Origin of the sequence: Pseudomonas sp. Pse35 (genome assembly GCF_024519715.1) — a bacterium.
Lineage (GTDB): Bacteria > Pseudomonadota > Gammaproteobacteria > Pseudomonadales > Pseudomonadaceae > Aquipseudomonas > Aquipseudomonas paracarnis.
The window spans coordinates 1-55,963 of the sequence record NZ_JALJRP010000005.1; the positions used below are offsets into that span (position 1 = coordinate 1).

55 protein-coding genes and 1 other RNA gene (1 of these 56 cut by a window edge) are annotated in these 55,963 nt (G+C 60.1%); 35 read left to right on the top strand and 21 right to left on the bottom strand.

Annotated elements, in window-relative coordinates; all coding sequences use genetic code 11:
• Positions 1 to 416 (top strand): hypothetical protein (locus OC445_RS05690; RefSeq protein WP_262020015.1); only part of this gene is annotated, 416 nt, incomplete at its 5' end.
• Here OC445_RS05690 and OC445_RS05695 read toward each other — a convergent pair.
• Complete coding sequence (locus tag OC445_RS05695; RefSeq protein ID WP_034129036.1) at positions 413 to 877, bottom strand: TIGR02444 family protein; 465 nt, start codon at positions 875 to 877, stop codon at positions 413 to 415. The genes OC445_RS05690 and OC445_RS05695 overlap by 4 nt on opposite strands.
• 50 nt (positions 878 to 927) lie before the next feature.
• Here OC445_RS05695 and abc-f point away from each other — a divergent pair, with 50 nt between their 5' ends.
• The 5 genes from abc-f to OC445_RS05720 all read left to right on the top strand — a co-directional run bounded on the left by abc-f (position 928) and on the right by OC445_RS05720 (position 6,761).
• Positions 928 to 2,838 carry a ribosomal protection-like ABC-F family protein gene (gene abc-f / locus OC445_RS05700; RefSeq protein WP_014720438.1) on the top strand — a complete coding sequence of 637 codons (1,911 nt, stop codon included), beginning with the start codon at positions 928 to 930 and terminating at the stop codon, positions 2,836 to 2,838.
• The gene (locus OC445_RS05705) at positions 2,838 to 3,404 is read left to right on the top strand and encodes a mechanosensitive ion channel family protein (RefSeq protein WP_003195372.1); all 567 of its coding nucleotides are present in this window, start codon (positions 2,838 to 2,840) and stop codon (positions 3,402 to 3,404) included. Before abc-f ends, OC445_RS05705 begins: the two co-directional genes overlap by 1 nt.
• A gap of 169 nt (positions 3,405 to 3,573) precedes the next feature.
• On the top strand, positions 3,574 to 4,206 hold the full coding sequence (locus OC445_RS05710) for a LysE family transporter (protein WP_005792425.1): 633 nt from the start codon (positions 3,574 to 3,576) through the stop codon (positions 4,204 to 4,206).
• Positions 4,207 to 4,408: 202 nt separating this feature from the next.
• Entirely contained in the window at positions 4,409 to 6,304 is a 1,896-nt protein-coding gene (locus OC445_RS05715) for an FTR1 family protein (RefSeq protein ID WP_198790956.1), read from the top strand.
• A 1-nt stretch (position 6,305) separates the two neighbouring features.
• Positions 6,306 to 6,761 (top strand): YaiI/YqxD family protein, encoded by a 456-nt coding sequence (locus OC445_RS05720; protein ID WP_034129032.1) that lies wholly within the window; start codon positions 6,306 to 6,308, stop codon positions 6,759 to 6,761.
• A gap of 146 nt (positions 6,762 to 6,907) precedes the next feature.
• On the opposite strand, the gene elbB is transcribed toward OC445_RS05720, so the two are convergent.
• Complete coding sequence (gene elbB / locus OC445_RS05725; protein WP_089041512.1) at positions 6,908 to 7,573, bottom strand: isoprenoid biosynthesis glyoxalase ElbB; 666 nt, start codon at positions 7,571 to 7,573, stop codon at positions 6,908 to 6,910.
• A gap of 115 nt (positions 7,574 to 7,688) precedes the next feature.
• Between elbB and OC445_RS05730 the strand changes: the two genes are divergently transcribed.
• Positions 7,689 to 8,924, top strand: a complete 1,236-nt coding sequence (locus tag OC445_RS05730) for a sterol desaturase family protein (RefSeq protein ID WP_070415500.1) — start codon at positions 7,689 to 7,691, stop codon at positions 8,922 to 8,924.
• Here OC445_RS05730 and OC445_RS05735 read toward each other — a convergent pair.
• Positions 8,905 to 9,540, bottom strand: a complete 636-nt coding sequence (locus OC445_RS05735) for a DedA family protein (RefSeq protein WP_034129029.1) — start codon at positions 9,538 to 9,540, stop codon at positions 8,905 to 8,907. The genes OC445_RS05730 and OC445_RS05735 overlap by 20 nt on opposite strands.
• A 208-nt stretch (positions 9,541 to 9,748) precedes the next feature.
• Between OC445_RS05735 and hemB the strand changes: the two genes are divergently transcribed.
• Complete coding sequence (gene hemB, locus OC445_RS05740) at positions 9,749 to 10,762, top strand: porphobilinogen synthase (protein WP_034129028.1); 1,014 nt, start codon at positions 9,749 to 9,751, stop codon at positions 10,760 to 10,762.
• An 18-nt stretch (positions 10,763 to 10,780) separates the two neighbouring features.
• A complete protein-coding gene (gene ppk1 / locus OC445_RS05745) occupies positions 10,781 to 13,003 on the top strand; it encodes a polyphosphate kinase 1 (RefSeq protein ID WP_054896006.1) in 2,223 nt (740 codons plus the stop codon).
• 139 nt (positions 13,004 to 13,142) lie between these two features.
• Here the strand turns inward: ppk1 and ppx are convergent, their stop codons facing one another.
• Complete coding sequence (gene ppx, locus OC445_RS05750) at positions 13,143 to 14,645, bottom strand: exopolyphosphatase (protein ID WP_003195352.1); 1,503 nt, start codon at positions 14,643 to 14,645, stop codon at positions 13,143 to 13,145.
• Between the two features lie 755 nt (positions 14,646 to 15,400).
• Here ppx and OC445_RS05755 point away from each other — a divergent pair.
• The 5 genes from OC445_RS05755 to OC445_RS05775 all read left to right on the top strand — a co-directional run bounded on the left by OC445_RS05755 (position 15,401) and on the right by OC445_RS05775 (position 20,706).
• On the top strand, positions 15,401 to 16,060 hold the full coding sequence (locus tag OC445_RS05755) for a DUF1120 domain-containing protein (RefSeq protein WP_181124098.1): 660 nt from the start codon (positions 15,401 to 15,403) through the stop codon (positions 16,058 to 16,060).
• Positions 16,061 to 16,175: 115 nt separating this feature from the next.
• Positions 16,176 to 16,835 (top strand): DUF1120 domain-containing protein, encoded by a 660-nt coding sequence (locus OC445_RS05760; RefSeq protein WP_157717968.1) that lies wholly within the window; start codon positions 16,176 to 16,178, stop codon positions 16,833 to 16,835.
• Between the two features lie 105 nt (positions 16,836 to 16,940).
• The gene (locus OC445_RS05765; RefSeq protein ID WP_081095710.1) at positions 16,941 to 17,642 is read left to right on the top strand and encodes a fimbria/pilus chaperone family protein; all 702 of its coding nucleotides are present in this window, start codon (positions 16,941 to 16,943) and stop codon (positions 17,640 to 17,642) included.
• A gap of 6 nt (positions 17,643 to 17,648) precedes the next feature.
• Positions 17,649 to 20,153 carry a fimbria/pilus outer membrane usher protein gene (locus OC445_RS05770; protein WP_280089505.1) on the top strand — a complete coding sequence of 835 codons (2,505 nt, stop codon included), beginning with the start codon at positions 17,649 to 17,651 and terminating at the stop codon, positions 20,151 to 20,153.
• Positions 20,154 to 20,163: 10 nt separating this feature from the next.
• Entirely contained in the window at positions 20,164 to 20,706 is a 543-nt protein-coding gene (locus tag OC445_RS05775; protein WP_181124099.1) for a hypothetical protein, read from the top strand.
• Between the two features lie 4 nt (positions 20,707 to 20,710).
• Here OC445_RS05775 and OC445_RS05780 read toward each other — a convergent pair whose 3' ends face one another.
• From OC445_RS05780 to OC445_RS05795, 4 genes are read right to left on the bottom strand one after another with little or no spacing between them, the layout of a single operon-like run.
• Complete coding sequence (locus tag OC445_RS05780) at positions 20,711 to 21,448, bottom strand: amino acid ABC transporter ATP-binding protein (protein ID WP_181124100.1); 738 nt, start codon at positions 21,446 to 21,448, stop codon at positions 20,711 to 20,713.
• Positions 21,435 to 22,085: an amino acid ABC transporter permease gene (locus OC445_RS05785; protein ID WP_034129023.1), complete on the bottom strand. Its 651-nt coding sequence runs from the start codon at positions 22,083 to 22,085 to the stop codon at positions 21,435 to 21,437. The genes OC445_RS05780 and OC445_RS05785 overlap by 14 nt, the downstream gene beginning before the upstream one ends.
• Complete coding sequence (locus OC445_RS05790; protein WP_054896001.1) at positions 22,082 to 22,750, bottom strand: amino acid ABC transporter permease; 669 nt, start codon at positions 22,748 to 22,750, stop codon at positions 22,082 to 22,084. The genes OC445_RS05785 and OC445_RS05790 overlap by 4 nt, the downstream gene beginning before the upstream one ends.
• A 14-nt stretch (positions 22,751 to 22,764) precedes the next feature.
• Positions 22,765 to 23,550, bottom strand: a complete 786-nt coding sequence (locus OC445_RS05795; protein WP_054896000.1) for a transporter substrate-binding domain-containing protein — start codon at positions 23,548 to 23,550, stop codon at positions 22,765 to 22,767.
• Between the two features lie 254 nt (positions 23,551 to 23,804).
• Between OC445_RS05795 and OC445_RS05800 the strand changes: the two genes are divergently transcribed.
• The 6 genes from OC445_RS05800 (at position 23,805) to OC445_RS05825 (ending at position 31,078) form a co-directional block, all read left to right on the top strand.
• Entirely contained in the window at positions 23,805 to 24,500 is a 696-nt protein-coding gene (locus tag OC445_RS05800; RefSeq protein ID WP_060763912.1) for a FadR/GntR family transcriptional regulator, read from the top strand.
• A 121-nt stretch (positions 24,501 to 24,621) separates the two neighbouring features.
• Positions 24,622 to 24,951: a thioredoxin TrxA gene (trxA, locus tag OC445_RS05805; RefSeq protein WP_034129019.1), complete on the top strand. Its 330-nt coding sequence runs from the start codon at positions 24,622 to 24,624 to the stop codon at positions 24,949 to 24,951.
• Between the two features lie 234 nt (positions 24,952 to 25,185).
• A complete protein-coding gene (rho, locus tag OC445_RS05810; protein ID WP_003176825.1) occupies positions 25,186 to 26,445 on the top strand; it encodes a transcription termination factor Rho in 1,260 nt (419 codons plus the stop codon).
• A 156-nt stretch (positions 26,446 to 26,601) separates the two neighbouring features.
• Positions 26,602 to 28,584, top strand: coding sequence for an acyltransferase family protein (locus OC445_RS05815; RefSeq protein ID WP_198790957.1), 1,983 nt, complete (start codon positions 26,602 to 26,604; stop codon positions 28,582 to 28,584).
• 59 nt (positions 28,585 to 28,643) lie between these two features.
• On the top strand, positions 28,644 to 30,110 hold the full coding sequence (gene ubiD, locus OC445_RS05820) for a 4-hydroxy-3-polyprenylbenzoate decarboxylase (RefSeq protein ID WP_003195329.1): 1,467 nt from the start codon (positions 28,644 to 28,646) through the stop codon (positions 30,108 to 30,110).
• On the top strand, positions 30,110 to 31,078 hold the full coding sequence (locus OC445_RS05825; protein WP_057975318.1) for a CDP-6-deoxy-delta-3,4-glucoseen reductase: 969 nt from the start codon (positions 30,110 to 30,112) through the stop codon (positions 31,076 to 31,078). The genes ubiD and OC445_RS05825 overlap by 1 nt, the downstream gene beginning before the upstream one ends.
• A 60-nt stretch (positions 31,079 to 31,138) precedes the next feature.
• Here the strand turns inward: OC445_RS05825 and OC445_RS05830 are convergent, their stop codons facing one another.
• Positions 31,139 to 31,621, bottom strand: coding sequence for a hypothetical protein (locus OC445_RS05830; protein WP_057975319.1), 483 nt, complete (start codon positions 31,619 to 31,621; stop codon positions 31,139 to 31,141).
• Between the two features lie 250 nt (positions 31,622 to 31,871).
• On the opposite strand from OC445_RS05830, the gene OC445_RS05835 reads away from it, so the two are divergent.
• Positions 31,872 to 32,525, top strand: a complete 654-nt coding sequence (locus tag OC445_RS05835) for a gamma-glutamylcyclotransferase (RefSeq protein ID WP_014720416.1) — start codon at positions 31,872 to 31,874, stop codon at positions 32,523 to 32,525.
• On the opposite strand, the gene glpT is transcribed toward OC445_RS05835, so the two are convergent.
• Positions 32,522 to 33,859, bottom strand: coding sequence for a glycerol-3-phosphate transporter (glpT, locus tag OC445_RS05840; protein WP_198790958.1), 1,338 nt, complete (start codon positions 33,857 to 33,859; stop codon positions 32,522 to 32,524). The two genes, OC445_RS05835 and glpT, sit on opposite strands and share 4 nt — an antisense overlap.
• Positions 33,860 to 34,150: 291 nt before the next feature.
• Positions 34,151 to 35,128 carry an NADPH:quinone oxidoreductase family protein gene (locus tag OC445_RS05845; RefSeq protein ID WP_198790959.1) on the bottom strand — a complete coding sequence of 326 codons (978 nt, stop codon included), beginning with the start codon at positions 35,126 to 35,128 and terminating at the stop codon, positions 34,151 to 34,153.
• Positions 35,129 to 35,278: 150 nt separating this feature from the next.
• Between OC445_RS05845 and OC445_RS05850 the strand changes: the two genes are divergently transcribed.
• On the top strand, positions 35,279 to 35,686 hold the full coding sequence (locus OC445_RS05850) for a flagellar basal body-associated protein FliL (RefSeq protein ID WP_198790960.1): 408 nt from the start codon (positions 35,279 to 35,281) through the stop codon (positions 35,684 to 35,686).
• Positions 35,687 to 35,800: 114 nt separating this feature from the next.
• Here OC445_RS05850 and OC445_RS05855 read toward each other — a convergent pair whose 3' ends face one another.
• A complete protein-coding gene (locus OC445_RS05855; RefSeq protein WP_089041507.1) occupies positions 35,801 to 36,250 on the bottom strand; it encodes an EVE domain-containing protein in 450 nt (149 codons plus the stop codon).
• 195 nt (positions 36,251 to 36,445) lie between these two features.
• Between OC445_RS05855 and OC445_RS05860 the strand changes: the two genes are divergently transcribed.
• Positions 36,446 to 36,595 carry a hypothetical protein gene (locus tag OC445_RS05860; protein ID WP_010207387.1) on the top strand — a complete coding sequence of 50 codons (150 nt, stop codon included), beginning with the start codon at positions 36,446 to 36,448 and terminating at the stop codon, positions 36,593 to 36,595.
• Between the two features lie 9 nt (positions 36,596 to 36,604).
• On the opposite strand, the gene OC445_RS05865 is transcribed toward OC445_RS05860, so the two are convergent.
• The 4 genes from OC445_RS05865 to OC445_RS05880 all read right to left on the bottom strand — a co-directional run bounded on the left by OC445_RS05865 (position 36,605) and on the right by OC445_RS05880 (position 38,027).
• Positions 36,605 to 37,237: a 5-formyltetrahydrofolate cyclo-ligase gene (locus OC445_RS05865; RefSeq protein ID WP_054917082.1), complete on the bottom strand. Its 633-nt coding sequence runs from the start codon at positions 37,235 to 37,237 to the stop codon at positions 36,605 to 36,607.
• Positions 37,238 to 37,294: 57 nt separating this feature from the next.
• Positions 37,295 to 37,473, bottom strand: a non-coding RNA gene (gene ssrS, locus OC445_RS05870) — 6S RNA.
• 30 nt (positions 37,474 to 37,503) lie between these two features.
• Positions 37,504 to 37,821 carry a cell division protein ZapA gene (locus OC445_RS05875; protein ID WP_054895993.1) on the bottom strand — a complete coding sequence of 106 codons (318 nt, stop codon included), beginning with the start codon at positions 37,819 to 37,821 and terminating at the stop codon, positions 37,504 to 37,506.
• Complete coding sequence (locus OC445_RS05880; RefSeq protein WP_003177365.1) at positions 37,818 to 38,027, bottom strand: TIGR02449 family protein; 210 nt, start codon at positions 38,025 to 38,027, stop codon at positions 37,818 to 37,820. The genes OC445_RS05875 and OC445_RS05880 overlap by 4 nt, the downstream gene beginning before the upstream one ends.
• Positions 38,028 to 38,165: 138 nt before the next feature.
• On the opposite strand from OC445_RS05880, the gene OC445_RS05885 reads away from it, so the two are divergent.
• The 9 genes from OC445_RS05885 to gcvH all read left to right on the top strand — a co-directional run bounded on the left by OC445_RS05885 (position 38,166) and on the right by gcvH (position 47,564).
• Positions 38,166 to 38,723 (top strand): YecA family protein, encoded by a 558-nt coding sequence (locus OC445_RS05885; protein WP_054917081.1) that lies wholly within the window; start codon positions 38,166 to 38,168, stop codon positions 38,721 to 38,723.
• A gap of 21 nt (positions 38,724 to 38,744) precedes the next feature.
• Positions 38,745 to 40,067, top strand: coding sequence for a Xaa-Pro aminopeptidase (pepP, locus tag OC445_RS05890; protein ID WP_034129009.1), 1,323 nt, complete (start codon positions 38,745 to 38,747; stop codon positions 40,065 to 40,067).
• Positions 40,064 to 41,251: a 2-octaprenyl-6-methoxyphenyl hydroxylase gene (gene ubiH, locus OC445_RS05895; RefSeq protein WP_198790961.1), complete on the top strand. Its 1,188-nt coding sequence runs from the start codon at positions 40,064 to 40,066 to the stop codon at positions 41,249 to 41,251. Before pepP ends, ubiH begins: the two co-directional genes overlap by 4 nt.
• The gene (locus OC445_RS05900) at positions 41,244 to 41,729 is read left to right on the top strand and encodes a DUF4442 domain-containing protein (RefSeq protein WP_198790962.1); all 486 of its coding nucleotides are present in this window, start codon (positions 41,244 to 41,246) and stop codon (positions 41,727 to 41,729) included. Before ubiH ends, OC445_RS05900 begins: the two co-directional genes overlap by 8 nt.
• A gap of 8 nt (positions 41,730 to 41,737) precedes the next feature.
• Positions 41,738 to 42,955, top strand: a complete 1,218-nt coding sequence (locus tag OC445_RS05905; protein WP_198790997.1) for a 2-octaprenyl-3-methyl-6-methoxy-1,4-benzoquinol hydroxylase — start codon at positions 41,738 to 41,740, stop codon at positions 42,953 to 42,955.
• A gap of 162 nt (positions 42,956 to 43,117) precedes the next feature.
• Positions 43,118 to 44,122, top strand: a complete 1,005-nt coding sequence (locus OC445_RS05910) for an extracellular solute-binding protein (RefSeq protein ID WP_014720404.1) — start codon at positions 43,118 to 43,120, stop codon at positions 44,120 to 44,122.
• A gap of 150 nt (positions 44,123 to 44,272) precedes the next feature.
• Positions 44,273 to 45,889, top strand: coding sequence for an ABC transporter permease (locus OC445_RS05915; protein WP_020301817.1), 1,617 nt, complete (start codon positions 44,273 to 44,275; stop codon positions 45,887 to 45,889).
• A 156-nt stretch (positions 45,890 to 46,045) separates the two neighbouring features.
• The gene (gcvT, locus tag OC445_RS05920; protein ID WP_034129004.1) at positions 46,046 to 47,128 is read left to right on the top strand and encodes a glycine cleavage system aminomethyltransferase GcvT; all 1,083 of its coding nucleotides are present in this window, start codon (positions 46,046 to 46,048) and stop codon (positions 47,126 to 47,128) included.
• A gap of 52 nt (positions 47,129 to 47,180) precedes the next feature.
• Positions 47,181 to 47,564, top strand: a complete 384-nt coding sequence (gcvH, locus tag OC445_RS05925; protein ID WP_054895989.1) for a glycine cleavage system protein GcvH — start codon at positions 47,181 to 47,183, stop codon at positions 47,562 to 47,564.
• Between the two features lie 144 nt (positions 47,565 to 47,708).
• Here gcvH and OC445_RS05930 read toward each other — a convergent pair whose 3' ends face one another.
• The 4 genes from OC445_RS05930 to OC445_RS05945 form a co-directional block, all read right to left on the bottom strand.
• Positions 47,709 to 48,851 (bottom strand): DegT/DnrJ/EryC1/StrS family aminotransferase, encoded by a 1,143-nt coding sequence (locus tag OC445_RS05930; protein WP_034129003.1) that lies wholly within the window; start codon positions 48,849 to 48,851, stop codon positions 47,709 to 47,711.
• Positions 48,852 to 49,015: 164 nt separating this feature from the next.
• Positions 49,016 to 49,330, bottom strand: coding sequence for a DUF2388 domain-containing protein (locus tag OC445_RS05935; RefSeq protein WP_003176799.1), 315 nt, complete (start codon positions 49,328 to 49,330; stop codon positions 49,016 to 49,018).
• A 78-nt stretch (positions 49,331 to 49,408) separates the two neighbouring features.
• Complete coding sequence (locus OC445_RS05940; protein ID WP_262020016.1) at positions 49,409 to 51,106, bottom strand: GspE/PulE family protein; 1,698 nt, start codon at positions 51,104 to 51,106, stop codon at positions 49,409 to 49,411.
• Positions 51,107 to 51,185: 79 nt separating this feature from the next.
• A complete protein-coding gene (locus OC445_RS05945) occupies positions 51,186 to 51,524 on the bottom strand; it encodes a hypothetical protein (protein WP_038451930.1) in 339 nt (112 codons plus the stop codon).
• Between the two features lie 127 nt (positions 51,525 to 51,651).
• Here OC445_RS05945 and OC445_RS05950 point away from each other — a divergent pair, with 127 nt between their 5' ends.
• Entirely contained in the window at positions 51,652 to 52,122 is a 471-nt protein-coding gene (locus OC445_RS05950) for an Lrp/AsnC family transcriptional regulator (RefSeq protein ID WP_054896032.1), read from the top strand.
• Positions 52,123 to 52,194: 72 nt separating this feature from the next.
• On the opposite strand, the gene OC445_RS05955 is transcribed toward OC445_RS05950, so the two are convergent.
• On the bottom strand, positions 52,195 to 53,562 hold the full coding sequence (locus OC445_RS05955; RefSeq protein ID WP_020301821.1) for an inorganic triphosphatase: 1,368 nt from the start codon (positions 53,560 to 53,562) through the stop codon (positions 52,195 to 52,197).
• Positions 53,563 to 53,720: 158 nt separating this feature from the next.
• Here OC445_RS05955 and argE point away from each other — a divergent pair, with 158 nt between their 5' ends.
• Positions 53,721 to 54,869, top strand: a complete 1,149-nt coding sequence (argE, locus tag OC445_RS05960) for an acetylornithine deacetylase (RefSeq protein ID WP_220382924.1) — start codon at positions 53,721 to 53,723, stop codon at positions 54,867 to 54,869.
• Between the two features lie 133 nt (positions 54,870 to 55,002).
• A protein-coding gene (argA, locus tag OC445_RS05965; protein ID WP_003195273.1) for an amino-acid N-acetyltransferase crosses the window boundary here: on the top strand, positions 55,003 to 55,963 show its 5' portion. The gene runs 338 nt beyond the window's last position; 961 of the gene's 1,299 nt are visible here — the first part of the coding sequence; the start codon lies at positions 55,003 to 55,005; its stop codon lies beyond the right edge, outside the window.

Consider the following 55,963-nt stretch of genomic DNA (forward strand, 5'->3'; position numbering starts at 1 on the left):
CAGCCGCTAAGCCAGCTGCTAAAACTGCTGCTGCCAAACCAGCCGCTAAGCCAGCTGCTAAAACTACTGCTGCCAAACCAGCCGCTAAGCCAGCTGCTAAAACTACTGCTGCCAAACCAGCCGCTAAGCCAGCTGCTAAACCTGCTGCTGCCAAACCAGCTGCCAAGCCAGTCGCTAAAACGGCAGTTGCCAAACCGGCCGCTAAACCCGCTGCTGCCAAACCAGCCGCTAAGCCAACTGCTAAACCTGCTGCCGCCAAACCGGCCGCGAAGCCCGCTGCCAAGCCAGCGCCCGCAAAGCCAGCTACTCCAGCAGCACCCACTGCTACTCCGGCAGCAGCCACCGCTCCAACTGCATCGGCCAGCAGCACCCCTGCACCGGTAGCGCCAAGCACCACCCCAACCAGCGCTTCCTAAGTATTGGTGGCCATGGCGCGCAATTGCAGCAGCGCGTCGTGGTCAAGGTTGGCGGCTTCGGTCGCCAGGCCTTCAAGCCATTCTTGCTGACCCGGCACCTCATTGATCGGCCACGCCTGCGCCAGCGCTTCCAAGCGCGCCAGCAGCGTTCTTTCGGCCTCCAGTTCCAGCGTCTTGACCTGCTCTCGTAGCAATGCCAATTGCGCATCCTGCTGGGCCAAGGCTCGCCATTGCCCGCGCATTTGTCGCAAGGGTTCGACAACCTGCACCCGCCACGGCTGGGCAATCTGCTGCAGTGCCTGAACGCGTTCGGGCTTATATGCCACACCTCGCCATTCCAGCCACGCACCACACAACAACAGGCACACGTCTGCCCCTTGCTCCTGCAAGCGCAGGCAAGCGGCCTCCACGCCCGGGCGGGCGTAGGTCGAAAGGGCGAAGCTCCACAGGTCAGCGCACATATTCACACCCAAGCCAGCGGCCAACGAAGCTGGTAGACTCCGCCGCCATTATGATCCGACTTCAAAGCCTAACATTACAGCGTGGCCCGCAACGTCTTCTCGAAGACGCCGAGCTGACCCTGCACGCCGGTCACAAAGCCGGCCTGATCGGAGCCAATGGCGCCGGCAAATCCACGTTGTTCGCCTTGTTGCTGGGTGAGCTGACCCCGGATTCGGGGGACTGCCTGCTGCCGGCCGACTGGCGCATTGCTCATATGCGCCAGGAGATCGACACCCTGGACCGTATCGCCATCGACTACGTGCTCGATGGCGACCTGCGCCTGCGCCAGGTGCAGCACGACCTGGCTGAGGCCGAAAAAGCCCAGGACGGTGCCGCACAGGCGCGCCTGCACTCGGAGCTGGACAGCGCCGACGGCTATACCGCCGACGCCCGTGCTCGCAAGATGCTCGCCGGCCTTGGGTTTACCAACGAACAGATGGACCGTCCGGTCGCGGACTTCTCCGGTGGCTGGCGCATGCGCCTGAACCTGGCCCAAGCGCTGATGTGCCCCTCGGACCTGCTACTGCTCGACGAACCGACCAACCACTTGGATCTCGATGCGATCCTGTGGCTGGAAGACTTCCTCAAGAGTTACCAGGGCACCTTGCTGCTGATTTCCCACGACCGGGATTTCCTCGACGCCGTGGTCGATAACATCGCCCATGTCGAACAGAAGAAAATCACCCTTTACCGTGGCGGCTATACCGCGTTCGAACGCGCGCGTGCCGAACGCCTGGCCCAGCAGCAACAGGCCTTTGAAAAGCAACAGGCGCAACGTGCGCACATGGAAAGCTACATCGCAAGGTTCAAGGCCCAGGCTACCAAGGCCCGCCAGGCCCAGAGCCGGATCAAGGCCCTGGAACGCATGGAAGAGCTGTCGGCGGCCCACGTCGATTCGCCGTTCGACTTTGTCTTCCGTGAGTCGGTGAAGATCTCCAGCCCGCTGTTGGACCTCTCGGACGCTCGCCTTGGCTATGGCGACAAAACCATCCTTGAGAAGGTCAAGCTGCAGCTCACGCCGGGCGCACGCATCGGTTTGCTCGGCCCGAACGGTGCAGGCAAGTCGACACTGATCAAGAACCTCTCGGGTGAGCTTGAGCCGCTGGCCGGCCGCCTGACCCGTGGCGAGAACACGGTGGTGGGTTACTTCGCCCAGCACCAACTGGACTCGCTGGACGCCAAGGCAAGCCCGTTGTTGCACCTGCAACGTCTGGCGCCGACCGAGCGCGAGCAGACCCTGCGCGACTTCCTTGGCGGTTTCGACTTCCGTGGCGCGCGCATTGACGAACCTGTGCTGAATTTCTCCGGTGGCGAAAAAGCCCGACTGGCCCTGGCCCTGATCGCGTGGGATCGCCCGAACCTGTTGCTGCTCGACGAACCGACCAACCACCTGGACCTGGAAATGCGCCTGGCGCTGACCATGGCCCTGCAGGAGTTCAGCGGTGCAGTATTGGTGGTGTCTCACGACCGTCACCTGCTCAAGAGCACTACCGACAATTTCCTGCTGGTCGCCGACGGCAAGGTCGAAGAGTTCGACGGCGACCTGGACGACTACGCGCGCTGGCTGACGGAATACCGCCTGCGCAATGCGCCGGCCAGCAACACGCCGGTCAACCCGGACAAGACTGACAAGAAAGCCCAGCGCCAGGCCGCCGCCGCGCTGCGCCAGCAGTTGGCGCCGCACAAGCGTGAGGCCGACAAGCTGGAAGCCGAACTGGGCAAGGTGCATGAGCGCCTGGCCAAGATCGAAGCCAGCCTGGGCGACAGCGCCGTGTATGAGGCGGCGCGCAAGGACGAGCTGCGTGACCTGCTGGCCGAACAGGCCAAGCTCAAGGTGCGCGAGGGGCAACTGGAGGAAACCTGGATGGAGGCCCTCGAATTGCTCGAAACCCTGCAAGCGGAGCTGGAGGCGCTGTCCTGATGGAAGCGTTGCAATTGCCAGTCCCGGTGCAATGGATCGAGCCCATCTGGATTGGCGTGCAAATCCTGCTGATCCTGCTGGCCGGCTACCTGGCCCAGCGCTTTGTCGCCAAAGGCCTGACACGCCTGGGTGAGCGCTACCCGTTTCCGCCGCAATTGTTGATGCCCCTGCGCGGTGGCTTGCGCTGGCTGATCATGGGCAGTGCACTGATCTTTGTATTGGGCCGCCTGGGTGTGTCGGCCACGGTGTTGTGGACGGCCTTGTCGGGCTTTGTCGCGGTGGCGGCCGTGGCGTTCTTCGCCATGTGGTCGGTGCTGTCCAACCTGCTGTGCGCGATACTGATCTTTACCGTCGGGCCGTTTCGCCTGGGTGATATCGTCGAGCTGGTGGACACCGTCGACAAGCCGGGCGTGAAGGGCCGGGTCGTGGCGATCAACTTGCTCTACACCACGCTGATCGAAGTCGAGGAAGCCGGGACCAACAGCGCGATGGTGCAGGTGCCCAATAGTCTGTTCTTCCAGCGCTCGGTACGCCGTTGGCCCGGCTCTGGCACCAACATCCTGTAGGAGCAAGCTTGCTCGCGAAGACCGTCAACGATAACGCAGCGCTTGCAGTCAGCCCGCATCGCCTGTGCATTTTTCGCGAGCAAGCTCGCTCCTGCAGAAATCTGTAGCCAGCCTTTGGTCGCTGGAGTTAGCTTAAGGCACAACCGCTAACTCCCTTGCGAGGTGTGCAATGGCTCTCGATACATGGCTGGCCTTTTTCCTGGCCAGTTGGATCATCTCCCTTTCTCCTGGCGCCGGTGCCATCGCCTCGATGTCTAGCGGCCTACAGTACGGTTTTGTGCGTGGCTACTGGAACGCCATCGGCCTGCAACTTGGCCTGGCGATGCAGATTGCTGTGGTCGCCGGTGGTTTGGGGGCCATTCTGGCGGCCTCGTCTACTGCGTTCTATGCGATCAAATGGTTCGGCGTGGCCTACCTTGTGTACCTTGCCATCAAGCAATGGCGCGCTTTACCCATGGACATGACCGATGACGCCGCCGTGCGCCCGATCGGCAAACCGATGGCGATGATGTTCCGCGGCTTTCTGGTCAACGCCAGCAACCCCAAGGCGCTGGTATTCATGCTGGCGGTGCTGCCGCAGTTCGTGAACCCGCAGGCGCCGTTGTTGATCCAGTACCTGATCCTTGGTGCGACCATGATCAGCGTCGATATGATCGTGATGGCGGGCTACACAGGGTTGGCCTCGAAAGTCTTGCGCCTGTTGCGTACGCCTAAACAACAGAAACGTGTAAACCGCACCTTTGCTGGCTTGTTTGTCGGCGCTGCCGGTTTCCTTGCGAGCCTGCATCGCGCCACGGCCTGACCAAGCGACTGGCTCAAAAATGTGGGAGCGGGCTTGCTCGCGAATACGGTATATCAGTCAAAGAAAATAGTGACTGAAGCACCGCATTCGCGAGCAAGCCCGCTCCCACATTGGTTTTAGGGTGATAAGAAATAACACCTTGAGTCGAATCCATTAAAGCTCAACAATAGTGTTACTTCGTATTTCCACTTGAGATTCATTCATGACCGCCCCTTTCCGCTTTCTCGCCTGGCTGCTGTTGCCGGCATTGCTGTCGTGCAGCCTCAATCTGTCGGCCGCGACCGCCGAGGGCGCGCCGCAAGCCCTGCATTTGCTTGACTACATTGGCGCCGACTACCCACCGACGGTAGAGGCGGGCAAGGTGGTGGATGACTCTGAATACCGCGAACAAGTCGAGTTTCTCGGGGTATTGCAGGGGCTGGTGGCGGAGTTGCCAGACAAGCCTGAGCGCGCCGAGCTGGTAAAGGGCGTTGATGAGCTGCTGGCCGCGGTCACTGCCCACCAGGACGGCGCGAGCGTTGCCCGCCAGGCTCGTCAATTGGGCGCCAAGCTGGCCGTGGCGTATGAAGTCAGCCAGGCCCCGGCCATCACGCCGGACCCGACGCGCGGCGCGCCGCTCTACGCCCAGCATTGTTCGGTGTGCCACGGCACAACGGGCGCCGGCGATGGCCCGGCAGGCGTGGGCATGACCCCACCGCCGGCTAACCTGCGCGATGCAACGCGCCTGGACCGCCTGAGCCTCTACGCGATCTATAACACCCTCGGCCTGGGCGTCGAAGGCACCGACATGCCGTCATTCGCTGACCAACTGGACGACCGCCAGCGTTGGGACCTGGCAACCTATATCGCCGGCTTCACGGCCGACCCGGCCGCTGCCAAAGGCGAGCAGACGTTCAACCTTGCCGACCTGGCCCGCCAGACCCCCACTGAAGTACTCGCCGCTGACGGCCCTGGCGCTGCGGCGACATTCCGCGCCCAGCGTGCGCAGCCGCCGCAGGTTCAGCGTGGCCCCGCGCAGTTGCTCGACTACACTGCCGCCACCCTGGACAAGAGCCTCGCGGCTTTCCGCAACGGCGACCACGAGCAGGCTTACGATCTATCCGTCGCAGCCTACCTGGAAGGCTTCGAGCTGGTGGAAAGCTCCCTGGATAACGTCGATGCCAATGTGCGCAAAGACACCGAGAAGGCCCTGATGGCCTATCGGCAATCGTTGCAGGACGGCTTGCCTATCGGGCAGGTGCAGCAGCGCTTGGATGCAGCCAAAGGCAAACTCACTGAATCGGCTGGTTTGCTGGGCGGCGATGGCCTGAGCTGGTCGTTGAGCTATATCTCCGGCTTGCTGATCCTGCTGCGTGAAGGCCTGGAAGCGATTCTGGTGCTGGCCGCGATCCTCGCCTTCCTGCGTAACACCGGCCAGCAATCGGCGGTGCGCAGCGTCAACGTCGGCTGGGGCCTGGCGCTGTTGGCAGGTTTGGGTACCTGGGCCTTGGCGGCCTATGTCATTGACGTCAGCGGCGCCCAGCGTGAGTTGCTTGAGGGCTGCACGGCGTTGTTTGCCAGTGTGATGGTGCTATGGCTCGGCGTGTGGATGCACGACCGGCGTCACGCGGCGGCCTGGCAGGACTACATCAAGAGCAGCCTGGTGGGCGGCGGTGGGCGTTTCGGGTTTGCCGTGCTGGCGTTCTTCTCGGTATATCGCGAACTGTTCGAAGTGATCCTGTTCTACGAAACCCTGTGGCTGCAGGCCGGCCCTGCCGGGCACAACGCGGTGCTGGCCGGTGGTGCCACGGCGCTGGTGCTGCTGGTGGGCCTGGCCTGGGTGATCCTGCGCGGTTCGGCGAAGTTGCCCCTGGCGCTGTTCTTTGGCATCAACGCCGCGTTGCTGTGTGCGCTGTCGGTGGTGTTCGCCGGGCACGGTGTGAAAGCCTTGCAGGAAGCGGGCATTTTCGGCACGCGGCCAGTGGCGTTCTTTGACTTCGACTGGCTGGGCATCCACGCCGATGCGTACTCGTTGGGGGCACAGGCCGTGGCGATCCTGGCGATTGTGGTGTTGTATGGCCGTAGCCGCCTGACCGAAAAGCACCGGGCGGCGGCGTAGCATGCGCGTGTGGATCGACGCCGACGCCTGCCCTCGGGCGGCCAAGGACCAAGTGGTGAAGTTTGCCCTCAAGCGCCAGTTTGAGGTGGTGCTGGTCGCAGGGCAAAGCCAGATCAAGCCTAGCTTTGCCTGTGTGAAGCTGATCGTGGTGCCCAGCGGGCCGGATGCCGCCGATGATTACCTGGTGGAGCACGCCGTGCCCGGCGAACTGGTGATTTGCAGCGACGTGCCCTTGGCCGATCGACTGGTGAAGAAGGGCATCACGGCCCTCGACCCGCGTGGCAAGGAGTTCAGCCCTGCGAACATGAGCGAGCGGTTGGCGGTGCGCAACCTGTTCACCGACCTGCGCGAGCAAGGCCAGATGGGCGGCGGCCCGCCGCCCCACAGCGAAAAGGACAAGCAGGCGTTTGCCAATGCGCTGGACCGAATTCTTACCCGCTTGATGAAACCAGCCTGATCTGTGGCGAGGGAGCTTGCTCCCGCTGGGCTGTGCAGCAGCCCCAAAGCCGTCGTCAGTGTTTTATCTGAATCACCGCGTCAGCTTAGATGGGGCGGCTTCGCCACCCAGCGGGAGCAAGCTCCCTCGCCACAGGTGCATCCCCATCAGTCGTTTTCGTGGGTTAATTCCAATACCCGATCCACCAGCTTGTTGATGCCGGACGCCACCTCGCTGATGTTCTTGCCCAGCATATAGGCCGGTGTACTCACCAGCTTGCGCGCCTGGTCCTCGACGATATCCTCCACAGTGCATTCGACGTGGGTGGCGCCCATCTTGTCCAGGGCTGCGGCGGTGCTGGCATCGTTGCCGATGGTGCAGGTCACGCCAGGGCCGTAGATCTTGGCGGCCAGGGCCGGCGAAATGCAGATCAAACCCACCGGCTTGCCCGCTTCGGCAAAGGCTTCAGCCAGTGCCAGCACCTGGGGGTTGATGCTGCAGCCGGCGCCTTCCACGGCAAAGTTCGACAGGTTCTTGGCCGCGCCAAAACCGCCCGGCACGATCAGCGCGTCAAAGTCTGCGGCGTTGGCTTGGCCAATATCCTTCACGGTGCCTCGAGCGATGCGCGCGGATTCCACCAGCACATTGCGAGACTCGGGCATTTCTTCGCCCGTGAGGTGGTTGATCACGTGCAACTGCGCAACGTCGGGTGCAAAGCATTCCACTTGAGCGCCGCGCTGGTCCAGGCGCAGCAGGGTGATCACGCTTTCATGGATCTCTGCGCCGTCGTACACGCCACAGCCGGAAAGGATCACTGCAATCTTTTTGCTCATGGGCATTTCTCCTGATTCATGGCGTTAAATGTCTACTAATTTGTAACCTCTTGCCAATGGGAACTCACGTCGCTGCACCTAATCTTGATGTAACAAAAATAGACCGGACTAGCCCATGGACTTTGTGCCTTACGCAGTACCGTTTTTTATTGCCCTGATCGTGGTCGAGTTGCTGGCCGACCGTTGGCGTGGCGTGCGCAACTACCGAGTGGCGGATGCCATCAACAGCCTCAGCACCGGAGTGCTGTCCACCACCACAGGCTTGCTCACCAAGGGCGTGGGCCTGCTGACCTACGCGTTCGCCATCGAGCACCTGGCGCTGTTCGAATTGCCTGCCCAGAGTGCCTGGACCTGGGTGTTTGCCTTTGTGTTCTATGACTTCTGCTACTACTGGCTGCACCGCATGGGTCATGAGCGCAACATACTGTGGGCCGCGCATTCGGTGCATCACCAGAGCGAGGACTACAACCTCAGCACCGCTTTGCGCCAGACCAGCACCGGTTTCCTGCTGAGCTGGATCTTCTACTTGCCCCTGGCGGTGGTTGGTGTGCCACTGGTGGTGTTTATCAGCGTGGCGTCGCTCAACCTGCTGTATCAATTCTGGGTCCATACACGCCATGTTCCCAAGCTTGGCTGGTTCGAATGGTTTTTCGTCACACCGTCCAATCATCGGGCCCACCATGCGCAGAACGCTCTCTACATGGATCGCAACTACGGCGGGGTGTTCATTATTTGGGACCGACTGTTCGGTACCTTCCAGGAGGAAGACGATAACGAACCGTTGATTTTCGGTGTGACCACACCCTTGGCCAGCTGGAACCCGCTGTGGGCCAACCTGCAGTTTTATGCGCAACTCTGGAGTGACGCCCGGCGTACTGAGCGTTGGTGGGACAAGCTGCGTATCTGGTTCATGCGCACCGGCTGGCGCCCGGCGGACGTCAAGGCCAAGTACCCGATGGCCAAGCCGGACCTGAGTCAGTTCCGCAAATTCGAGGTGCCGCTGGATGTGCGCCAACAGGTCTACATCGCCTTGCAGTTTGCGGCCTATGTAGGGTTTGGCAGTTATCTGATGAATTTCGGTGAGGGCTTGCCCTCCACGGCGCTGGTCCTTGGCTGGGGCACGATGGCGCTGGGGTTGTTTACCCTGGGCGTGGCGCTGGAGAATCGCCCATGGGCGCTGAAGGCCGAGCTGGCGCGCCTGGCGCTGAATGTTCCCTTGGTATGGCTGGCGCCGCTGGTGGGGTTGTGGCCCGCCAGCAATCTGGGCTGGCTGGGCCTGGCGAGCTACAGCCTGCTCAGCATCATCGGCCTCTACTGTTGCAGAAGCCGGCTTACTCGGTTGGTGTCTTAGGCGTTTCGACCGAGGCTGGCTCGTTAGCCAGCCGAGCCTTGGCCTCGGCACAGGCTTGGCGGGCGATGCGGGCATTCTTGAAGCGACGGCGCAGCCACAGGCCAAAGCCCAGCACCAGCAAGGCGGCCAATACCCACAACTCGTATTTCTTGACGCTGCCGAGCATTCCTTCCAGCACTGCGCCGAAGTGATAGGCTGCCGCCCCCAGTGCCGCGGCCCAGATCGCCGCGCCAATACCGTTCAGAACCAGGTAGCGCAACGGTGGGTAGCCGGACAGGCCAATCGCCACGGGCATCACCGTGCGCAACCCGTATACGAAGCGGAAACTCAATACCCAGATATCCGGATGCTTGCGGATATGTTCCAGTGCCTTGTCGCCCATCAGTTGCCAGCGCGGCTTGCGCGCCAGCAACTTGCGGCCGTGCTTGCGCCCCATGTAGTACCAGAGCTGGTCGCCGGCGTAGCTGCCAAAAAAGGCAACGACCACCACCAGGTTGATATCCATGTAGCCACGGAACGCCAGGAAGCCTGCGAGTACAAGGATGGTCTCGCCTTCGAAGAACGTGCCGAGAAAGAGGGCAAAGTAGCCGAAGTCATGCAGAAATTGTTGAAGCATGGTCTAGGGTGCTGGCGAAATGAACGCGCAGCCTACGCCTTCACGAAGATTCATGAAAGTATCGAGATGTGTCACGAAGTGAACAATTCCTACGCAAATGACGAATGGGACTACAGGTCGTGTCGATAAGCACAACTGTCATTCATTCGTCATAATGGCCGCTTATAACTGCAACGCTCGCCCGTAAACACGGGCTCAGGAGTCTGTCGTGAGCTTTACCCCTGCCAATCGCCTGTTCCCCGCCACCCGTCTGCGTCGCAATCGTCGTGATGATTTTTCTCGTCGCCTGGTACGTGAAAATGTACTGACCACGAATGATCTGATCCTGCCGGTTTTCGTGCTCGACGGTGAAAATCGCCGGGAAGCGGTGGCGTCGATGCCGGGTGTGGAGCGTCTGACCATTGACCTGTTGCTTGAAGAGGCGGCGAAGTGGGTCGAATTGGGCATCCCGGCGCTGGCGCTGTTCCCGGTGACCCCGGCCGAACTCAAGACCCTGGACGCCGCCGAAGCCTGGAACCCCCAGGGGATTGCCCAGCGTGCCACCCGTGCCCTGCGCGAGCGTTTCCCGGAGCTGGGCGTGATCACCGACGTGGCCCTGGACCCTTTCACCACCCACGGCCAGGATGGCATTCTTGACGAAGACGGTTATGTTCAGAACGACATCACCGTCGATGCACTGGTCAAGCAGGCGTTGTCCCACGCGGCTGCGGGCGCCCAGGTGGTTGCACCGTCGGACATGATGGACGGACGCATCCAGGCGATTCGCGAAGCCCTTGAGCTGGCCGGTCACGTCAATGTGCGGATCATGGCCTACTCGGCCAAATACGCCAGCGCCTACTACGGCCCATTCCGCGATGCGGTAGGCTCGGCGCTGAACCTGGGCAAGGCCAACAAGGCCTCGTACCAGATGGACCCGGCCAATAGCCAGGAAGCCCTGCACGAAGTGGCCACCGACCTGGCCGAAGGCGCCGATATGGTGATGGTCAAGCCGGGGATGCCTTACCTGGACATTCTTTACCGGGTCAAAGAGGAATTCAAGGTGCCGACCTTTGTCTATCAGGTCAGCGGTGAATACGCCATGCACATGGCGGCGATCCAGAATGGTTGGTTGAGTGAAGGGGTGATCCTCGAATCCCTGACTGCCTTTAAACGTGCCGGCGCTGATGGCATTCTGACCTACTTCGCCGCCCGCGCCGCCCAATTGCTTAGAGAGCAACAATAGCCCTCACAGGAACACTCGATGAATACCGAAGGACTCTCAGAAGTTGCCGTAAAAGACGCTCACCCGGTGGTTGAACAAGTCGCCCAGACCCCGCCGGAGCTGGAGCCTGCACCGCCTGCGGTGGTGGCCGAAGCGCCTGCGCCGGCGCCAGTGCCAGTGGTCACCAACCTGGATGACAGCAGCCTGTACATCCACCGCGAGTTGTCACAACTGCAATTCAACATCCGCGTGCTCGAGCAGGCGCTGGATGAGTCCTACCCCTTGCTGGAACGGCTGAAATTCCTGCTGATTTTCTCCAGCAACCTGGACGAGTTCTTCGAGATCCGTGTTGCCGGCCTCAAGAAGCAGATCACCTTCGCCCGTGAGCAAGCCGGTGCCGACGGCCTGCAACCGCATCAGGCCCTGGCGCGTATCAGTGAGCTGGTGCACGGCCATGTGGACCGCCAGTACGCGATCCTCAACGACATCCTGCTGCCGGAGCTGGAAAAGCATCAGGTCCGCTTCATTCGTCGTCGTCACTGGACCGCCAAGATCAAGACCTGGGTGCGCCGTTACTTCCGGGACGAAATTTCGCCGATCATCACGCCTATCGGCCTCGACCCGACGCACCCGTTCCCCTTGCTGGTGAACAAGAGCCTCAACTTCATCGTCGAACTCGAAGGTATCGACGCTTTCGGCCGCGATTCGGGCCTGGCGATCATTCCAGCGCCGCGTCTGTTGCCTCGGATCATCAAGGTACCGGAAGAGGTAGGGGGCGCTGGCGACAACTATGTATTCCTGTCGTCGATGATCCACGCGCACGCCGATGACCTGTTCCAGGGCATGAAGGTCAAGGGCTGCTACCAGTTCCGCCTGACTCGTAACGCCGACCTGGCGTTGGACTCCGAAGACGTTGAAGACTTGGCCCGTGCCCTGCGCGGCGAACTGTTCTCACGGCGCTATGGCGATGCGGTGCGCCTGGAAGTGGCGGACACCTGCCCGAAACATTTGTCGGACTACCTGCTCAAGCAGTTCAACCTGGCCGAGTCGGAGCTGTACCAGGTCAACGGCCCTGTAAACCTGACGCGCCTGTTCAGCATCACCGGCTTGGACAGTCACCCGGAGCTGCAATACAAGCCGTTCACTCCGCAGATCCCGAAACTTTTGCAAAACAGCGAGAACATCTTCAGCGTGGTGAGCAAGCAGGACATCCTGCTGCTGCACCCCTTCGAGTCGTTCACCCCGGTGGTCGACCTGCTGCGCCAGGCTGCCAAGGACCCGCACGTCCTGGCCGTGCGCCAGACCCTGTACCGCAGCGGTGCCAACTCGGAAATCGTCGATGCGTTGGTGGATGCTGCGCGTAACGGCAAGGAAGTCACCGCGGTGATCGAGTTGCGGGCGCGCTTTGACGAGGAGTCCAACCTGCAACTGGCCAGCCGCCTGCAAGCGGCCGGTGCGGTGGTGATCTACGGCGTGGTCGGCTTCAAGACCCACGCCAAGATGATGTTGATTCTGCGCCGTGAGGCCGGTGAAATTGTGCGTTACGCCCACTTGGGTACCGGCAACTACCACGCCGGCAACGCGAAGCTCTACACCGACTACAGCCTGCTGACATCCGATGATGCGCTGTGTGAAGACGTCGGCAAGTTGTTCAGCCAGTTGATCGGCATGGGCAAGACCTTGCGCATGAAGAAGCTGCTGCACGCGCCGTTCACCCTCAAGAAGGGCATGCTCGACATGATTGCCCGCGAGACCCAGTTCGCTCTCGACGGTAAACCGGCGCACATCATCGCCAAGTTCAACTCGCTGACCGATCCTAAGATCATCCGCGCGCTGTACAAGGCCAGCCAGTCCGGTGTGCGCATCGACCTGGTGGTGCGTGGCATGTGCTGCCTGCGCCCCGGCATTGTGGGCGTGTCGCATAACATCCACGTGCGCTCGATCATCGGCCGCTTCCTGGAGCACACACGCGTGTTCTACTTCCTCAACGGCGGCGAAGAGCAGATGTTCCTCTCCAGCGCCGACTGGATGGAACGCAACCTCGACAAGCGTGTGGAGACCTGCTTCCCGGTAGAAGGCAAGAAGCTGATCATGCGGGTCAAGAAGGAGCTGGAAAGCTACCTGACCGACAACACCCATAGCTGGAGCCTGCAGTCGGATGGGCGCTACGTGCGTAACACGCCGACCGGCAACCAGAACCCGCGCAGCGCGCAGGCGACGTTGCTGGAGAAGTTGGGTAGCCCGATTCTGACGGTGAACTAGCCCAGGCATACGCAATTCCATGTGGGAGCGGGCTTGCTCGCGAATGCGGTGTGTCAGTCAATGCATCTGGTGACTGATCCACTGCATTCGCGAGCAAGCCCGCTCCCACATTTGTTCTGCAGAATGCTTTTAGATTTGCTTAGCGCAGGTTCAGGCTGAACCCTACCCGCGTCAGCCATTCCGCTTCCTGGGCGAAGTCCGCCTGGGTCAGCTGGTTTTCATCCAGCCAGCCTTTGGGGAACATCACTTCCAGGCTATCGCCATCGGCGTGCAGTTTGACCTGGGGCATTTCCTGGGTGCCGCGGATGTGGTGGAACAGGATTGCAAAGCGCAGCAGCGCACACAGGCGGATCAGCTTGATGCCGTCTTTACCGAACTCGGCAAACTTGTCCTTGGGAATATTGCGACGATGGCCGCGTACCAGCAGCGCGAGCATCTGTTGGTCTTCCCGCGAGAAACCGGCCAGGTCCGAGTGTTCGATCAGGTACGCGCCGTGCTTGTGATAATGGTAGTGGGCGATGTCCAGGCCGACCTCATGCACCTTGGCTGCCCAGCCGAGTAACTCGCGCCAGACGCCGTCTTCCAGGTCCCAGTCCTCGGCCACCTGGTCGAAGGCGTGCAAGGCTTTGCGCTCGACGCGGGCGGCTTGCTCCAGGTCGACGTGGTAACGCTCCATCAGCGAGCTGAGGGTGCGCTCTCGCACGTCTTCATGATGGTGCCGGCCCAGCAGGTCGTAGAGCACACCTTCGCGCAGGGCGCCGTCACAGTGGTCCATGCGTTGCAGTTCGAGGGCGTCAAAGATGGCTTCGAGAATCGCCAGGCCCGCAGGGAAAATGGCGCGACGGTCGGGCTTGATGCCGTCGAAGTCGATTTTCTCTGCATCCCCCAGCTTGAACAGCTTGCGCTTGAGCCACGCCAGGCCTTCGGCGTTCACCTCACCGGTGCCATGGCCACCGGCCTTCAAGGCCAGGCCAATGGCACGGATGGTGCCGGACGAGCCGATGGCTTCATCCCAGGTCAGGCGATGCAAGGCATGTTCGATGCTCATGATTTCCAGGCGTGCTGCGGTGTAGGCCTGGGCATAACGCGCCGGGGTGATCTTGCCATCCTTGAAATAACGCTGGGTGAAACTCACACACCCCATCTGCAGGCTTTCACGCAGTAGGGGTTCGAAACGCTGGCCGATAATGAACTCGGTGCTGCCACCGCCAATGTCTGCCACCAGGCGTTTGCCGGGCGTGTCGGCCAGGGTGTGGGACACGCCGAGGTAGATCAGGCGTGCCTCTTCACGGCCCGAGATGACTTCCACCGGGTGCCCGAGGATTTCCTCGGCGCGATGGATGAATTCGTTGCGGTTGCGCGCTTCGCGCAAGGCGTTGGTGCCAACGATACGCACCGCGCCAGGGGGCATGCCGTTGATCAGTTGCGCGAAACGCTTGAGGCAATCGAGTCCGCGCTGCATGGATTCTTCATTGAGCTTGCGCTCGTCGTCGATCCCGGCGGCCAGTTGCACCTTCTCGCCGAGCCGCTCAAGGATGCGGATCTCGCCGTTCTGGGCCTTGGCCACGACCATATGAAAGCTGTTGGAGCCCAGGTCGATGGCGGCGATCAAGGACAGATTCTTGGCTTGGGATTGCGGCATGGTTTGGGGGTCTCGGTCGATAACCTTGCCATCGTGCCACGATCGACGGCTGGCGCCAACGCGTAGTGCCAGAGGAATTTTCCCCAATCACTCATCAGAAATTGTGAATGCCGCTTGTAGGAGGTGGTTGCGATAGCTGTGTTATTGGGTCAGGAGTCGCTGTAGTTCATAACTTGCAGTGTGCGTAATTTCTGGATGGTCAACTTAGTCCTACATGTGTATGCATATTTGTCTTGGTTTTTTGTGTTTGCTCCTACAGTAAACAATCTAAATGTGAGCCGTTTTCGCAGAGCTGTCTTACGTTGATTGAGGTATTTTTCCGGCTTAATTATTTATGTATGGCGCCGATACTGCCGGTCGGCAATTAAGCCGTGGCGGTAATTATTTGTCGCTCAGGGCTTGTGCAAGGGGGTAGTTATGCGTGTGGGGTTCAACAAGTGAACACCTCACATCGCTGACTATAGGTGCTGTTTTTACATGTTCAGGAAATTAAGGTGCTCAGATGAAGAGCAAAGGGTCAGTGCCGGCGGGACTGCTTCTGGCTGCTGTAGATTTAAGCGTCGAAGCAGCCAATCTATGAGTGAAGGGTATTAATGGCCCCGCCCGTTGCAGTTTAACACTATGAGTTCGATGGCAAGCAGCCTGCGCTAGAGCTGTGTTATTTCCGATAGTTGTTGTGTCGGCAGTTTTAGTGATGAGCGATATCGGTTTTTTGCTAGCGAATCCATTTCTATGTCTATGCAGGATGTAAGATCATGAAAGTAAAGTTTGTTTTGGTGGCAGGTATGGTGCTTTCGGTGGCTAGTCTGAGTGCTCAGGCCTCAGAGTTGCGCGTAAAGGGGGCCATTGTTCCTGCCAGTTGCAGTTTTACAATGACTAATGCCGTTTTCGATTATGGTGATATCCGGCCGTCGAGCCTAAGCGAAACTCAGTATACGCGTTTGACGGCGAAGTCTACGCCGTTCGCTGTTAAATGCGAGGGAGCTGCACTCACTGCGGTTGGGCTCAAGGCGGTGGATAATCGTTCATCCAGCAAAGTGCCAGGTATCGTTAGCTCAATAGACCAGGGCTACACTGATAACTACAACTATGGATTGGGTTTGTCGTCCAAAGGACAAAAAATAGGGGGTTATGCCGTACATGTTCAAAACTCTATTGCTGATGGGCGAACCGTCCGTACATTGACTTCCGCAGACAATGGCAATACATGGACGAACTATCGAAGCAACGCGTTGGGTCAAGGCGGCGATGTCATTGCCTGGTGGGGTGGTTCAGGAGCGCAAACACCACTTAAGGTTAATTCGGTATCGGGGAATATTCAGATTATTACCTTTATTAATAAAAAGTCCGCGCTCGATGTGGGCAGTAAAATCGAGTTGGACGGTCACGCAACCTTGGAGCTTCGTTACCTCTAGGCTCCTATTCGTACTTCCTTGATCAGATAATTCGCATCGGTGTGTGGGTGATAGCGCAGGCCTAATTATCATCGGGTTTGATCTGATATTTATCGTTATGTTGAGAGTGCTAAAAATGAATAAGACGATGTTTGTAATGAGTGTCGCGTGCTTGGCGTCCCTTGGTTTTCATGCTCAAGCTGCTGACCTGAGTGTGAAAGGAACGATTGCCCCCGTCAGCTGCAGTTTCACGATAACCAATTCGGTTTTTGACTACGGAAGGATTGATCCGAATTCCCTGAGTCCGACGCGTTATACACAGTTGGCTAAAAAGACAACGCCTTATTCGATCAAGTGTGCCAGCAATGTCAAGACAACGGTGGCGATCAGGGCGTCGGACAATCGTGCAAGCTCTCGAATTCCTGGCATGATGCTCAGTCTTTTTGGCAGTAATTATAAAGATATTTATAACTTCGGATTGGGTGCTACGTCCCAGGGGCAAAAGATTGGTGGGTATCTGATCCACCTACGTAATTCGGTGGCGGACGGTGTAGCGGTGGGGATTGTTGGCTCCGAGAATAATGGCGGATATTGGCATACGAATAGCACCCAAGCCGTCGGCCATACCTCCAACCTTACGGCTTGGCGGGCAGGAAATGTCTACGCACCTATCAAGCTTAATACAGTGGCAGGCCAAATTGAAGTGTTGCCTGTTATCAATAAAACATCAGAGTTAAATATGAGTAATCAGATTAATCTGGACGGTCAGGCTACTTTAGAGCTGCGCTATCTATAACTAGGTTCGGAAAGGGGCCGAGCAGAGCCACGCTTTATTAAGCGGGCTTTGTGTCGGCCAATATTTCTTTCGCAAAGCCTGTGCGCACAAGTGGGTAGTGAAGTGATGGTTAAAAGATTTCTTAAATCATGCTTGTTAATAGGTTTTTTCTTGCCGGCGGTGCTGTTTGCCGACGGTATGCGTCCTGATACCACCGTCATTGTGCTACATGAGGCAGAAGGTGAAGTCAGCATTAACGTCACCAACACGGATAGCAGTCCGGCACTGCTGCACTCGGTTATTGAGGATGTCCCGGAAGATACCGAGCAACTGATTGTTGTCACCCCACCGGTCACACGTGTGGATGCAGGAGAGCGTCAGATGGTGCGGTTTCTTTCAATAGGCACCGAACCACTCAAGACCCAGCGCCTGAAGCGTGTGTCCTTCGAAGGAATTCCTCAGGCACAACCTGGTTCCGGTGCGACCATTGGTATCAGCCTTCGGCAGAACCTTCCGCTGATCCTGCATCCCAAAGGCTTGCCAAAGAACGATGCGCCTTGGGAGTTACTGACCTGGCATCTTCAGGCCAACGTCTTGAGTGTGCGCAACGACAGCCCCTACGTAGTTCGCTTGGCGGCAGACGTCCGTCTTAATCCGCAACGAGTGACGGCCAGCCTTGCTCGTACCTACGTGCTGCCTGGCGAAGTGTTGCAGGTGGCCTTGGACAAGCCTGTACCCGGTGCGACCTCGGTCACCCTTGAACCCGCGACCGTCTACGGCTTCGCTGTCGATAGCTACGATGCGCTGCTCATCACGAATGCGCCGTGACCGTTCATGAACACAACCAATGGCAATTTCGGTGCAGCTCCCGACGACTTGAATCATGTACAAAAGCGTGAGGCGCTTTTCAGGCGAAGCGGGCTGAGCCTGTCGGTGTGCATGGCAATGATGGCGGTGGTGGTCACGGATGCTTCTGCCGCCCGTGTATCGAGCATTTCCGGGTTCGACTTGGAAACGCTGCAGGCGCGGGGTATCAGCCCTTCGGTTGCCCACTATTTTCGTCATGCGCCACGTTTCAGTGAGGGTGTGAGGGTCGTGGACCTGCACGTCAACGGTGAGCGGATAGGCTTGACGGATGCTCGGTTCGATAAAGAAGGTGAGCTATGCTTTACCCGTAGTTTGCTTGATCGTGGCAGCTTGCGGGTACCTTCCTCGGTGATCGACAAAAGTGTCCCCCCCGAGCAAGCCTGTCATGACTTCAAAGCCGAATACCCTGAGACAGTAACGACATTGCGTCCTGGCAACGAAGAGGTGTCGTTGGTGGTGCCTACGCAAGCGCTGCGAGACGTTCAGCGAGACTCCGGCAGCTATGCGCGCGGAGGCGCGGCAGCGCTACTCAATTACGACGTCCAGGCAATCAACAGTCACTCCAGGGCGGATACCTATCGGTATCTTTCAGCCTCCACAGAGGTGGGCTTCAATTTTGGCGATTGGATTGCCCGCAGCCGCCAGCTTTATATTTCCAACGATCGCCGCACAACGGCCGAACACCTTTTCGCCTATGCACAACGGGATTTCTTGCCTTTGGCTTCGACCTTCCAGGTCGGTCAGATATCGAGCAATAACCCGGTGTTTGGGGGAGTACAACTGACGGGCGCGCAGATTTTCCCCGATGGTATTGAAAGTGGTGGCAGTCACAATGGCGTGGTAGTCGAAGGGCGAGCCCTGAGCCAGTCAAGGGTGGAAGTACGGCAATCCGGCGCGTTGATCTATACCACGGTCGTTCCTGAGGGGCCTTTTACGCTGACCAATCTGCCCTTGCTCAACGGCACCAGCGACCTTCAGGTCACGGTGATAGAGACCCAGGGCGGGCAGCGCAGTTTTATCGTGCCGGCTGCTACGTTCCGCGCAGTGGTCCCCGTGAAGTCTGGATATACAGCTTCTTTGGGCAAGATCCGCGAGGTGGAGGGGAGAGGGGCCAAAGAGCCCCTGCTGGCCATGGCCAGTGGTACGTGGGCTGTGGGCAAGGACAGCGCGGTCAGCGCAGGGGTACAAGGTACCGATAGCTACAATGCGGTGGGGCTTGCCCTGGACAGCAGCTTTTCCCAGCGCTTTTCCCTGGGGGTGCGTAACAACTTGTCCCGGGATCATTCAACAAACGTACAAGGCGCGCGCAACAGTGTGTCTGTGAGCGTCGGCCTGCCTGCGAATGTACAGATGTCCTTGAGTGCCACTGCGCAGACACCGGGCTATCGTGACGTCATCGATACAGTGACGCCTCATGTAAACGATGTGGATGGTTCGCGATTCAAGAACCAGTACACCGTAGGATTCAGTTGGGCGGACCCTCAGTTGGGTGGCTTCTCAATCGGTTATAACCGGGGGGCCGATTTCAAGAGCCGGATTACCCAGAATATCTACGGCACGTGGAACAAGAGCTTCAGATATGCCAGCGTCGGTGTGACCGTGGACTCTCAGATTGGCCAGTCCAACAGTGCCGATGACCGGAACGATGACGGACTGGGTATTCGACTGCAGGTCAGTGTTCCCTTGGGCCGTGATCGGAGCCTCAGCGCATTCGCTCGACGTCAGGGAGAGCGCTCCAGTATCGGCACTGCCTATGATGAGCGTGTCGACGAGACGCTGAACTACCAGATACGCAGCGACAGAGACTTCGCAGGGCATCGTGAGCACACCCTGGGCGGCACGCTCAACGCGTCTTCTCGTTACGCGCAAGTGGGGCTGGGGCTGAATCGTGACTCGTCCAGCACCAGTTACTCCGGGCAATTGCAAGGGGCGGTGGTCGCCCATTCTGAAGGTTTCACATTGTCGCCGTATCGGGTTGAGGACACGTTTGGCGTGGTCTCGGTGGGCGAGGTTGCCGGTGCTCGTCTTACCACACCTCAAGGGCCGGTTTGGACCGACCCGTGGGGCAAGGCTGTGATCGCCAGTTTGCCGGCTTATCAATCGAGCGTGTTGGAACTGGAAGGCAAAAGCCTACCTCGCCAGATGGATATCAAGAACGGTACCAAGGTCCTGGAAGCGGGCCGTGGGTCCTTCAACAGGGTCGATTTCGAAGTAATCAACGTACGCCGGGTACTGCTGCGCGCTACGGATATACACGGCAAACCATTGCCTCAGGGCGCTGCCGTGCTGGGGCCAGAAAATGCATTGCTGACCACGGTGGTTGGGGATGGGATGATTTTTCTCAGCAACGTCGACGCCCCCCAGTCCCTTAAAGTCTCTTCCAGCACAGTGTCCTGCGCGCTGCAACTCGACCTTCCGGAGCAAACCTATAATGGCAAATTCTACGAAACCGCTTCGGCGGTCTGTGGGTGAGATGGCCCGCATGAACGAGTGGCGTATCGGGTGCCTCAAAGGCTTGGGGCTGTTGTTGAGCGGCCTTTTACTGGCAGCGCCGGCAAGTGCTGCGAACTGCCGCCTGTCCCTGAGCCAGCCCATCATCGATTACGGCCTGCTTCGCCCAGGCGAACAGCTCGAAAATCGGGGTGCTTCGCTGGGAAAGCGTATGGTACGTCTGAACGTGATCTGCGTGGAGGCTGCGGTGATTGCGCTACGTTTTCAAGGCGTGCCGGCCAATGAGACTGGCTACAGGTTTGGACGCCAGGGTTTTTTCAACCTGACGCTTCAGCATCCTCAACTCGACGGTAAACCCATCGAGTTAGCGCAATGGCACAACCCTACCGAACGGGACGCCCAGCTACGCCCAGGCCAATCTCTGGTAGTGCTGGTCGGCGGAGTCCCTGCCAGAGGCCACGCTTTTTCGGCGCAGGTGCAAGTAGACACCTGGCTATCGAGCGCAGCCACTGCTGTTGGCAATAAAACCACATACGAGGGCAATGGGCGTTTCGAGCTGGTGTCCGGTGGCTGAGTCCTCAGGCAGGTGATCCATGGCTGCCGATGAAGTTTGCCAGCTCGGCAGATTGCGGATGTGCAAACAGCACTTTCGGATCGCCCACTTCATGCACCTTTCCCTGGTGCATGAACACCAACTTATCCCCAACCTCCCGGGCAAAACGCATCTCGTGGGTCACCATGATCAGGGTCATGCCGTCTTTAGCCAGTTGGCGCACCACGCTGAGCACTTCATTGACCAGCTCCGGGTCCAGGGCCGATGTGATTTCATCGCACAGCAGCACTTTGGGTGACATGGCCAGTGCGCGGGCAATGGCGACTCGCTGTTGCTGGCCACCGGACAGTCGATCAGGGAAAGCGTTGAACTTCTCGCCCAGGCCTACCCTTTCCAGCATCTGCTTTGCCAACTGCACCGCTTTGGCCTTTGGCACTTTCTGCACCACTTGCGGCGCCAGCATCACGTTCTCGCCCACGGTCAGGTGCGGGAACAGATTGAATTGCTGGAACACCATGCCGACCTTCTGCCGCAGGCTGCGCAGGTCGGCGCGGGCCGCGTCGAGGTATTCACCATCGACTTCGATGACGCCGTCGTTGATCGACTCCAGACCATTGAGGGTGCGCAGCAAGGTGGACTTGCCCGAGCCGCTGCGGCCGATGATTGCCACCACCTGGCCTTCGTCCACCGTCAGGTCGATGCCCTTGAGCACGTGGTGATCGCCGTAATATTTATGCAGGGCAGAAATTCTAAGCAGAGGCATGCAGTCTCCTTTCCAGGTAGCGCGCACTGAGGGACAAGGGGTAGCAAAGCAGGAAGTAACCGAGGGCCACCAGGCCATAGACCATGAAGGGTTCGAAGGTGGCGTTGGCGAGCATGCCGCCCGTCTTGGTCAGTTCGGTGAAGCCGATGATCGAGGTCACGGCGGTGCCTTTGACCACCTGCACCGAGAAGCCCACTGTCGGCGCGACAGCAATACGTAGCGCCTGGGGCAAGATCACGTAGCGCAGTTGTTCAAGCGGGTTGAGGGCCAGGCTGGCCGAGGCTTCCCATTGGCCGTGGGCAATTGAGTCGACGCAGCCGCGCCATATTTCAGCCAGGTAAGCGCTGGTAAACAGGGTCAACGCAATCGCCGCTGCCAGCCAGGGCGATATGTCCACGCCGAGCAGGGCAACGCCGAAAAACACCAGGAACAGCTGCATCAGCAGTGGCGTGCCCTGGAACAGTTCGATATAGGCGCGGGCAATGTTGCGTGGGAACGCTTTGCGGCTGATGCGCAGGGTCATCACCAGTAAGCCGATCAGGCCGCCGCCCACAAACGCCACTAGTGATAGCAGCAGCGTCCATTGCAGGCCGGTAAGCAGGTTGCGCACGATGTCCCAGAACGAAAAATCACTCATCGGCTGTTCCTCATGACAAACCGTCGGCCGATCCAGTTGAGCAACTGGCGAATCATCAGCGCCATGCACAGGTACACCAGGGTGGTCAGGGCATAGGTTTCAAAGGCCCGGAAATTACGCGACTGGATAAAGTTGGCGGCAAAGCTCAGCTCTTCAGTCGCGATCTGCGAACACACCGCCGAGCCGAGCATCACGATGATGATCTGGCTGCTCAGGGCTGGCCACACCTTGCCCAGGGCTGGTAGCAACACCACATGGCGGAACGCCTCGAAGCGCGTCATTGCCAGCGCCGCGGCCGCTTCCAGTTGCCCCCGTGGGATGGCCTGGATACCCGCACGTATGATCTCGGTGGAGTACGCCCCCAGGTTGATCACCATCGCCAGCACGGCGGCTTGCCATTCAGTGATTTTCAACCCCAGGGACGGCAGACCGAAGAAGATAAAGAACAGTTGCACCAGGAACGGCGTGTTGCGGATCAACTCGACATACACACCAAAGAGCCACGCAAACGGCTGGATCTTCCACGCCCGTACCACGGCGCCGACAGTGCCCAGTGCCACGCCGAGGAGGGCGCCAATGGCCGTCAGCTCAAGGGTGAACAGCGCGCCACGCAGGAGCAGGTCGGTATTGGCCAGCACCGGCACAAAGTCGAATTGATAGGCCATCGTTGAGCTCCGCGTCAGAGGTCGGCAGGCAGCGGTTCTTTGAGCCACTGCATGGCGTTTTTCTCCAGGCTACCGTCAGCCTTGGCTGCGACCAGGATCTGGTTGACCTTTTCCAACAGCGCCGGCTCGTTCTTGTTCACGCCCACGTATACCGGCGAGTCCTTGAGCTTCACCTTCAGCGCGGGTACGCGTTTGGGGTTGCGTTCGCTGATGGCCACCATGACCACGTTGCCGCTGGCGATCAAGTCGACCTGGCCGGCCAGGTAGGCGGCGATAGTGGAATTGTTGTCTTCAAAGCGCTTGATCGTGGCTTCCTTGGGCGCTACCGCTGTCAGCTCGATGTCCTCGATGGCGCCACGGGTCACGCTAATGGTCTTGCCCTTGAGGTCGTCGAGGCTGGCGATGGCGGCGTCAGGCGGCCCAAACACGGCGAGGTAGAACGGCGCGTAGGCGCTGGAGAAGTCGATGACCTTTGCGCGCTCGGGGTTCTTGCCCAGGCTGGAAATCACCAGATCGACCTTGCCGGTGGTGAGAAACGGGATGCGGTTGGTGCTGTTCACCGGGGTCAGTTCCAGCTTGACCTTGAGTTGGTCGGCCAGCAGTTTGGCGGTGTCGATGTCCAGGCCACGGGGTTGCATGTCAGGGCCGACCGAGCCAAACGGCGGAAAGTCCTGGGGGACGGCAACCTTCAGCGTGCCACGAGCGACGATGTCATCCAGACCATTCGCCTGGGCGGGTGCCTGGCTCAGCATCAGGCTGGCAAACAGGGCAGTGAGCAGGGCGCTGTAGCGCTTGGTCATGGCAACTCTCCGAAAAAGGCGAAGGAATTTTCTGAGTTTGCCCAGTGCACAGCCCATGCCAGCACCGTTCGGATCGTCTGCAAGGCTGATGTTTATTGAGATGCACAGGTCTTACTGGTCTGAACAGTTGCCAGGGTTTTCGCACCCTTTTCGAGCGCTCACAAAAAGCTGCGAGCCCCTTTGGGGCGTGGCTTGCAGCCGGCCATAAATAGTTTTACAACGGGTCACGCAGCTATCGGGAACCTGTGCTTTTTATGAATTCCATTGCCCAAGCCGTACCGGAAGCGGCCTTGCAGGCCATCCGCAAACTCATCAAGGAGCAAGGCTTCGGGCCGGGCGATGCGTTACCGTCCCAGCGCGACCTGGCCCTGCAATTGGGGGTGAGCCGGGCTTCGTTGCGTGAGGCGCTGTCATCGCTTAGCGCCTTGGGCGTGGTCAGTGTGCAGCCGGGCAAGGGCGTGTTCGTGCAGGACGTGCAAGAAGCGCCCGGGTTTGCCTGGCCCTTCGCGGCGCAGGCTACGCCGCCGGATATCTTCCAGCTGCGCTACGCATTGGAGGGGTTTGCGGCGGGGTTGGCAGCAATGACACTGACCATCGAGGCGCTGGACAGCCTGGAGGATAATGTCGAAGCCATGCACAGAGTGCTCAAGGCGCGTGACTTCGAAGCGGCCGCTCGCCTGGACTTCGAATTTCACCAGTGCATTCTGCTGGCCAGCGGTAACCAGGCAATGGTGAGTATCCTCAGTGCCAGTGCCGAGGTGTTTTTGGAGAGTCAGAAACTACCGTTCATCCGGCCGGAGCGGGCCATGGAAACCTGGCAGGAACATCGCAGGATCCTGCGTGCCCTGGCCCGCCGCAACAGTACGACGGCGCAGAAAACCATGCAGGAACATATACGTAATGCTGCGTTGCGCACGGGCATTGCGTTCGTGACGCCCGTTACGTCGTGAGTGGGGTCATACCCACACTCATTCAACTTCATAGCAAGACTCAATCAGACGCGGCTTCCTGAACAGGGGAAGGGCGGCTATGATGGGCAACGTTTTTTTTGCTTACAATCCGGAGACATCCATGAGCAACGATCTTATCAAGCACGTCACCGACGCGACCTTTGAGGCCGAAGTACTCAAGGCTGCCGGCCCGGTGCTGGTTGACTACTGGGCTGAATGGTGCGGCCCTTGCAAAATGATCGCTCCGGTCCTGGACGACATTGCAACCACCTACGAAGGCAAGCTGACCGTTGCCAAGCTGAACATCGACGACAACCAGGAAACTCCGGCCAAGCATGGCGTACGTGGTATTCCTACGCTGATGCTGTTCAAGAACGGCAATGTTGAAGCGACTAAAGTGGGCGCGCTGTCGAAGTCCCAGCTGCAAGCTTTCCTCGACGCGAACATCTAAGCGTCGTCAAAAAAGCCCCGCAAATAGCGGGGCTTTTTCGTAAAGCAGGGCTAGACGCTCCGAAATCCAGGTGGTACATTCGGCCCCGCAGTGGTTTCTCCACTGCCCCCTGCAAGCCGTCGCCGACGCATTCCTTTTCGATTAGTACGCGATCCTGTCGCCTTCTCTGCGGCGCGGCCTCATTAAGCCAAAAGCTTAATTTCCCCCCTCCATAAATGATTACGTCATTCCTATATGAATCTGACTGAACTCAAGCAAAAGCCGATTACCGACCTGCTCCAATTGGCCGAAGAAATGGGCATAGAAAATATGGCCCGTTCGCGCAAGCAGGACGTGATTTTCTCCCTGCTCAAGAAGCACGCGAAAAGCGGCGAGGAAATCTCCGGTGATGGCGTGCTGGAGATCCTCCAGGACGGCTTCGGCTTCCTCCGCTCTGCAGACGCGTCCTATCTCGCCGGCCCAGACGATATCTACGTCTCGCCGAGCCAGATCCGTCGCTTCAACTTGCGCACTGGTGACACCATCGTTGGCAAGATCCGTCCTCCGAAGGAAGGCGAGCGTTACTTCGCCCTGCTCAAGGTCGACACGATCAACTTCGACCGCCCAGAGAACGCGAAAAACAAGATTCTCTTCGAGAACCTGACCCCGCTGTTCCCGACCGTGCGCATGAAGATGGAAGCCGGTAACGGCTCCACCGAAGACTTGACCGGTCGTGTGATCGATCTCTGCGCTCCGATCGGCAAAGGCCAGCGTGGCCTGATCGTCGCACCGCCGAAAGCCGGCAAGACCATCATGCTGCAGAACATCGCCGCGAACATTGCACGTAACAACCCTGAAGTTCATCTGATCGTGTTGTTGATCGATGAGCGTCCGGAAGAAGTGACCGAAATGCAGCGCACCGTGCGCGGCGAAGTGGTTGCCTCGACGTTCGATGAGCCGCCAACCCGCCACGTGCAGGTTGCCGAAATGGTGATCGAAAAGGCCAAGCGCCTGGTCGAGCACAAGAAAGACGTGGTGATCCTGCTCGATTCCATCACGCGTCTGGCCCGTGCCTACAACACCGTGATCCCGAGCTCCGGCAAGGTGCTGACCGGTGGTGTCGATGCCCACGCCCTGGAGAAACCAAAGCGTTTCTTCGGCGCTGCGCGGAACATCGAAGAAGGCGGCTCGCTGACCATTATCGCCACCGCGCTGGTTGAAACCGGCTCGAAGATGGACGAAGTGATCTACGAAGAGTTCAAGGGTACCGGCAACATGGAACTGCCTTTGGACCGCCGCATCGCTGAAAAGCGTGTGTTCCCCGCGATCAACATCAACCGCTCCGGCACCCGCCGCGAAGAGTTGCTGACCGCAGACGACGAACTGCAGCGTATGTGGATCCTGCGCAAGCTGCTGCACCCGATGGACGAAGTCGCGGCCATCGAGTTTCTGATCGACAAGCTGAAAACCACCAAGACCAACGACGAGTTCTTCCTGTCGATGAAACGCAAGTAATACAGCGTTTCAGGTCCAAAAAAATGGCGTCCTTAATGGGGCGCCATTTTTTTTGCGTCGAGATTCTGCGATTTTTGTGGCATAAGTATCCGTTAAGTAACAAAAATTGACGCGTGACTTCGCTCATCCCTTTCGTCGCAGACTGACCACATTCTTATGACCACCCTTGCTTACCGCAGAGACATCGATGGCCTGCGTGCCATTGCTGTCCTTGCAGTCGTGTTGTTCCACTTTGGTGTCCCTGGCATTACTGGCGGTTTTGTTGGCGTTGACGTCTTCTTCGTCATCTCAGGTTTCCTGATCACGTCAATTATCTGGCGTGAGCGTCAAGCTGGACGCTTCAGCTTCATCGACTTCTGGGCTCGTCGAGCCCGGCGTATCTTGCCGGCCCTGTTTGTGATGATCGCCGCGACACTGGCAGTGGGTTGGTTCCTGTTGGCGCCCAAGGACTATGAGGAGTTAGGGCGGTCTGCGCACTATCAGGTGACCTTTACGTCGAACCTGTTGTTCTCGCGTCAGCATGGCTACTTTGATGCCTCATCCGACATCAAGCCCTTGCTGCATACCTGGTCGCTTGCAGTAGAAGAGCAGTTCTATATTTTCTTCCCATTGCTGCTGACGTTGTTTTCCAGTCGGTTGAAGCACTGGCGCCTGGCATTGTTCGCGGTACTGTTGGTGTCGTTTGGCATGAGCGTCTGGGCGGTTCAGCATGAGCCGCAGAAAGCCTTCTTCCTGTTGCACCTGCGGGCCTGGGAACTACTGGCCGGTGCAATGCTGGCGGTGCAGCCCAAGCGTGAATGGCGCGCCTCGCCGGCCTTGGCTCAAGGGGTCAGCCTGGCTTCCCTGGCATTGATCCTCATCGCTGTGCTGGGCTACGACGCGAAAACGCCGTTCCCAGGTGCGACCGCGTTGTTGCCCGTGCTGGGGGTGGTCGGGTTGATCTGGGCCAACGGCCAGCAACAGACCTGGGTCGCTCGCCTGTTGGGCACACGGATCATGGTGGGTATCGGGCTGATCTCTTATTCCTGGTACCTCTGGCACTGGCCGGTGTTCGTGTACGCCAACTATGCCGCGGTGGATGGCTTGAGCGCGCTGGAGCTGGCGGGGCTGATGCTGCTTTCGCTGGTGCTGGGCTATCTGTCCTGGCGCTTCGTGGAAACGCCGTTCCGGGAAAAACGTTTGCTGGCTTCGCGTAAGGCGATTCTGGCGTCAGCCATGGTCGGCATTCTGGGGCTGGGCTTCACTGGCCTTGCGATACGCGAAGCTGACGGCGTGCCTTCGCGCTTGTCCGAACAGGCGTTGCGTTTTGCCCAGGCCAAGAAGTGGAGCCCTGACCTGCTGGCGTGCATGGCCGACAAAGATACGCCCGATGAACGCTTGTTCTGCCATTTCGGCCCGAAAGGCCAATCTGTTTCAGCGCTGGTATGGGGCGACAGTCACGCCACTGCGCTGATACCCGCACTTAAAGAGGGCGCTGATCGCCACGATATCAGCCTGGTCGAAGCCAGTTTTGCCGGCTGTATTCCCCTCGATGGCCTGGAGAATATTGCCCGCTGCGCGCATTTCAATCGTCGCGTCGAGAAGGCCATGTCCGAGCAGGCTTTCAGCGATGTGGTGTTGGCCGCCCGCTGGAGCCTGTATGTGTACGGGCAAATGTCCGGTGACAAGGAGCATGCGCTCAAAGACCCGGGCACCGGCCAGTATGTGCGTGCCGTCGCCGAACAACGCTTTGCCCAGGGCTTGCGCGAGCGCATCCAGGGCTTGCGCGCTGCCGGGCACAAGGTCTGGCTGGTCAAGGAAGTGCCGCTGCAGGAAATCATCGTACCTTACCGTCTCAGCCGCCTGGCCATGATGAACCGCCCCGTGGACGGTGAAGGGCTCGCCGTGGCCGAGCATGTAAAGCGCCAGGCCTTTATCACGCACTTGTTTGATGAGTTGGCGGCGGCCGACAGCGGTGTCGCGGTGCTGGACCCTGCACCTTTGCTGTGTGGCACCGACGGTGTATGCCGGGTCGAACTCAATGGCCGAGCGCTGTATACCGACGATAACCACCTTTCAGACGTCGGCGCGCGACACATCGAAGCCTTCCTGGAGCCGTTGTTCAGTTCGTTGCAATCACGCGGATTGACGGCCAATTAAGCTGCCAGCCGCCCTCAGAGCAGGTAGGATGTACGCCTATTTTACGGGTGGCATGGTTAATGAAATTCAAGGATCTTCGGGATTTCGTGCAGCAACTTGAGCAGCGCGGAGAGTTGAAACGTATCCAGATGCCGATTTCTCCGGTGCTGGAAATGACTGAGATTTGCGACCGCACCTTGCGCAACAAGGGCCCGGCGCTGTTGTTCGAAAACCCGACCGGCTTCGATATTCCGGTGCTGGGCAACCTGTTCGGCACTCCCGAGCGCGTGGCCTTTGGCATGGGCGCCGAGTCCGTCAGCGAACTGCGCGAGATCGGCAAGCTGCTGGCTTTTCTCAAGGAGCCCGAGCCGCCCAAGGGCTTGAAGGACGCCTGGTCCAAGCTGCCGATCTTCCGCAAGATCATTGCCATGGCCCCCAAGGTGGTCAAGGACGCGGTGTGCCAGGAAGTGGTCATTGAGGGCGACGATGTCGACCTGGCCATGCTCCCGGTGCAAACCTGCTGGCCCGGCGACGTCGGCCCGCTCATCACCTGGGGCCTGACCGTCACCAAAGGCCCGAACAAGGACCGCCAGAACCTCGGTATCTACCGTCAGCAAGTCATTGGCCGTAACAAAGTGATCATGCGCTGGCTGAGCCACCGTGGCGGCGCCCTCGACTTCCGTGAGTGGTGCGAAAAGCATCCCGGCAAGCCGTTCCCGGTATCCGTGGCCCTGGGTGCCGACCCGGCGACCATCCTCGGCGCGGTCACGCCCGTACCTGACAGCCTCTCCGAGTACGCTTTCGCCGGTTTGTTGCGCGGTAATCGCACGGAGCTGGTGAAGTGCCGCGGTAATGACCTGCAAGTGCCGGCCACCGCTGAAATCATTCTTGAAGGCGTGATTCACCCAGGTGAAATGGCCGATGAAGGCCCGTACGGCGACCACACCGGTTACTACAACGAAGTCGACAGCTTCCCGGTGTTCACCGTCGAGCGCATCACCCATCGGGTCAAGCCGATCTACCACAGCACCTACACGGGTCGTCCGCCCGATGAGCCCGCCATCCTCGGCGTGGCGCTCAACGAAGTGTTCGTGCCGATCCTGCAAAAGCAATTCCCGGAGATCACCGACTTCTACCTGCCGCCCGAGGGCTGTTCGTATCGCATGGCCATCGTCACCATGAAGAAGTCGTATCCGGGGCATGCCAAGCGGGTAATGCTCGGTGTGTGGTCGTTTTTGCGACAGTTCATGTACACCAAGTTCGTTATCGTCACCGACGACGACATCAATGCCCGGGACTGGAACGACGTGATCTGGGCCATCACCACGCGCATGGATCCCAAGCGCGACACGGTGATGATCGACAACACGCCCATCGACTACCTCGACTTCGCGTCGCCGGTATCGGGCCTTGGCTCAAAGATGGGCCTGGATGCCACGCACAAATGGCCGGGCGAAACCACGCGTGAGTGGGGCCGGGTGATCGTCAAGGATGAAGCCGTCACGGCGCGGGTCGATGCGATCTGGAAAGAATTGGGAATAGATTGATGCGTGTAACCCTGCAACCTTCCGGTGCTGTGCTGGAACTGGCCCCTGGCGAGCGAATCCTCGAAGGTGCCCGTCGCCTGGGCTATGAGTGCCCTCAGGCCTGTCGCAATGGCGTGTGCCATGTCTGCGCGGCGTTGCTGGTGGAAGGCCGGGTACGCCAAGCCGGGGAAGTGCGCGATCATGGTGAGTTCTACACCTGTATCGCCGAGCCCCTGGAGGATTGTGTGGTGCTGTGGGATGGCGTTCTGGCGCCGGGAGAGTTGCCGTTGCGCAAATTGTCGTGCCAATTGATCGAGTGTGCGCAAGTGGGTGGCGATGTGTGGCGCGTGCGCCTGCGTGCCCCGGCTGGCAAGGCGGTGCGTTATCACGCCGGGCAATACCTGATGATCGAGCGGGACAACGGCGAGAAGTCAGCGTTTTCCCTGGCCTCGGCGCCCCATGCCGGGCGTGAGTTGGAGTTGCATGTACTGGCACGGGAAGCCAGCGCGCGCAGCCTCATCGAACAGTTGCAGCGTAACCAGATGGCGCGCGTCGAGCTGCCGTTTGGCGACACTCACCTGGCTGAACTGCCAGACGGGCCACTGGTACTGATGGCCGCCGGCACCGGCATGGCGCAGATGAACAGTCTGATCGAGCATTGCCGCGCTTCAGGTTTCAAGCACCCGGTGCATCTGTATTGGGGCGTGCGTCTGCCGGAAGATTTCTACGAAATCGAGCATTGGGATCAATGGCTGCAATTACCCAACCTGTTCCTGCACAAAGTCGTCAGCGATCTGTGTGGTTGGGAAGGGCGCTGTGGTTTGCTGCATGAGGCAGTGTGCGAAGACATTGCCGACCTCAATAGCGTGCACGTCTACGCCAGCGGTTCGCCGGCGATGATCTACGGCACGCTGGACGCACTGGTCAACGCCGGCATGGATGCGCACCGGATGCGCGCCGACGTCTTCGCCTACGCCCCAAGGCCCTGAAGCCTTGCGCTGAATAATGTAGGAGCAGGCAAGTCAGCTCCCACAGGGGACAGTGTCGTGTCAGAAGCGCACGCCAGTTGTCACCATTGCCGCGTTGAACCCGAGCAACACCAACTCCGCCGCCACCGGCCCGTAATGCGCGCCCACCGACGGAATGATCACCGGCGCCACACCGAATCGGTTCAACGGGATCTTGTCGCGGTACTCGCCGCGATAGCCCTGAAGCAGCCCGCCGGTCAATTTTGCATACACCGGATACTCCGCCAGGTCATAGCGCTTGCCCGCATAGGCGTAGTACGAGCGCTGGCGGAACGAGTTGCGAAAAGTCACCCCACCATACAACAGCCCCGATGCCTCGTTGCGTTCCAGGCCGATCAAGCCCTGCTTGTTGTTGTGCTCCGGGTCGGGTGCGAAGTGCCGGGTGTAGACACTGGTCTGGGCGTACCAGAAGCCTTTGTCGTCGTTGGCGAGTGGGGTTTCGCTCGCCAGCGCGGTGGTGGCTTGGGCCAGGAACAACAGCCCAGGCAATCGAAATTTTTTCATGGGGCGACCTCGATAGTCGATGTAATGAACGGCTAAGTGGGTCGTTATGTGCGCGCTAGTTTGACGGCATGGCGCCCGCCCAGGCTGAACCGGGGCTGACAGTAGCGGGATTAACCGTCCAGATCCTGACGAGTGGCGGCGTTGATTAATGCCCAGTGGCACTTTTTCGCCGTACGGTTACAGCGCTGCGTTTTATTACGGTAAAGTCGCTCACAACTGGTAACACACAGGAGGCGCACCGCTTTTCGCCATGACCGCCATTGAAACCGATCTTCTGCAATTGGCTTACCCTCCGCGGCTCGATCTGGGGCCGCAACTCACTCACGAACAATTGATGAGCTCGATGCAAGCCACCATGGCTCGGCACAAGGGTGGGCCGGTGTGGCTGTTTGCGTATGGTTCGCTGATCTGGCGCCCTGAATGCTCGTCGACCGAGCGGGTGCGTGCACGGGTTCACGGTTATCACCGTGGCCTGTATTTGTGGTCACACGAGCATCGCGGTACGCCGGAGCTGCCGGGGTTGGTGTTCGGGCTGGATCGCGGTGGTTCCTGCAGCGGGTTTGCCTACCGCTTGCCGGAGGACCAGTTGGAGGCCTCGCTGTATGCCCTGTGGCAACGCGAGATGCCTTACCCCTCGTACCGGCCGCACTGGCTCAGCTGCCGATTGGAAGATGGCAGCACCGTGCAGGCGTTGGGGTTTGTGTTGGAGCGGCACTTGCCTAGCTATGCCGGCAACTTGCCCGATATCGTGCTTAATCACGTACTGCAAAGCGCTTGCGGGCGTTACGGTACCACTCGCGATTATGTCGAGCAGACCGTGAACGCCCTGCGTAGCCACGCCATGCCAGATAAAAACCTGGAGGCGCGGCTCAAGCGTTGTGCCAAGGACTGCCTGGGTGGTTAACGCGCCGAGCTGACACTGTTGGTGTGCCACAGTGTAGGGATCAGGAACGCGATCGCCAGTACGCACGCACCAATCAGCAGCACGAAACCACCGTCCCAGCCGAAATGGTCGACCGTGTAGCCCATGGCCGCACTTGCCGCTACCGAACCGCCCAGATAACCGAACAAACCGGTGAAGCCCGCTGCGGTGCCGGCGGCCTTCTTCGGAGCCAGTTCCAGTGCCTGCAGGCCGATCAGCATCACCGGGCCGTAGATCAGGAAGCCGATGGAGAACAGCGCAATCATGTCGATGATCGGGTTGCCCGGCGGGTTGAGCCAGTAAACCAGAGTGGCCACTGTCACCAGGGCCATGAACACGATACCGGTCAGGCCGCGGTTGCCACGGAAGATCTTGTCCGACATCCAGCCGCACAGCAGCGTGCCCGGGATACCTGCCCACTCGTAGAAGAAGTACGCCCAGGACGACTTATCGACCGTGAAGTGCTTGGCTTCTTTCAAGTAGGTCGGCGCCCAGTCCAGTACGCCGTAGCGCAGCAGATAGACAAACACGTTGGCGAAGGCGATGTACCACAGCATTTTGTTGCGCAGCACGTACTTGACGAAGATTTCCTTGGCGCTGAATTCGTCTTCGTGGCTGGCATCGTAGCCTTCCGGGTAATCGTTCTTGTACTGCTCGATAGGCGGCAGGCCCACCGATTGCGGGGTGTCGCGCATGGTGATGAAGGCAAACGCCGCCACCGCCAGGGCCACGGTGGCCGGCACGTAGAACGCCGCATGCCAGTCGTTGAACCAGGCCATGCCCAGCAGGAACAGCGGGCCGATCAGGCCGCCGCCGACGTTGTGTGCCACGTTCCACACCGACACCACACCGCCGCGTTCTTTCTGCGACCACCAGTGCACCATGGTCCGCCCACTTGGCGGCCAGCCCATGCCCTGGGCCCATCCGTTGATGAACAGCAAAATGAACATCATGGTCACGCTGGACGTTGCCCAAGGCGCGAAACCGAAAATGAACATCACCCCCGCCGAAACCAGCAGGCCAAAGGGCAGGAAATAGCGTGGGTTGGAGCGGTCGGACACCAGGCCCATGAGGAACTTGGACAAGCCGTAGGCAATCGCAATCGCCGACATTGCCAGGCCCAGTTCACCGCGGGTGTAACCCTCGTCGATCAGGTAGGGCATGGCCAGGGAGAAGTTTTTACGCAGCAGGTAGTAACCGGCGTAACCAAAGAAAATACCCGCGAAGATCTGCCAGCGCAGCCGTCGGTAGGTACTGTCTATTTTTTCTTCAGGCAAGGGCGCCTGGTGTGCGGCAGGACGAAAGAAAGCAAACATTCAAGAGCTCCAAATTTCTTGTTTTGACTGCGGATGCGAATGTTACAGTTTCGTTACCGAAAATAGCATCGCCTCTTATCTGCAAACACAGGAAACGAGAGCAATTGCATGTTCTTTTACGAACATGTCGCCTATAGATAAGTGATGGTCGTGGTTAGGTCCTAAGACCGCGAAGTAACTACTGTGGGAGCTGGCTGGCCTGCGATGACGGTCTTTCAGCTTCATCTGTAGCAGCTGACTCACCGCTGTCGCAGGCAAGCCAGCTCCCACATGGATTGCATTTCAGGTGTGTTATCGGGTTTGGACAACTATTTTACCCACTGCCTTGCGCTGCCCCAGATCATTGATCGCCTTTGCGGCCTGTTCCAGCGGATACACCTGTGACACCAACGGCTTCAACTTGCCCTCGCCATACCACGTGAACAACTGCTGAAAATTCGCCGCGTTATCCTGCGGCTGGCGCTGGGCAAACGAGCCCCAGAACACCCCGACCACCGCTGCGCCCTTGAGCAGCGCCAGGTTCACCGGCAGTTCAGGAATACGCCCACTGGCGAACCCCACCACCAGCAGCCGCCCATTCCAGGCGATCGAACGAATGGCCTGGTCAAACAGGTCGCCACCCACCGGGTCGTAGATAACATCGGCGCCATTGCCATCGGTCAGGCGCTTGACCTCATCCTTGAGGCTGGCTTCGCTGTAGTTAATCAGCTCATCGGCGCCAGCGGCCTTGGCCACTGCGAGCTTGTCGGCGCTGCTGGCGGCGGCAACCACCCGGGCGCCCATGGCCTTACCAATCTCCACGGCGGCCAGGCCCACGCCGCCGGACGCACCAAGCACCAGCAAGGTCTCGCCGGGTTGCAGGTTGGCGCGTTGTTTCAGCGCATGCATGGAGGTGCCGTAGGTCATGCTGAAGGCGGCGGCGGTGTTGAAATCCATGCTCGGCGGGATCGGCAGCACGTTATAGCCGGGCACCGCGACCTGCTCGGCAAAGCTGCCCCAGCCGGTCAGCGCCATCACACGGTCACCGACTTTCAGATGGCTGACTTTCTCACCCACTTCACTGACCACGCCTGCCGCTTCGCCACCGGGTGAGAACGGAAAGGGCGGCTTGAACTGGTATTTGCCTTCGATGATCAGGGTGTCCGGGAAATTCACCCCGGCCGCGTGCACGTCCAACAGGATTTCGTTCTTCTTGATCGCCGGGCTGGCGATCTCTTCCAGCACCAGGGTTTCGGCGGGGCCGAAGGCTTTGCACAGCACAGCTTTCATCGGACTATTCCTTTTGGCGTCGTGGCCGATAAGTGTAGGAGGGAACGCCCGTGGGTCAACGAGCATGCCCGCGCCTGATAAGCCCCCATAAGCTTGTGCTCAGCCTTGCTAGCGTTATGCTACCCGGCAACCGAATTCGAGGAATGAACTGTGAAAGCGTGGATCCTGTTGATGCTTGCCCTGACGTTGCCGATGGCAGCCCAGGCCGAAGAAGCCAAGGAAGGCGAGGCGCCGAAAGTCAGCTACATCAGCCTGACGCCGCCGTTCGTGGGCAATTACGGCCTGGATGGCACGGCCAAGCTCAAGGTCTACAAGGCCGACATTGCTCTGCGCGTGACCGGTGATGAGGCGGCGAAGTTGGTCAAGGCCAACGACCCGTTGATTCGCAACCAACTGGTCGCGCTGTTTACCCAGCAGACCAACGAGACCATGAGCAGTGTGGAAGGGAAGGAAAAGCTGCGTCAGGAAGCGTTGAAGCAAACGCAGCAGGTGATGAACGATGAAACCGGCAAGCCAGTGGTAGAAGACCTGCTGTTCAACAACCTGATCATCCAGTAAGTCGCTGCGCGACTATCGCGGGCAAGCCCGCTTTCACAGGGGCTCGCATTCCAGTGTGGGAGCGGGCTTGCCCGCGAAGAGGCCCTGACAGGCACCGCAAGAAGCCAGTATCCATTAAAGCAACTGCAGGACCGCTGCCCACTGCTCCGGTGTGACTGCCATGACCGAAAGCCGGCTGCCCTTTTGCACCAGCGGCATTTCAGCCAGTGCAGTTTGCTGCTTCAGATAGCCAAGGCTTAGCACCTTGGGGAAGGTCTGCACGTGGGCGACATCGATCGCGCTCCACGGGTTTTTCTCCGGGGTGGCCTTGGCGTCGAAATAGTGGCTTTCTGGTTCCAGCGCAGTGGGGTCCGGATAGGCGGCCCGAGTGATTTTGCCGATGCCGGCAATCCCTGGCTCCGGGCAACTGGAGTGGTAGAAGAAAAACTCGTCGCCCACGGCCATGGCGCGCAAAAAGTTGCGGGCCTGATAGTTGCGTACCCCGTCCCAGCGCGCTTCGCCGAGCTTTTCCAGGCCTTTGATAGAGAGTTCGTCGGGCTCGGATTTCATCAGCCAGTAGGCCATTGTTGGGCTCCTGAAAAAGGCATTGGGCAAGTTGTCGGGCAATTGCGTGACAAACCGACAGTCGGTTGGCGTCAAGGTTTGCGTGTTGGTTCACGTTACCGCAGAATGCGCGCTTTTAAGCTTGACGCAGCTGCAACGGACTACTTTGGAACGTTGTTGTCATCGTGTACGAGGTGCCTGAAAGGGGGGCAATCGATGCAACGTAAGCCGGATTTACTATGGATTTTGGTTATTTTGTTTGGTCTGGGCGTCGTGACCACCGGTTATGCCCAGAGCCTGTGGTCGAACAAGACCGATGCACCGGTTGAACTGGCTCAGCAGCAGCCACAACCGTTCAAGCGTTAACTCAAGCATTCACCAAGGCGCCGCTGTTTCCAGCGGCGTTTGTGCGTCATACCACTGCGTATCAGTCACCGTCCCCGCCAACGGCACATCCCAACTCGCCTGCGCCAGGCGTTCGACTTTCTGGCATTCATGGGCCAGCCCCAGCAGCGTTGGCTTGCGCCAGCTCTGGCGGCGGGCAAGATAGGCCAGGCTGCGATCGTAGAACCCGCCGCCCATGCCCAGGCGCCCACCCACATCGTCGAACCCCACCAGCGGCAATAACACCAGGTCCAGCGCCCAGACCTGGCGCTGACGATGGGCATTGACCCGTGGTTCAAGGATGCGAAAGCGGTTTGGCAGCAACTTATCCCCAGGTCGTACACGCTGGAACACCATCTTGGTGCGCGGCCAGGCGCTGAGCACCGGCAGGTAAGTGGCTTTGCCGCGGCGCTGGGCCGCACGCAGCAGCAGGCGCGGATCGATTTCACCGTCCGTGGGCAGATATAAAGAGATATGTTTGGCCCGGCGAAACAGCGGGTGCTGTGCCAGTTGCCGGTACACACCCTGAGCGGCCTGGCGCTGCTCGCTTGGCGTGAGGGCGCGGCGGGCCTTGCGCAACATGCGTCGAAGTTGCGGACGAGATAGCGGCGCAGGTTCGGTCATGATTTTCGGCTCATAAAACAATGCCAGTCCGGGGACTGGCATTGAGTTTGGGAATTCAGGCTCCCCGACAGAGCCGCTGTCGACTTAGCCCTTGAACCCGAAAGTTCAAGGTGGAAGAAGCAGTAGGCTTTAAGGCTTTCCGTCTAGCGGACATGCACACCAGCCCAACGTGCAACTTCCAGGGTAGTGCGAATCGGCTCAGGGACATCGCCGACTGGCAAACACGCCAGGGAGTGGGGCGAGTATACCTTAAACCCGCTCGGCAATCAGCCCTTGGGTGTGTCTGAATCGGTGGAAAGCGCCAGATCCACGCGATCGAGCAGGTCACGCACCTGCTCGCGCGTCGAACCACTGGCCTGTACGTCAGGGCGCTCCTGCTTATGCAGCAGGTCGTGGGTGATATTCAGCGCGGCCATCACAGCGATGCGGTCGGCGCCGATCACTTTGCCGCTGCTGCGGATTTCGCGCATCTTGCCGTCCAGGTAGCGGGCAGCGCTCACCAGGTTGCTGCGTTCTTCCTGGGGGCAGATGATCGAATATTCTTTGTCGAGGATCTGCACGGTAACGCTATTGCTTGAACTCATGAGTCTTGCTCCAGGGCCTTCAGGCGCGAAATCATCGATTCGACCTTACGCCGGGCGATTTCGTTTTTTTCAATGAGGTGAGCGCGTTCCTCGCGCCAGGTCTTTTCCTGAGCTAATAGGAGTCCGTTTTGACTCTTAAGTTGCTCGACCCGATCAATTAGCAGTTCGAGTCTGGCCATCAGCGCTTGCAGGTCGGTGTCTTCCATTGGGTTCCACTGGATTTGTCTGATGAATGGCAACTGCAGGATAAACGATCTGACGCCCTCGATAGTCTTGGTACGTCTGCCGGTGCTAGGATACAGCGCTCCATTCTAGACATTGCGCCGTCTGGCGCCTAGCTCACCATGCCCATTCAGAATTCCCCGTACGATGCTTTTTCCAAACTGCTGAGCACCAGCGGCCACCCTTGCTCGCCTGCCGAACTGCACGGCGTGCTGTTGGGCCGCAGTTGCACCGGTGTGGGCTTTGATGCCGACAACTGGCTGGCCGATGTGGCCGAGTTGCTGGAAACCGAACCCACCGAGAACGTGCGCAATGCGTTGATCGGCCTGCAAGAGATGGTCAAGGGCGAGTTGACCGGTGACGACGTCACCGTGGTCCTGCTGCTGCCGACCGATGACGCGCCGCTTACCGAGCGCGCTGCTGCCCTGGGCCAATGGTGCCAGGGTTTCCTCCACGGTTTCGGCGTGAATGCCGGCGGCCTGGAGCTGAGCACCGACGCCAAGGAAGTGCTGCAGGACCTGGCGGCGATCTCACAGGTGCAAGATGCCCTGGAAGAGTCCGAAGATGGCGAAGGCGACTACATGGAAGTCATGGAATACCTGCGCGTCGCGCCGTTGCTGCTGTTCACCGAGACCAAGAAGTCCGCTGAGCCGGTCGCTGCCAAGCCGTCGTTGCACTAAAGAAAGGAAGCCCATCTGCCCATGATTCATATCCCCAAAGCGGAATACACCCGTCGCCGCAAGGCGCTCATGGCGCAGATGGAACCCAACAGCATCGCGATCCTGCCGGCCGCCGCCGTGGCCATCCGCAACCGCGATGTCGAGCATGTTTACCGCCAGGACAGCGATTTCCAGTACCTGAGCGGTTTCCCCGAGCCCGAAGCGGTGATCGTGCTGATGCCCGGTCGCCAGCACGGCGAGTACGTGCTGTTCTGCCGCGAGCGCAATGCCGAGCGCGAATTGTGGGACGGCCTGCGTGCGGGCACCGAGGGCGCGATTCGCGACTTTGGCGCGGATGACGCCTTCCCCATTACCGATATCGACGACATCCTGCCCGGCCTGATCGAAGGTCGCGACCGCGTGTACTCGGCCATGGGCAGCAATGCCGAGTTCGACCGGCACGTGATGGAGTGGATCAACGTGATCCGTTCCAAAGCACACCTGGGCGCCCAGCCGCCGAACGAATTCGTTGCCCTGGATCATTTGCTCCACGATATGCGCCTGTATAAATCGGCGGCAGAAGTGAAGGTGATGCGCGAGGCAGCGCGAATTTCCTGTGCGGCCCATGTGCGGGCGATGCAGGCCAGCCGTGCCGGCCTGCATGAGTTCAGCCTGGAGGCCGAGCTGGATTACGAGTTTCGCAAAGGCGGTGCGAAAATGCCGGCCTACGGCTCCATCGTCGCCGCCGGGCGCAACAGCTGCATCCTGCATTACCAGCAGAATGACGCAGTGCTCAAGGACGGCGACCTGGTGCTGATCGACGCCGGGTGTGAGATCGATTGCTACGCCAGCGATATCACCCGTACCTGGCCGGTCAACGGCAAGTTTTCGCCCGAGCAAAAGGCGATCTACGAGATTGTGCTGGCCTCCCAGGAAGCCGCCTTCAAGCAGATCGCGCCGAACAAACATTGGAACCAGGCCCATGAGGCGACCGTGCAGGTCATCACCGCGGGCCTGGTGAAGCTGGGGTTGTTGCAAGGTGACGTTGACGAGTTGATCGCCAGCGAAGCCTACCGCGCCTTCTACATGCACCGTGCCGGCCACTGGCTGGGCATGGATGTGCATGATGTGGGCGAGTACAAAGTGGGCGGTGAATGGCGCGTGCTGGAAGTGGGCATGGCCTTGACCGTGGAGCCGGGCATCTATATTTCCCCGGACAACCAGAACGTGGCAAAAAAATGGCGTGGCATTGGCGTGCGCATCGAGGACGACGTGGTAGTGACCAAGCAAGGCTGTGAAATCCTGACTGGCGGCGTGCCCAAGACCGTTGCCGAGATCGAGGCGTTGATGGCGGCTGCCCGATGAGCCGGGTCAACCTGGCGATTATCGGCGGTGGCTTGGTGGGCGCCAGCCTGGCCCTGGCGTTGCAAGCGGGGGCCAAGGCGCGGGGTTGGAAGATCGTGCTGATCGAGCCCTTTGCACCGGGCGACAGTTACCAACCGAGCTACGATGCGCGCTCTTCCGCGCTGTCGTTTGGCGCGCGCCAGATTTACCAGCGGCTGGGCCTGTGGCATGCCATTTCCCGACGTGCGGAGCCGATCAAGAAGATCCATGTATCGGACCGTGGGCGCTTCTCCACCGCGCGTTTGTCCGCGATGGAGGAGGGCGTGCCAGCCCTGGGTTATGTGGTGGAAAACGCCTGGCTCGGCCAATGCCTGTGGCAAGGCTTGGACAAGGACGTGGTGAGCTGGCGCTGCCCGGCGGAAGTCACGCGCATGGAGCCTCTGCCCGATGGCTATCGCCTGACCCTCAACGATGAAACCGTGCTGGAATGCGACCTTGCGGTACTGGCCGATGGCGGCCGTTCCGGCCTGCGAGAGCAACTGGGCATTGGCGTGAAAACCCGGCCCTACAACCAGAGCGCGCTGATCGCCAACATCACCCCGAGCGAAGCGCACAATGGCGAGGCGTTCGAGCGCTTTACCGATGAAGGCCCCATGGCCTTGCTGCCGCTGCCGGACAACCGTTGCGCGCTGGTCTGGACCCGCATCGGCATGGACGCCCAGCGCTTGGCCAGCCTCGACGAGCGTAGCTTCCTGAGCGAACTGCAGGGTGTGTTCGGGTATCGCCTGGGCACCCTCAAGCAAGTGGGTGCCCGCCACCTGTACCCGTTGACCCTGGTGGAAGCCGAAGAGCAAGTGCGTTCGCACCTGGCGGTCCTCGGCAATGCCGCCCATAGCCTGCACCCGATTGCCGGGCAGGGGTTCAATCTGTCTCTGCGCGATGCCAATGCCTTGGCCGAAGCGCTGCTGGCCGGGCCTGCTGTGCCGGGTGACCTGGCGACTTTGCAAAGCTATCGCGAGCGCCAGCGCCTGGACCAGCAACTCACCGTAGGCTTCTCCGACCAGGTCACGCGCCTGTTTGGCAGTGCCCAACCGTTGGTGGCGCTGGGCCGCAATATGGGCTTGCTCGGCCTCGACCTGTTGCCACCAGCCAAACGCTGGTTCGCCCGCCAGGCCATGGGCCTGGGTACGCGTTCCGATGCGTAAGTGGCTAACCCAACGCGTGGGTAAGGCGCGGCTGTTGCGCTGGTTCCTCACCCTGTACCCGCCGTACCTCGGCGCCGGGGTGCGGGTGCAGGCACTGAGTGCCGACTTCCGGCATGCCAAGGTGCGCATGGGCCTGGGTTGGTACAACCGCAATTACGTCGGTACGCAATTTGGCGGCAGCCTGTATTCGATGGTCGATCCGTTCTACATGTTGCTGTTGATGGAAAACCTGGGCCGCGACTACATCGTGTGGGACAAGGCTGCGAGTATCGACTTCATCTCGCCGGGCAAAGGCCCGGTGTATGCCGAATTCTCCATCGACGACACTTTGCTCGATGAAATTTGGCGCCAGACCGCAGGTGGCGAGAAATATCTGCCCCACCTCAAGGTCGAGATTCATGACGGCTCCGGCACCCTGGTGGCGCGGGTCGACAAAACCCTTTATGTGCGGCGCAAGCCGCCAGCGAGACAGGCTTGAATATGGACATGCGCGCAGATGTGCTGATTGTCGGGGCCGGAATGGTCGGAAGCGCCCTGGCGCTGGCGTTGCAGGGCAGTGGCCTGCAGGTGCTGCTGCTCGACGGCAGCCCGTTGAGCGTCAAGCCGTTTGAACCGGCTGCGGCGTTTGAACCGCGGGTGAGCGCGCTGTCGGCGGCCAGCCAGCGCATTCTTGAGCGCCTGGGCGTGTGGGACGGCATCGTAGAGCGGCGTGCCAGCCCCTATGGCGAAATGCAGGTATGGGACGGCAGCGGCACTGGGCAGATCCACTTCTCGGCGGCCAGTGTGCATGCGGAGGTGCTTGGGCATATCGTCGAGAACCGCGTGGTGCAGGATGCCTTGCTCGATCGCCTGCATGACTGCGACCTCGGCCTGCTGGCCAATGCGCGCCTGGAACAGATGCGCCGATCCGGCGATGACTGGTTGTTGACCCTGGCCGACGGCCGCAAGCTGCGCGCGCCGCTGGTGGTGGCCGCCGACGGTGCCAACTCCGCTGTACGCCGCCTGACCGGTACACCTACCCGCGAATGGGATTACCTGCACAACGCCATCGTCACCAGCGTGCGCAGCAGTCAGCCGCACCAGCGCACCGCGTGGCAACGTTTCACCGACACCGGCCCGTTGGCGTTCCTGCCGCTGGTGCGCGATGGGCAGGAAGACTGGTGCTCGATTGTCTGGTCGACCACGCCCGCGGAGTCCGAGCGCTTGATGGCGCTGGATGATGAACGCTTCTGTCGGGAACTGGAGCGTGCCTTCGAGGGGCGCTTGGGCACGGTGGTCAGTGCCGACCCGCGAGTGTGCGTACCGTTGCGCCAGCGCCATGCCAAACGTTATGTGGCCGAAGGCCTGGCGTTGATCGGCGACGCCGCCCACGTCATTCACCCGTTGGCGGGGCAGGGCGTCAACCTGGGTTTCCTCGATGCAGCCGTGCTGGCCGAAGTGCTGTTGGCGGCGACCGAGCGCGGCGAGCGCCTGGCCGATGTGAAAGTGCTGAGCCGTTACGAGCGGCGCCGCATGCCCCATAACCTGGCGCTGATGGCGGCGATGGAAGGCTTTGAGCGCTTGTTCCAGGCCGATCAACTGCCGCTGCGCTGGTTGCGCAACGCGGGTTTGAAAATCGTCGACCAGCTGCCCGAAGCCAAAGCCGTGTTTGTGCGCCAGGCACTGGGATTGACTGGCGATCTCCCCGAACTCGCCAAACTCTGAACTGACAATACAACCCTCTGTGGGAGCCGGGCTTGCCCGCGATGAGGCCATCAGCTCCAGCGCATATTCTGGCTGTGCAACATCTGGTAACGCCTCCACCAAGCGTTACCAAATGTGAGTCCTTATCATTTGCCCTCCATTTGCAAATGAGAGACCGCACCCATGTTGGCACCCAAGCGCCTCCTGACTGCCCTGGCACTCACCCTGATCGGTAGCACCACCGTGCAGGCGGCCGACGAAGTCGTGGTCTACTCCTCGCGTATCGACGAACTGATCAAGCCCGTGTTCGACGCCTACACCAAAAAGACCGGCGTACAGGTCAAGTTCATCACCGACAAGGAAGCCCCGTTGATGCAGCGCATCAAGGCCGAGGGCGAGAACGCCACCGCCGACCTGCTGCTCACCGTTGACGCCGGCAACCTCTGGCAGGCCGAGCAGATGGGCATCCTGCAACCGTTCACCTCTCCTGTCATCGACAAAAATATTCCTCTGCAATATCGCTCATCGGCCCACGCCTGGACCGGTTTGAGCCTGCGTGCGCGAACGATCGCCTATTCCACCGACCGGGTAAAACCGGGCGACCTGACCACCTACGAAGCCCTGGCCGACAAGCAGTGGGAAGGCCGCCTGTGCCTGCGCACGGCGAAAAAAGTCTACAACCAGTCGCTGACCGCCACGTTGATCGAAACCCATGGCGCGGCCAAGACCGAAGAAATCATCAAGGGTTGGGTGAATAACCTCTCCACCGACGTGTTCTCCGATGACATCGCCGTGCTGGAGGCGATCAACGCCGGGCAGTGCGACGTGGGTATCGTCAACACCTATTACTACGGTCGCCTGCACAAGCAGAAGCCAGACCTGGCAGTGAAGTTGTTCTGGCCGAACCAGGGCGACCGCGGCGTGCATGTGAACCTCTCTGGCATCGGCCTGACCCAGCACGCACCGCACCCGGAAGCGGCCAAGGCGCTGGTGGAGTGGATGACCACGCCTGAGGCGCAGAAGATCTTCGCCGACGTCAACCAGGAATTCCCGGCCAACCCGGCGGTACCGCCATCGGCGGAAGTGGCGACCTGGGGCAAGTTCGTGGCCGATACCTTGCCGGTGGAAGTGGCAGGCAAGCGCCAGGCCGAAGCGATTCGCCTGATGGATCGCGCTGGCTGGAACTGAAGCTGCGCCGCTTAACTGTGGGAGCTGGCTTGCCCGCGATTGCATCACTTCGGTATCACTGATACACCGAGGTGCTTGTATCGCAGGCAAGCCAGCTCCCACATTGGTTAGTGGCCGCTTCAACATCTTTATTTTTCTGAGAGCTTTTCCTTGGCCCACCCCGCCCAACGTCGCTGGTACCTACCGGTTTTCAGCGTCGCCGCCCTGGTGCTGTTGCCGCTGAGCGTGCTGTTGCTGTCCTGGCAAAGCATCGACCCGCAGATCTGGTCGCACCTCTGGGACACTCAGATGCCCCGCTTGCTGGGCAACACCTTGACCCTGGTGCTCGGTGTCGGCCTGGGCGTGACGCTGCTGGGCGTCAGCCTGGCCTGGCTGACCAGCCTGTGCGAGTTCCCCGGGCGGCGCTGGCTCGACTGGGCACTGATGTTGCCCTTTGCAATCCCTGCCTATGTGCTGGCCTTCGTGTTTGTGGGCCTGCTGGATTTCGCCGGCCCGGTGCAAACCCTGTTGCGCGAGTGGTTCGGCACCGGGCTGCGTTTGCCGCGGGTACGCTCTACCAGCGGCGTGGTCATTGTGTTGGTGCTGGTGTTCTATCCCTATGTCTACCTGCTGGCGCGCAGCGCGTTCCTGGCCCAGGGCAAAGGCTTGATGGAAGCGGCGCGGGTGCTGGGGCAATCGCCATGGCAAGCGTTCTGGCGCGTGGCATTGCCAATGGCGCGACCAGCAATTGGTGCCGGTGTGGCCTTGGCGTTGATGGAGACGCTCGCGGATTTTGGTGCGGTCTCGGTGTTCAATTTCGACACCTTTACCACCGCAATCTATAAAACCTGGTACGGCTTTTTCAGCCTGTCCAGTGCCGCGCAACTGGCCAGCCTGCTGCTGCTGGTAGTGATGCTGGTGCTGTATGGCGAGCGACGTGCGCGCGGGGCCAGCCGACCGAGCAATGAGCGCCCACGGGGCAAGGCGTTGTACCACCTGCGCGGGTTCAAAGCCGTGGCGGCCAGCGCGTGGTGCAGCCTGGTCTTCGCCTGTGCGTTCGTGATTCCGATGCTGCAACTGGTGGCATGGTTCTGGCAACGTGGCCGCTTCGACCTGGATGAACGTTACACCGGGCTGATCGTGCATACCCTTTACCTGGGCGGTATCGCAGCGCTGATCACTGTCAGCGTGGCGCTGATACTGGCCTTTGCCAACCGTCTGGCGCCCACCCGGGCGATTCGCTCCGGTATCAGCCTGGCCAATGTCGGCTATGCCTTGCCAGGCTCGGTGCTGGCGGTGTCGATCATGCTGGCGTTCAGTTACCTGGACCGCGAGTTGGTGGTGCCGCTCTCCGGATGGCTGGGCGGGGCGGGCAAGCCTTTGCTGCTGGGCAGCCTGTCGGCACTGGTGCTGGCGTACCTGGTGCGGTTCCTGGCGGTGGCCTACGGGCCGCTGGAAAACAGCCTGGCGCGAATCCGTCCGTCACTGCCCGAAGCGGCACGCAGCCTTGGCGTGAGCGGCCCACGACTGTTTTGCAAAGTTTATCTGCCGTTATTGCTGCCGGGCACGTTGAGCGCAGCGCTGCTGGTGTTTGTGGATGTGCTCAAGGAAATGCCCGCCACCTTGCTGATGCGCCCGTTTGGTTGGGACACCCTGGCGGTCCGCATCTTTGAAATGACCAGTGAAGGCGAATGGGCGCGGGCGTCTTTGCCGGCGCTGACCCTTGTGCTGGTTGGCTTGTTGCCGGTCATCGGGCTGATTCGTCGCTCGGCTCGGCAAATCGGTTAGGTGCCAGTCCTACGGCTTGAGGCTACAATGCGCGGCATTCGGTGCGCTCCGTCTTTCGGATCGACCTGCTGTATGTGGCTGCGGGCCTTGTAGTACAAGGTGTTCGGCGCAAGTGGCAGCTCTGCGCGCCTTCGCCAAGCCCGGAAGGAGAAACCCATGGGACAGCGTACGCCTCTGTATGACCTGCATCTCGCCCTCGGCGCGAAAATGGTCGATTTTGGCGGTTGGGATATGCCTTTGCATTACGGCTCGCAAGTTGAAGAACACCACCAGGTGCGGCGCGACTGCGGGGTCTTCGATGTATCTCATATGACCGTAATCGATGTCACCGGCCCCCAGGCCAAGGAATGGCTCCAGTACCTGCTGGCCAATGATGTCGACCGACTGCACGGCTGTGGCCGTGCGTTATACAGCGCCATGCTCAACGAGCAGGGCGGGGTAGTGGACGACATGATCGTCTACCGCACCGAAACCGGTTACCGCCTGGTGGTCAACGCCGCCACCCGCGACCAGGACATGGCCTGGATGCAGGCGCAACTGGGCACCTACTCAGTGCAGCTGCATGAGCGGTCAGAGTTGGCCATGCTCGCCATCCAAGGCCCCCACGCCCGGCAGAAAATCGCCGAACTGGTGACCCAGTCCCGTGGCACCCTGATCCACCAGCTCAAGCCGTTCGAAGGCCGGGCCGACGGTGACTGGTTTATCGCCCGCACCGGCTATACCGGCGAAGACGGCCTCGAAATCGTGCTGCCGGCCGATCAGGCACCGGGCTTTTTCAACGATCTGGTGGGCGCGGGCATTTCCCCCATCGGTCTCGGTGCGCGCGACACCTTGCGCCTTGAGGCTGGCATGAACCTCTATGGCCAGGATATTCACCAGGCCGTCTCGCCCCTGGCGGCCAACATGGCCTGGAGCATCGCCTGGGAACCGGTCGAGCGTAACTTCATTGGCCGCGCTGCGCTGGAAGCAGAAAAAGCGGCCGGCGTGCAGTTCAAACTGGTGGGGCTCGTCCTCGAAGAGCGTGGCGTGCTGCGTGCTCATCAGGTGGTTCGTATCGCCAATGTTGGCGAAGGAGAGATCACCAGTGGTAGTTTCTCGCCTACGCTAAGCAAATCCATTGCGCTGGCGCGTGTGCCGACGGCGACTGCCGACCGGGCCGAAGTGGAAATCCGCGGCAAGTGGTATCCGGTTCGAGTGGTCAAGCCGACCTTCGTGCGTCATGGCAAAACCCTGATCTAACCAATTCCGGCAGGCCAAAGGCCGCTGACATTTCATCTTGAGGACACAGACTATGAGCAATATCCCTGCCGACCTGCGTTTTGCCGAAAGTCACGAATGGGCCCGTCTGGAAGCTGACGGCACCGTGACCGTCGGGATCTCCGACCATGCACAGGAAGCTTTGGGTGATGTGGTGTTTGTTGAACTGACCGAAGTGGGCAAGGTGTTTGCCGCTGAAGATCAAGCGGGTGTGGTGGAGTCGGTCAAGGCCGCTTCGGACATCTACTCGCCGATTGCGGGCGAAGTGATTGCTGTCAACGAGGACTTGAGTGGCAGTCCTGAGCTGTTGAACTCTGACCCTTACGGCGCCTGGATCTTCAAGCTCAAGCCAAGCGACAAGGCCGAGCTGGACAAGCTGCTGGATGCCGCGGGCTACAAAGCCGCCATCGGCGAATAAACGCCATAGTTACAACGACACAAATCAATGTGGGAGCTGGCTTGCCTGCGATTGGATCACCCGGGTATCACCGATACACCGAGGTGCCAGCATCGCAGGCAAGCCAGCTCCCACAGTTGATTGGGGTGTGTCTGCCGGTTGTGATCAGTCTCTTTTCAATACGGCTTTAACGGCCGCTACAGCCCGTTCCACATCCGCCTCTGTCATCGCCGTGAACATCGGCAACGACACGATCAAACGCCCAACACGCTCCGCCACCGGGAACATGCCTTCCTTGAAACCCTGTGCCCGATACAGGCTCAGCAGGTGGATCGGCGGGTAGTGATAGCCGATACCCACGCCGTGGGCCTGCATCTGTTCCATGAACGTGGCGCGGGCTGGCAGGCCATCCTGGCGCTCCGGCAATACCAGTTGGAACAGGTGCCAGTTGCTGTTTTCGAAGTCGGCCGGCGGCAGTTGCGCGCCGTATTGGGCTTCGAAATCGCTGCCAAAGCATTTGAAGTAGTGTCGTGCCAGGTTCTGACGATGGGCGGTGATCTTCTCGATGTGCGCAAATTGCCCCAGGCCTATGGCGGCGGCAATGTCGGTCATGTTGAACTTGCCACCCAGCACATCCACATCCAGGCCATCGAAGCCGCTGCGGGTGACGCCTTGCAGTCGGTACTTCTCTGCCAGACGGGCCTCCTCGGCATTGTTCAACACCAGGCAGCCGCCTTCGGACGACGTGATGTTCTTGTTCGCCTGGAAGCTGAAGGACACGAAGTCGCCGGTTGCGCCGATGCGTTCTCCATCCCAGCTGGACCCCAGGGCCTGGGCAGCATCTTCGACAATACGCAGGTTGTACTTGTTGGCCAGCGCGTAGAGCATCGGCATATCCACAGGCAAGCCGGCCAGGTAGACCGGGATGATCGCCTTGGTGCGCGGAGTAATGGCCGCTTCTACCTGGGCCAGGTCGATATTGCGTGTCACCGGGTCGATGTCGGCAAAGACCGGAGTGGCGCCGACTTCGAGAATCACGTTGGCCGTGGCAACCCAGGAGATTGGGGTGGTGATGACTTCATCCCCAGGCCCGATCCCGGCGATGCGCAAGGCGATCTCCATGGTGCAGGTGCCCGAGTTGAAGGTGCGTACCGGACGGCCGCCAAAATAGTCCGACAGCTGTGCTTCGAATGCCTGCACCTTTGGTCCGCTGGTGATCCAGCCGGAACGCAGAACATCGCCGACCGCCGAAATGGTGGCTTCATCAATGGTCGGTTTGGAAAACGGCAGGAAGGGCTGTTGGCTCATGACGAAGAAGGCATCCGTTTCAGGTAGGCAATGAAAGATAGACGAGTCAGTAGGGCATGGTTGCACGCTGAGACTGAATATAGCCTGTCATCCATGAACGATTCGTCATGCAGCAGGCAAAAAAATGCCGCTTGAGAAAGCGGCATTTTTTATGAGGGCAGTTGTTACTCGGTTACAGCATTCTTCGCCAGGATGGCGTTAGCCAGTTCCATGTCCGTGGCTTGGAGGCCAGGGTTATCGGCGCGGACCTTCTGCATGGCCGCTTCCAGATACGGGCCGCGAATGCCGCCGTCGCTGGCGACGAAGCTGCCCGCGTCGTCCTGGGCGGCGACCACCAGCTTGTGGTCCTTGAACGTCAGGTAAGTCGAGCCAGTGGTGGCGCCCGACGAGATGACATTACGCCAGAAGCTATCGGCCATGGCTGAGCCGACAGGTAGGGAAAGCACAGCGAGGGTTGCGACAGCATATTTGAGACGCATGATGGGTGACTCCGGTGGGTTATCTGTACGTTTTGATTGTAGTTAACCCGATCCAGTTCCATCACTGACTAAACAGTTTCAGTACTCGATCAAACCCGAAGAATTTGTTTCTGAATCTCCTGGCGTGACTCGCAATACCTCCGTCATCGTGGTCAGGCCGGCCTTCACTTTCTCGACACCGGCCATGCGCAGGCTGCTCATGCCCTGCGCCAGTGCCCCACGGCGCAGGGCTTGTACGTCCGCGCCTGGAGTGACCAGCGCCTGGAGTGCCGGGTCCATGAGCATGATTTCATACAGTCCGGCCCGGCCTCGATAACCGCTGTCACGGCAGTGTGCACAGCCGACAGCTTCGTAGCCGCCATCGTCCTCCAGGCCCGCGGGGTGCTTGCAGTGGCTGCACAGAAGCCGCACCAGGCGCTGCGCCATCACACCTATGAGCGTGGCTTTGATCAAATAGTGAGCAACGCCCAGTTCCTGCAGGCGGCTGATGGCGCTGGGTGCATCGTTGGTGTGCAAGGTCGAGAAAACCAGGTGCCCGGTCAGCGCGGCCTGGATAGCCATCTCTGCGGTTTCCTGGTCGCGGATTTCGCCGATCATGATGATGTCCGGGTCCTGGCGCAGCAGGGCGCGGATGCCGCTGGCGAACGTGAGGTCGATGTTGTGCTGGACCTGCATCTGGTTGAAGGCCGGCTCGACCATTTCAGTCGGGTCTTCCACCGTGCACAGGTTGACCTCGCGGGTCGCCAGTTGCCTGAGGGTGGTGTAGAGGGTGCTGGTCTTGCCTGAGCCGGTCGGGCCTGTGACGAGGATGATGCCGTGGGTGCGTCGCGTCATGGCGTGCCAGCGTTGCTGGTCGGCGCTGGACAAACCCAACTGGTCGAAATCCTTGAGCAGCACCTGTGGGTCGAAAATTCGCATCACCAGTTTTTCGCCGAATGCCGTGGGCAGGGTCGAAAGCCGCAATTCCACTTCGACACCCGCAGGGTTCCGGGTCTTGACGCGGCCATCCTGGGGTTTGCGTTTTTCGGCCACGTTCATTCGCCCCAGGCTTTTCAGGCGGCTGACCACGGCCATGGTGACCTGCGGGGGAAATTGATAGACGTCATGCAGCAGCCCATCAATGCGAAAGCGCACCCGACCCTGGTCGCGGCAGGGCTCGATATGGATATCGCTGGCTCGTTGGCCAAAGGCGTACTGCAGCAGCCAGTCGACGATGTTGACGATATGCGCGTCGTTGGCATCCGGCTCCTTGTCGCTGGCGCCGAGGCTGAGCAAGTCGAGATTGCCAGGCGTCGTCATCTTTTCATCCGCACCGCTGACGGACTTGGCTAAACGGTAAAACTCGTTGATACAGCGCTGGATATCGCTGGGGTTGGCAACCACGCGCTTGATCGTGCGTCTGAGCACCTGGGACAGCCCGGCTTCCCAGGTGGTGACATGGGGTTGGGCACTGGCGATCGTCACGCTGTGAGTATCGACGGCGACTGCGAGAATGCCGTGGCGCTGGGCAAAGGCGTGGGACATCAACGGCACCACGGCTGCCACATCAATCTTCAACGGGTCGATGCGCAGGTAAGGTTGGCCTACCTGCCGGGCCAGCCATTGGGTCAAGGTCTCCACGCAAGGGCCCTGGGCTGCGATGCATTCCAAGGGATGCTGGCTGCCGGACGCTGGCGCCACCTTTTGCGCCGCCTGCGCCGTGATCAGCCCTTGCTCGACCAACGCCGGCAATAATTGCTGCAGTTCCAAGGGGTGATCGTGAGTGGCGACGAGCATGCAGGTTTTCCTGGGGCGTGGGGGTAATCCCAGGCTAGCCAGCCGCTGAAGATCCTGCTGGCGCGTGTATTGCCGGTTTTTACTGCGCCATCGCTGCCAACGCTTGAGGCCGCTCGGAATCAGCCGACCACAGCTCCAGGGTGCAGACGCTGATCAGGTTTCGAATCTTTTCACCGATCACTTGGGCGCGGTGCCAGCTCAGGCCGGTCATCACGATATCGATGCTCAGCAGGTCGGCTTCCCGGTTCATGCTGACCTGGGTGGGCGTGAGCAATTGCAGCGCGAAGTAGTTCAGCACCCGGCACAGCACGTCCGGTTCAGCCTCGGCGACGATGCGATAGTGCGCCTGGCAGTGGCTGCTATTGACGGCCCACGCATCGACGCGGGTGGCGGGGTAGGCGGTTTCGACGGCATGCATGCTGACTCTCCAGTTTCGACTGGAGAAATTTTTACATTCGCCTCGGGAGATTTCTTATCTAAAATAAGCCTATTTGGCGATAAATAGACCAAAACAATTCAAGATAAGCCTATTCATGGGTACTTTTATGCACAATGAGTTGGACGCCTACGACCGCCGCATCCTGGCCTTGCTGCAAGAGGATGCCTCGCTCTCCAGTGCACAGATTGCCGAACAGGTCGGCCTGTCGCAGTCGCCATGCTGGCGGCGTATTCAGCGGCTCAAGGAGGAGGGCGTGATCCGCGGCCAGGTCACCCTGCTGGACCGCAAGAAAATCGGGCTCAACACGCAGATTTTCGCCGAGGTCAAACTCAACGCCCACGGTCGCTCCAATTTCACCGAGTTCACCGAGGCGATTCGCGGGTTCCCGGAAGTGTTGGAGTGCTATGTGCTGATGGGGGCGGTGGATTTTCTGCTGCGTATCGTCACCTCGGATATCGAGGCGTACGAGCGGTTTTTCTTCGAGAAGTTGTCGATGGTGCCGGGGATTCAGGAGGTCAACTCGATTGTGGCGCTGTCGGAGATCAAGTCCACCACCAGCCTGCCAGTCTTGCGCTGACAGGGAGGGCCTCATCGCGGGCAGCCCGCTTCCACAGGAAATGTGGGAGCGGGCTTGCCCGCGATAGCGGTATTACAGGCGCAGAAGGGTCTTCCAGGCACGATTCTGATACACCGCAATCGCCTGATGCATACGCGCATCCAGGGATTCATCGGTAATCGGCTGGTTGGCCAGGTGCGCCAGCTTGTTCAGTTCGCCGTACAAACGGTCCAGCTCAGGAATGTCCACCACATGGCGCGCATGGTGCAGCCAGGCCTGGATGCGTTCGATGCGCGGCAGTTGCTCGGCCAGGTCTTCCGGCTGTTGCTGGTAGCGCTGCAGTTGCAGGGCGACAGCGTCGTCGGCCAACAGGCGTGGCAGCCAGTTGGTAATTTGCGCAGCGCCCTGGCGGTTGCCGCGCACGTTACGTTCGGCCGTCCAGGTGCGAGCCAGCAGCCAGCGCGAGAGGTTGAGTGAGAACAGGCCCCAGCGCACGTCTTGCAGCTCTTCGATGAACTGTTCCGGCGCGGCTTTGCGAATGTCTTCATCGTCGTCACCGGCCTGGACCAGCGGGCGCCAGTCTTCCAGCAACGCATCCAGGGCGCTGCGCAGTTCGCTGGTGGATTGGCGTGGCGCGGCCTGGCCGAGGCTGCCGATCAGGGCGCGCAACTCGCCGAGGTTCTCGACCCAGTCCTGCAACAGGCGCCAGTGGCCATTGAAGCGGTATTGCTCAGCCAGGCGCTGGCTGCTGCCCAGCAGGTGCCACAGGATCGCGGCGAAGGCGTCGTCCAATGGCATTTCGGCGTGGATCTGTGGCGCCGGCAGGCTCAGGGAATAGCTACTGGCGTCATACAGGCGATAGCCGCGTTCGGCCTTGCTGATGTCGCACGGCATCAGGGCCAGGGTTGCGGCCAGCTCGGCGGCCAGTTCCAGCAGGGCCGCCGGTTCGCCTTCGCGCAGTTCCAGTTCCAGCTCGCAGATTTCTTCTTTCTGCTTGCCGACCACCACATGGCCCAGGTCCAGGGCGGCTTCGATCACCACCTTGGCCTTGCCACGGCCCCAGGCGATTTCGGCGCGTTCACGCACGAAGTCGGTGGTGAAGATCGGCTTGAGAGTCTTTTTGTCCAGCTCGGCCAGTTGCTCGGGCCAGCACTCGCCATCGAGTTTCTTCACATCGAGCTTGGCTTTGGGCAGGTCCCAGTTGTATTCGTTGCGTTCCGACAAGCCGGCGACGCTTTGGCCGCGGGTCTTGAGGGTCTGGATGATGTCGTCACCGTCCTTGCGCAGGCGCAGGGCAACCTTGGCCTGGGCCAGGTCACGCTCGGGGGTGTCGAAGTACTGGTTCATCAACTCACGGCGTTCCCAGCCACTTTTGTTGCGTTTTTTCAGTAACGGGTGCTCACGCAGCGCGGCGAGTGTTTCGCGGCTGACGCGTAGCTTGATTTCGGTTTCTTTCTGCATGGCCGGAAAATCCAGGATCGGGAGCGCAGCCGGGGAAAAGTGTGGCTGCCAAGGTCGTGCAGTGTACAGGACTGAGCCCGGCAACGTGCCGCAACGGTTTATTGTGTTGCCCAGATGCCTCTATAGTGAGGTTCATCCGGGAAGTTGGGAGACCGCGCATGCCTTTACCGTCTATGAAAGAGCAGTTCGCCGCCTTGATCGCCGCGCCGTCGGTGAGCTGCACCCAGGCGTCTCTCGACCAGAGCAACCGCCCGGTGATTGACCTGCTCGCCGCTTGGCTGGGCGACCTGGGCTTTGCCATCGATATCCAACAAGTCAGCCCCGGCAAGTTCAACCTGTTGGCCAGTTTCGGCAGCGGCCCCGGTGGCTTGGTGTTGGCGGGGCATAGCGATACCGTGCCGTATGACGCGGCGCTGTGGAACACCGACCCGCTCAAGCTGACGGAAGTCGACGGCCGCTGGGTAGGGCTGGGCAGTTGTGACATGAAGGGGTTCTTCGCACTGGTTATCGACGCGGCGTTGCCGCTGCTGGACCAACCCTTCAAGCAACCGCTGTTGATCCTTGCCACCTGTGATGAGGAAAGCTCTATGTCCGGTGCCCGTGCGCTGGCCGAGGCGGGGCGCCCATTAGGTCGTGCAGCGGTGATCGGCGAGCCGACCGGGCTCAAGCCGATCCGCCTGCACAAGGGCGTGATGATGGAACGCATCGAGATCCTCGGGCGCAGTGGCCACTCGTCGGACCCCAGCCTGGGCCACAGCGCCCTGGAAGCCATGCATGACGCCATCGGCGAACTGCGCGGCCTGCGCTTGGCCTGGCAGCGCGAGTACCGCAACGCGCAATTCAGCGTGCCGCAGCCGACGATGAACTTCGGCTGCATTCACGGCGGCGACAACCCCAACCGCATCTGCGGCCAGTGCTCCCTGGAGTTCGACCTGCGACCCCTGCCGGGCATGGACCCCGAGGTGCTGCGCGCCGCGATCCGCCAGAAGCTCGAACCCCTGGCCGAGCGGCATAAGGTCAAGATCGACTACGCGCCGTTGTTCCCCGAAGTGCCACCCTTTGAGCAGCCCGAAGACGCCGAGTTGGTGCGGGTGGCGGAGCGTTTGACCGGTCATCGTGCCGAAGCAGTAGCGTTCGGCACCGAAGCGCCTTATCTTCAGCGCCTTGGTTGCGAAACCCTGGTGCTCGGCCCTGGCGACATTGCCTGCGCCCACCAGCCTGGCGAGTACCTTGAAATGTCACGCTTGACGCCTACAGTGCGTCTATTGCGGGAACTGATCGAACACTACTGCCTGAAACCTGCATAAATTAACCCTTGCCCATTCGTACATAAGGAGAGTGAGCGTGTCGCCAAGCCTGTTCCGACGATAACCATCAGCCGCTGTGCGCTTTCACGATTGATCCTTTATTTGGCTGCTTTTTATTACAGGCCCAGGTGTTATGCCCGAATACGTCAACTGGCTTCGTCACGCTTCGCCCTACATCAACGCCCACCGCGACTGCACCTTTGTGGTCATGCTGCCCGGCGATGGTGTGGACCACCCCAACTTCGGCAATATCGTCCACGACCTGGTGCTGCTTCACAGCCTGGGTGTGCGCCTGGTGCTGGTGCATGGCTCGCGCCCGCAAATCGAAACCCGCCTTGAAGCACGCGGCCTTACCCCGGCTTACCACGAAGGCTTGCGCATCACCGATGCTGCGACGCTGGAGTGTGTGATCGACGCGGTGGGTCATTTGCGCATTGCCATCGAGGCGCGCTTGTCCATGGACATGGCGTCATCGCCGATGCAGGGCTCGCGCCTGCGTGTGGCCAGCGGCAACCTGGTCACCGCACGGCCAATTGGCGTGCTTGAAGGCGTGGACTACCACCACACCGGCGAAGTGCGCCGGGTCGACCGCAAGGGCATCAACCGCCTGTTGGATGAGCGCTCTATCGTGCTGCTCTCGCCCCTGGGGTATTCGCCCACCGGCGAGATCTTCAACCTGGCCTGCGAAGACGTCGCCACCCGCGCCGCCATCGACCTGGGCGCCGACAAATTGCTGCTGTTCGGCGCCGATCCCGGTCTGATCGATGAGAACGGCCGCCTGGTGCGTGAATTGCGCCCACAACAAGTACCCGCGCACCTGCAACGCCTGGGCAGCAACTATCAAGCCGAACTGCTCGATGCCGCTGCCGAAGCCTGCCGGGGTGGAGTAGGGCGCAGCCATATCGTCAGCTACGCCGAAGATGGCGCTTTGCTTACCGAACTGTTCACCCGCGATGGTGGCGGTACGCTGGTGGCCCAGGAACAATTCGAACTGGTGCGCGAAGCGGCGATTGAAGACGTCGGCGGCTTGCTGGACCTGATCAGCCCGCTGGAAGAGCAGGGCATTCTGGTGCGCCGTTCGCGGGAAGTGCTGG

Coding starts and splice junctions, on each gene's coding strand:
- OC445_RS05695 (WP_034129036.1), bottom strand. CDS start 877: ATGTGCGCTGACCTGTGGAGCTTCGCCCTTTCGACCTACGCCCGCCCG.
- abc-f (WP_014720438.1), top strand. CDS start 928: ATGATCCGACTTCAAAGCCTAACATTACAGCGTGGCCCGCAACGTCTT.
- OC445_RS05705 (WP_003195372.1), top strand. CDS start 2,838: ATGGAAGCGTTGCAATTGCCAGTCCCGGTGCAATGGATCGAGCCCATC.
- OC445_RS05710 (WP_005792425.1), top strand. CDS start 3,574: ATGGCTCTCGATACATGGCTGGCCTTTTTCCTGGCCAGTTGGATCATC.
- OC445_RS05715 (WP_198790956.1), top strand. CDS start 4,409: ATGACCGCCCCTTTCCGCTTTCTCGCCTGGCTGCTGTTGCCGGCATTG.
- OC445_RS05720 (WP_034129032.1), top strand. CDS start 6,306: ATGCGCGTGTGGATCGACGCCGACGCCTGCCCTCGGGCGGCCAAGGAC.
- elbB (WP_089041512.1), bottom strand. CDS start 7,573: ATGAGCAAAAAGATTGCAGTGATCCTTTCCGGCTGTGGCGTGTACGAC.
- OC445_RS05730 (WP_070415500.1), top strand. CDS start 7,689: ATGGACTTTGTGCCTTACGCAGTACCGTTTTTTATTGCCCTGATCGTG.
- OC445_RS05735 (WP_034129029.1), bottom strand. CDS start 9,540: ATGCTTCAACAATTTCTGCATGACTTCGGCTACTTTGCCCTCTTTCTC.
- ppk1 (WP_054896006.1), top strand. CDS start 10,781: ATGAATACCGAAGGACTCTCAGAAGTTGCCGTAAAAGACGCTCACCCG.
- ppx (WP_003195352.1), bottom strand. CDS start 14,645: ATGCCGCAATCCCAAGCCAAGAATCTGTCCTTGATCGCCGCCATCGAC.
- OC445_RS05755 (WP_181124098.1), top strand. CDS start 15,401: ATGAAAGTAAAGTTTGTTTTGGTGGCAGGTATGGTGCTTTCGGTGGCT.
- OC445_RS05760 (WP_157717968.1), top strand. CDS start 16,176: ATGAATAAGACGATGTTTGTAATGAGTGTCGCGTGCTTGGCGTCCCTT.
- OC445_RS05765 (WP_081095710.1), top strand. CDS start 16,941: ATGGTTAAAAGATTTCTTAAATCATGCTTGTTAATAGGTTTTTTCTTG.
- OC445_RS05770 (WP_280089505.1), top strand. CDS start 17,649: ATGAACACAACCAATGGCAATTTCGGTGCAGCTCCCGACGACTTGAAT.
- OC445_RS05775 (WP_181124099.1), top strand. CDS start 20,164: ATGAACGAGTGGCGTATCGGGTGCCTCAAAGGCTTGGGGCTGTTGTTG.
- OC445_RS05780 (WP_181124100.1), bottom strand. CDS start 21,448: ATGCCTCTGCTTAGAATTTCTGCCCTGCATAAATATTACGGCGATCAC.
- OC445_RS05785 (WP_034129023.1), bottom strand. CDS start 22,085: ATGAGTGATTTTTCGTTCTGGGACATCGTGCGCAACCTGCTTACCGGC.
- OC445_RS05790 (WP_054896001.1), bottom strand. CDS start 22,750: ATGGCCTATCAATTCGACTTTGTGCCGGTGCTGGCCAATACCGACCTG.
- OC445_RS05795 (WP_054896000.1), bottom strand. CDS start 23,550: ATGACCAAGCGCTACAGCGCCCTGCTCACTGCCCTGTTTGCCAGCCTG.
- OC445_RS05800 (WP_060763912.1), top strand. CDS start 23,805: ATGAATTCCATTGCCCAAGCCGTACCGGAAGCGGCCTTGCAGGCCATC.
- trxA (WP_034129019.1), top strand. CDS start 24,622: ATGAGCAACGATCTTATCAAGCACGTCACCGACGCGACCTTTGAGGCC.
- rho (WP_003176825.1), top strand. CDS start 25,186: ATGAATCTGACTGAACTCAAGCAAAAGCCGATTACCGACCTGCTCCAA.
- OC445_RS05815 (WP_198790957.1), top strand. CDS start 26,602: ATGACCACCCTTGCTTACCGCAGAGACATCGATGGCCTGCGTGCCATT.
- ubiD (WP_003195329.1), top strand. CDS start 28,644: ATGAAATTCAAGGATCTTCGGGATTTCGTGCAGCAACTTGAGCAGCGC.
- OC445_RS05825 (WP_057975318.1), top strand. CDS start 30,110: ATGCGTGTAACCCTGCAACCTTCCGGTGCTGTGCTGGAACTGGCCCCT.
- OC445_RS05830 (WP_057975319.1), bottom strand. CDS start 31,621: ATGAAAAAATTTCGATTGCCTGGGCTGTTGTTCCTGGCCCAAGCCACC.
- OC445_RS05835 (WP_014720416.1), top strand. CDS start 31,872: ATGACCGCCATTGAAACCGATCTTCTGCAATTGGCTTACCCTCCGCGG.
- glpT (WP_198790958.1), bottom strand. CDS start 33,859: ATGTTTGCTTTCTTTCGTCCTGCCGCACACCAGGCGCCCTTGCCTGAA.
- OC445_RS05845 (WP_198790959.1), bottom strand. CDS start 35,128: ATGAAAGCTGTGCTGTGCAAAGCCTTCGGCCCCGCCGAAACCCTGGTG.
- OC445_RS05855 (WP_089041507.1), bottom strand. CDS start 36,250: ATGGCCTACTGGCTGATGAAATCCGAGCCCGACGAACTCTCTATCAAA.
- OC445_RS05860 (WP_010207387.1), top strand. CDS start 36,446: ATGCAACGTAAGCCGGATTTACTATGGATTTTGGTTATTTTGTTTGGT.
- OC445_RS05865 (WP_054917082.1), bottom strand. CDS start 37,237: ATGACCGAACCTGCGCCGCTATCTCGTCCGCAACTTCGACGCATGTTG.
- OC445_RS05875 (WP_054895993.1), bottom strand. CDS start 37,821: ATGAGTTCAAGCAATAGCGTTACCGTGCAGATCCTCGACAAAGAATAT.
- OC445_RS05880 (WP_003177365.1), bottom strand. CDS start 38,027: ATGGAAGACACCGACCTGCAAGCGCTGATGGCCAGACTCGAACTGCTA.
- OC445_RS05885 (WP_054917081.1), top strand. CDS start 38,166: ATGCCCATTCAGAATTCCCCGTACGATGCTTTTTCCAAACTGCTGAGC.
- pepP (WP_034129009.1), top strand. CDS start 38,745: ATGATTCATATCCCCAAAGCGGAATACACCCGTCGCCGCAAGGCGCTC.
- ubiH (WP_198790961.1), top strand. CDS start 40,064: ATGAGCCGGGTCAACCTGGCGATTATCGGCGGTGGCTTGGTGGGCGCC.
- OC445_RS05900 (WP_198790962.1), top strand. CDS start 41,244: ATGCGTAAGTGGCTAACCCAACGCGTGGGTAAGGCGCGGCTGTTGCGC.
- OC445_RS05905 (WP_198790997.1), top strand. CDS start 41,738: ATGCGCGCAGATGTGCTGATTGTCGGGGCCGGAATGGTCGGAAGCGCC.
- OC445_RS05910 (WP_014720404.1), top strand. CDS start 43,118: ATGTTGGCACCCAAGCGCCTCCTGACTGCCCTGGCACTCACCCTGATC.
- gcvT (WP_034129004.1), top strand. CDS start 46,046: ATGGGACAGCGTACGCCTCTGTATGACCTGCATCTCGCCCTCGGCGCG.
- gcvH (WP_054895989.1), top strand. CDS start 47,181: ATGAGCAATATCCCTGCCGACCTGCGTTTTGCCGAAAGTCACGAATGG.
- OC445_RS05930 (WP_034129003.1), bottom strand. CDS start 48,851: ATGAGCCAACAGCCCTTCCTGCCGTTTTCCAAACCGACCATTGATGAA.
- OC445_RS05935 (WP_003176799.1), bottom strand. CDS start 49,330: ATGCGTCTCAAATATGCTGTCGCAACCCTCGCTGTGCTTTCCCTACCT.
- OC445_RS05940 (WP_262020016.1), bottom strand. CDS start 51,106: ATGCTCGTCGCCACTCACGATCACCCCTTGGAACTGCAGCAATTATTG.
- OC445_RS05945 (WP_038451930.1), bottom strand. CDS start 51,524: ATGCATGCCGTCGAAACCGCCTACCCCGCCACCCGCGTCGATGCGTGG.
- OC445_RS05950 (WP_054896032.1), top strand. CDS start 51,652: ATGCACAATGAGTTGGACGCCTACGACCGCCGCATCCTGGCCTTGCTG.
- OC445_RS05955 (WP_020301821.1), bottom strand. CDS start 53,562: ATGCAGAAAGAAACCGAAATCAAGCTACGCGTCAGCCGCGAAACACTC.
- argE (WP_220382924.1), top strand. CDS start 53,721: ATGCCTTTACCGTCTATGAAAGAGCAGTTCGCCGCCTTGATCGCCGCG.